The sequence below is a fragment of the Streptomyces fractus genome (genome assembly GCF_049844455.1).
Lineage (GTDB): Bacteria > Actinomycetota > Actinomycetes > Streptomycetales > Streptomycetaceae > Streptomyces > Streptomyces fractus.
In genome coordinates this window covers 3,253,146-3,310,816 of record NZ_JBMYHI010000002.1, presented here as the reverse complement: position 1 = coordinate 3,310,816, position 57,671 = coordinate 3,253,146, and the positions used below count along the sequence as shown (strand labels likewise).

Annotated in this window: 45 protein-coding genes and 3 rRNA genes (2 of these 48 cut by a window edge); 27 read left to right on the top strand and 21 right to left on the bottom strand. The window is 69.2% G+C overall.

Annotated elements, in window-relative coordinates; genetic code table 11:
- On the bottom strand, positions 1–440 hold the 5' portion of the coding sequence (gene pta / locus ACP4E5_RS16685) for a phosphate acetyltransferase (RefSeq protein WP_425829435.1). The gene continues 1,636 nt to the left of window position 1, outside the view; the window shows 440 of its 2,076 coding nt (coding positions 1–440); it begins with the start codon at positions 438–440; its stop codon lies off the left edge, out of view.
- 295 nt (positions 441–735) lie between these two features.
- On the opposite strand from pta, the gene ACP4E5_RS16680 reads away from it, so the two are divergent.
- The gene (locus ACP4E5_RS16680) at positions 736–1,761 is read left to right on the top strand and encodes an ATP-dependent 6-phosphofructokinase (protein WP_425829433.1); all 1,026 of its coding nucleotides are present in this window, start codon (positions 736–738) and stop codon (positions 1,759–1,761) included.
- Between the two features lie 19 nt (positions 1,762–1,780).
- Here the strand turns inward: ACP4E5_RS16680 and ACP4E5_RS16675 are convergent, their stop codons facing one another.
- The 6 genes from ACP4E5_RS16675 to ACP4E5_RS16650 all read right to left on the bottom strand — a co-directional run bounded on the left by ACP4E5_RS16675 (position 1,781) and on the right by ACP4E5_RS16650 (position 8,199).
- Complete coding sequence (locus ACP4E5_RS16675) at positions 1,781–2,488, bottom strand: helix-turn-helix domain-containing protein (RefSeq protein ID WP_425829431.1); 708 nt, start codon at positions 2,486–2,488, stop codon at positions 1,781–1,783.
- A 112-nt stretch (positions 2,489–2,600) separates the two neighbouring features.
- Complete coding sequence (locus ACP4E5_RS16670; protein WP_425829429.1) at positions 2,601–3,425, bottom strand: carbohydrate ABC transporter permease; 825 nt, start codon at positions 3,423–3,425, stop codon at positions 2,601–2,603.
- Complete coding sequence (locus ACP4E5_RS16665) at positions 3,426–4,232, bottom strand: carbohydrate ABC transporter permease (protein WP_425841396.1); 807 nt, start codon at positions 4,230–4,232, stop codon at positions 3,426–3,428.
- 91 nt (positions 4,233–4,323) lie between these two features.
- Positions 4,324–5,691: an ABC transporter substrate-binding protein gene (locus ACP4E5_RS16660; protein WP_425829427.1), complete on the bottom strand. Its 1,368-nt coding sequence runs from the start codon at positions 5,689–5,691 to the stop codon at positions 4,324–4,326.
- A gap of 109 nt (positions 5,692–5,800) precedes the next feature.
- The gene (locus ACP4E5_RS16655; RefSeq protein WP_425829425.1) at positions 5,801–6,481 is read right to left on the bottom strand and encodes a response regulator; all 681 of its coding nucleotides are present in this window, start codon (positions 6,479–6,481) and stop codon (positions 5,801–5,803) included.
- Positions 6,478–8,199, bottom strand: coding sequence for a sensor histidine kinase (locus ACP4E5_RS16650; RefSeq protein ID WP_425829423.1), 1,722 nt, complete (start codon positions 8,197–8,199; stop codon positions 6,478–6,480). The genes ACP4E5_RS16655 and ACP4E5_RS16650 overlap by 4 nt, the downstream gene beginning before the upstream one ends.
- A gap of 150 nt (positions 8,200–8,349) precedes the next feature.
- Between ACP4E5_RS16650 and ACP4E5_RS16645 the strand changes: the two genes are divergently transcribed.
- The 4 genes from ACP4E5_RS16645 (at position 8,350) to rrf (ending at position 15,536) form a co-directional block, all read left to right on the top strand.
- Positions 8,350–9,747: a cation:dicarboxylate symporter family transporter gene (locus tag ACP4E5_RS16645; RefSeq protein ID WP_425829421.1), complete on the top strand. Its 1,398-nt coding sequence runs from the start codon at positions 8,350–8,352 to the stop codon at positions 9,745–9,747.
- 638 nt (positions 9,748–10,385) lie between these two features.
- Positions 10,386–11,911, top strand: a 16S ribosomal RNA gene (locus ACP4E5_RS16640).
- A 297-nt stretch (positions 11,912–12,208) separates the two neighbouring features.
- Positions 12,209–15,331, top strand: a 23S ribosomal RNA gene (locus ACP4E5_RS16635).
- A gap of 88 nt (positions 15,332–15,419) precedes the next feature.
- A 5S ribosomal RNA gene (gene rrf, locus ACP4E5_RS16630) occupies positions 15,420–15,536 on the top strand.
- Together the 16S, 23S and 5S rRNA genes form the textbook arrangement of a ribosomal RNA operon.
- A 65-nt stretch (positions 15,537–15,601) precedes the next feature.
- On the opposite strand, the gene ACP4E5_RS16625 is transcribed toward rrf, so the two are convergent.
- A complete protein-coding gene (locus tag ACP4E5_RS16625) occupies positions 15,602–16,408 on the bottom strand; it encodes a maleylpyruvate isomerase family mycothiol-dependent enzyme (RefSeq protein WP_425829419.1) in 807 nt (268 codons plus the stop codon).
- Between the two features lie 34 nt (positions 16,409–16,442).
- Complete coding sequence (locus ACP4E5_RS16620) at positions 16,443–17,324, bottom strand: AraC family transcriptional regulator (protein ID WP_425829417.1); 882 nt, start codon at positions 17,322–17,324, stop codon at positions 16,443–16,445.
- Between the two features lie 179 nt (positions 17,325–17,503).
- On the opposite strand from ACP4E5_RS16620, the gene ACP4E5_RS16615 reads away from it, so the two are divergent.
- Genes ACP4E5_RS16615 through trxA form a run of 3 tightly spaced genes read left to right on the top strand, consistent with a single transcriptional unit; the run spans position 17,504 to position 18,605 of the window.
- Complete coding sequence (locus ACP4E5_RS16615) at positions 17,504–17,842, top strand: hypothetical protein (RefSeq protein WP_425829415.1); 339 nt, start codon at positions 17,504–17,506, stop codon at positions 17,840–17,842.
- A gap of 29 nt (positions 17,843–17,871) precedes the next feature.
- On the top strand, positions 17,872–18,279 hold the full coding sequence (locus ACP4E5_RS16610; protein ID WP_425829413.1) for a MerR family transcriptional regulator: 408 nt from the start codon (positions 17,872–17,874) through the stop codon (positions 18,277–18,279).
- Positions 18,280–18,284: 5 nt separating this feature from the next.
- A complete protein-coding gene (trxA, locus tag ACP4E5_RS16605) occupies positions 18,285–18,605 on the top strand; it encodes a thioredoxin (protein WP_425829411.1) in 321 nt (106 codons plus the stop codon).
- A 123-nt stretch (positions 18,606–18,728) separates the two neighbouring features.
- On the opposite strand, the gene ACP4E5_RS16600 is transcribed toward trxA, so the two are convergent.
- Positions 18,729–19,007 carry a hypothetical protein gene (locus ACP4E5_RS16600; RefSeq protein ID WP_425829409.1) on the bottom strand — a complete coding sequence of 93 codons (279 nt, stop codon included), beginning with the start codon at positions 19,005–19,007 and terminating at the stop codon, positions 18,729–18,731.
- Here ACP4E5_RS16600 and ACP4E5_RS16595 point away from each other — a divergent pair.
- The gene (locus ACP4E5_RS16595) at positions 18,999–20,993 is read left to right on the top strand and encodes a HelD family protein (RefSeq protein WP_425829407.1); all 1,995 of its coding nucleotides are present in this window, start codon (positions 18,999–19,001) and stop codon (positions 20,991–20,993) included. The genes ACP4E5_RS16600 and ACP4E5_RS16595 overlap by 9 nt on opposite strands.
- 46 nt (positions 20,994–21,039) lie before the next feature.
- On the opposite strand, the gene glgB is transcribed toward ACP4E5_RS16595, so the two are convergent.
- The 5 genes from glgB to ACP4E5_RS16570 form a co-directional block, all read right to left on the bottom strand.
- Positions 21,040–23,250, bottom strand: coding sequence for a 1,4-alpha-glucan branching enzyme (gene glgB, locus ACP4E5_RS16590; RefSeq protein ID WP_425829405.1), 2,211 nt, complete (start codon positions 23,248–23,250; stop codon positions 21,040–21,042).
- 159 nt (positions 23,251–23,409) lie between these two features.
- Positions 23,410–24,771: a maltokinase N-terminal cap-like domain-containing protein gene (locus ACP4E5_RS16585; RefSeq protein ID WP_425829403.1), complete on the bottom strand. Its 1,362-nt coding sequence runs from the start codon at positions 24,769–24,771 to the stop codon at positions 23,410–23,412.
- Positions 24,772–24,823: 52 nt separating this feature from the next.
- Positions 24,824–26,536, bottom strand: a complete 1,713-nt coding sequence (gene treS, locus ACP4E5_RS16580; protein ID WP_425829401.1) for a maltose alpha-D-glucosyltransferase — start codon at positions 26,534–26,536, stop codon at positions 24,824–24,826.
- A 47-nt stretch (positions 26,537–26,583) separates the two neighbouring features.
- The gene (locus tag ACP4E5_RS16575; protein ID WP_425829399.1) at positions 26,584–28,632 is read right to left on the bottom strand and encodes an alpha-1,4-glucan--maltose-1-phosphate maltosyltransferase; all 2,049 of its coding nucleotides are present in this window, start codon (positions 28,630–28,632) and stop codon (positions 26,584–26,586) included.
- A gap of 215 nt (positions 28,633–28,847) precedes the next feature.
- Entirely contained in the window at positions 28,848–30,065 is a 1,218-nt protein-coding gene (locus tag ACP4E5_RS16570; protein WP_425829397.1) for a S8 family peptidase, read from the bottom strand.
- A 225-nt stretch (positions 30,066–30,290) separates the two neighbouring features.
- On the opposite strand from ACP4E5_RS16570, the gene ACP4E5_RS16565 reads away from it, so the two are divergent.
- The 3 genes from ACP4E5_RS16565 to glgP all read left to right on the top strand — a co-directional run bounded on the left by ACP4E5_RS16565 (position 30,291) and on the right by glgP (position 34,252).
- A complete protein-coding gene (locus ACP4E5_RS16565; RefSeq protein WP_425829395.1) occupies positions 30,291–30,863 on the top strand; it encodes a maltokinase N-terminal cap-like domain-containing protein in 573 nt (190 codons plus the stop codon).
- 140 nt (positions 30,864–31,003) lie between these two features.
- Positions 31,004–31,474 carry a hypothetical protein gene (locus tag ACP4E5_RS16560; protein ID WP_425829393.1) on the top strand — a complete coding sequence of 157 codons (471 nt, stop codon included), beginning with the start codon at positions 31,004–31,006 and terminating at the stop codon, positions 31,472–31,474.
- A 159-nt stretch (positions 31,475–31,633) separates the two neighbouring features.
- A complete protein-coding gene (glgP, locus tag ACP4E5_RS16555) occupies positions 31,634–34,252 on the top strand; it encodes an alpha-glucan family phosphorylase (RefSeq protein WP_425829391.1) in 2,619 nt (872 codons plus the stop codon).
- Positions 34,253–34,324: 72 nt separating this feature from the next.
- On the opposite strand, the gene ACP4E5_RS16550 is transcribed toward glgP, so the two are convergent.
- The 3 genes from ACP4E5_RS16550 to ACP4E5_RS16540 all read right to left on the bottom strand — a co-directional run bounded on the left by ACP4E5_RS16550 (position 34,325) and on the right by ACP4E5_RS16540 (position 40,613).
- Positions 34,325–36,364, bottom strand: coding sequence for a M4 family metallopeptidase (locus ACP4E5_RS16550; RefSeq protein WP_425829389.1), 2,040 nt, complete (start codon positions 36,362–36,364; stop codon positions 34,325–34,327).
- Between the two features lie 413 nt (positions 36,365–36,777).
- The gene (locus tag ACP4E5_RS16545) at positions 36,778–38,682 is read right to left on the bottom strand and encodes an ABC transporter ATP-binding protein (protein ID WP_425829387.1); all 1,905 of its coding nucleotides are present in this window, start codon (positions 38,680–38,682) and stop codon (positions 36,778–36,780) included.
- A complete protein-coding gene (locus ACP4E5_RS16540) occupies positions 38,679–40,613 on the bottom strand; it encodes an ABC transporter ATP-binding protein (protein ID WP_425829385.1) in 1,935 nt (644 codons plus the stop codon). The genes ACP4E5_RS16545 and ACP4E5_RS16540 overlap by 4 nt, the downstream gene beginning before the upstream one ends.
- Before the next feature lie 173 nt (positions 40,614–40,786).
- Here ACP4E5_RS16540 and ACP4E5_RS16535 point away from each other — a divergent pair, with 173 nt between their 5' ends.
- From ACP4E5_RS16535 to ACP4E5_RS16510, 6 genes are all read left to right on the top strand, one after another.
- Positions 40,787–41,707: an ABC transporter ATP-binding protein gene (locus tag ACP4E5_RS16535; protein ID WP_425829383.1), complete on the top strand. Its 921-nt coding sequence runs from the start codon at positions 40,787–40,789 to the stop codon at positions 41,705–41,707.
- Complete coding sequence (locus ACP4E5_RS16530; RefSeq protein WP_425829381.1) at positions 41,704–42,483, top strand: ABC transporter permease; 780 nt, start codon at positions 41,704–41,706, stop codon at positions 42,481–42,483. The genes ACP4E5_RS16535 and ACP4E5_RS16530 overlap by 4 nt, the downstream gene beginning before the upstream one ends.
- Before the next feature lie 99 nt (positions 42,484–42,582).
- Positions 42,583–43,881, top strand: coding sequence for a sensor histidine kinase (locus ACP4E5_RS16525; protein ID WP_425829379.1), 1,299 nt, complete (start codon positions 42,583–42,585; stop codon positions 43,879–43,881).
- On the top strand, positions 43,874–44,515 hold the full coding sequence (locus tag ACP4E5_RS16520) for a response regulator (protein ID WP_425829377.1): 642 nt from the start codon (positions 43,874–43,876) through the stop codon (positions 44,513–44,515). The genes ACP4E5_RS16525 and ACP4E5_RS16520 overlap by 8 nt, the downstream gene beginning before the upstream one ends.
- Before the next feature lie 33 nt (positions 44,516–44,548).
- A complete protein-coding gene (locus tag ACP4E5_RS16515; RefSeq protein ID WP_425829375.1) occupies positions 44,549–45,421 on the top strand; it encodes an AraC family transcriptional regulator in 873 nt (290 codons plus the stop codon).
- Positions 45,418–45,864, top strand: coding sequence for a VOC family protein (locus tag ACP4E5_RS16510; RefSeq protein ID WP_425829373.1), 447 nt, complete (start codon positions 45,418–45,420; stop codon positions 45,862–45,864). The genes ACP4E5_RS16515 and ACP4E5_RS16510 overlap by 4 nt, the downstream gene beginning before the upstream one ends.
- 17 nt (positions 45,865–45,881) lie before the next feature.
- Here ACP4E5_RS16510 and glgX read toward each other — a convergent pair whose 3' ends face one another.
- Positions 45,882–48,152 carry a glycogen debranching protein GlgX gene (gene glgX / locus ACP4E5_RS16505; protein WP_425829371.1) on the bottom strand — a complete coding sequence of 757 codons (2,271 nt, stop codon included), beginning with the start codon at positions 48,150–48,152 and terminating at the stop codon, positions 45,882–45,884.
- A gap of 146 nt (positions 48,153–48,298) precedes the next feature.
- Between glgX and ACP4E5_RS16500 the strand changes: the two genes are divergently transcribed.
- The 7 genes from ACP4E5_RS16500 (at position 48,299) to ACP4E5_RS16470 (ending at position 54,674) form a co-directional block, all read left to right on the top strand.
- A complete protein-coding gene (locus ACP4E5_RS16500) occupies positions 48,299–49,522 on the top strand; it encodes a L,D-transpeptidase (RefSeq protein WP_425829369.1) in 1,224 nt (407 codons plus the stop codon).
- Between the two features lie 153 nt (positions 49,523–49,675).
- Positions 49,676–50,869 carry a L,D-transpeptidase gene (locus ACP4E5_RS16495; RefSeq protein WP_425829367.1) on the top strand — a complete coding sequence of 398 codons (1,194 nt, stop codon included), beginning with the start codon at positions 49,676–49,678 and terminating at the stop codon, positions 50,867–50,869.
- 127 nt (positions 50,870–50,996) lie between these two features.
- Complete coding sequence (locus ACP4E5_RS16490) at positions 50,997–51,764, top strand: enoyl-CoA hydratase/isomerase family protein (protein WP_425829365.1); 768 nt, start codon at positions 50,997–50,999, stop codon at positions 51,762–51,764.
- 292 nt (positions 51,765–52,056) lie between these two features.
- The gene (locus ACP4E5_RS16485) at positions 52,057–52,560 is read left to right on the top strand and encodes an ATP-binding protein (protein WP_425829363.1); all 504 of its coding nucleotides are present in this window, start codon (positions 52,057–52,059) and stop codon (positions 52,558–52,560) included.
- Positions 52,561–52,632: 72 nt separating this feature from the next.
- Entirely contained in the window at positions 52,633–53,547 is a 915-nt protein-coding gene (locus ACP4E5_RS16480; protein ID WP_425829361.1) for a helix-turn-helix domain-containing protein, read from the top strand.
- Between the two features lie 47 nt (positions 53,548–53,594).
- A complete protein-coding gene (locus ACP4E5_RS16475) occupies positions 53,595–53,807 on the top strand; it encodes an EF-hand domain-containing protein (RefSeq protein ID WP_425829359.1) in 213 nt (70 codons plus the stop codon).
- A 174-nt stretch (positions 53,808–53,981) separates the two neighbouring features.
- Positions 53,982–54,674, top strand: coding sequence for an NADPH-dependent F420 reductase (locus ACP4E5_RS16470; protein WP_425841393.1), 693 nt, complete (start codon positions 53,982–53,984; stop codon positions 54,672–54,674).
- A gap of 13 nt (positions 54,675–54,687) precedes the next feature.
- Here the strand turns inward: ACP4E5_RS16470 and ACP4E5_RS16465 are convergent, their stop codons facing one another.
- Positions 54,688–55,242, bottom strand: a complete 555-nt coding sequence (locus ACP4E5_RS16465) for a glycoside hydrolase family 25 protein (protein ID WP_425841390.1) — start codon at positions 55,240–55,242, stop codon at positions 54,688–54,690.
- 165 nt (positions 55,243–55,407) lie between these two features.
- Between ACP4E5_RS16465 and ACP4E5_RS16460 the strand changes: the two genes are divergently transcribed.
- Both ACP4E5_RS16460 and ACP4E5_RS16455 read left to right on the top strand, forming a co-directional pair.
- On the top strand, positions 55,408–55,752 hold the full coding sequence (locus tag ACP4E5_RS16460) for a DoxX family protein (RefSeq protein WP_425829357.1): 345 nt from the start codon (positions 55,408–55,410) through the stop codon (positions 55,750–55,752).
- A 140-nt stretch (positions 55,753–55,892) separates the two neighbouring features.
- On the top strand, positions 55,893–56,876 hold the full coding sequence (locus ACP4E5_RS16455) for a L,D-transpeptidase (protein ID WP_425829355.1): 984 nt from the start codon (positions 55,893–55,895) through the stop codon (positions 56,874–56,876).
- 29 nt (positions 56,877–56,905) lie between these two features.
- On the opposite strand, the gene ACP4E5_RS16450 is transcribed toward ACP4E5_RS16455, so the two are convergent.
- A protein-coding gene (locus tag ACP4E5_RS16450; protein ID WP_425829353.1) for an FHA domain-containing protein crosses the window boundary here: on the bottom strand, positions 56,906–57,671 show its 3' end. Its footprint extends 1,112 nt past the window's final position; 766 of the gene's 1,878 nt are visible here — the last part of the coding sequence; its start codon lies beyond the right edge, outside the window; the stop codon is at positions 56,906–56,908.

The following is a 57,671-nucleotide window of genomic DNA, read 5'->3' as shown; positions in this document are numbered from 1 at the left end:
ACCGATTCTTCCGTCTGCTTCTTGCCGCCGACGACCGGGATCACCGAGGCGCCGAACTCGTTGGCGAGGCGGGCGTTGAGCGCCAGCTCGTCCGGGAGCTGGGTGTCGGCGAAGTCGGTGCCGAGCACGAGGACGACGTCGAAGTCGCGGGCCACCTGGTGGAACCGGTCGACCAGGCGCGAGACCAGCTCGTCCGTGCCCTGCTCGGCCTGGATCGCGGAGGCCTCGTGGTAGTCGAGCCCGTACACCGTCGCCGGGTCCTGCGACAGGCGGTAGCGGGCCCGCAGCAGGTCGAAGAGCCGGTCGGGGCCGTCGTGGACGAGCGGCCGGAAGACCCCCACGCGGTCGACCTGGCGGGTCAGGAGCTCCATGACCCCCAGCTCCACGACCTGGCGGCCGTCGCCGCGATCGATCCCGGTCACGTACACGCTGCGCGTCACGCGTGCTCTCCGTTTCCCTCGTGGTTCTTCTCGTTCGAACCCGGCTTTTACGGGTCGATTCGGTCTCTATCGGGTCAAAAAAAGGCGCGCAATGGAAGCCGTGCCCCCTTGACAATACCTCTGGCGGTGGCTAGGTCGCCCGCCGGACGGAAGGCCTTTTCCCCCGGGTCCACGTGCCCATGGAACCCCTGCCGAAGCTCCCTGCACAGCCGAGCGCGAGCGCGTCGCCTCCCAGAGCGTGGAACAATCGACATCGCTCACCGACGTACCAGTAGCGAGCAGGAGACACAGCACGATGCGTATCGGAGTTCTCACCGCAGGCGGCGACTGCCCTGGCCTGAACGCCGTGATCCGGTCGGTCGTGCACCGAGCCGTCACGCACTACGGCGACGAGGTGCTCGGTTTCGAGGACGGCTACGCGGGGCTGCTCGACGGGCGGTACCGCCCGCTCGATCTGAACGCGGTCAGCGGCATCCTCGCCCGCGGCGGCACCATTCTCGGCTCCTCCCGCCTGGAGCGCGACCGATTCCGGGCGGCCTGCGAGAACGCGAAGCAGCTCGCCGAGGAGATCGGCTTCGACGCCCTCATCCCGATCGGCGGCGAGGGCACGCTGACGGCGGCCCGCATGCTGTCCGACGCGGGCCTGCCGGTCGTCGGCGTGCCGAAGACGATCGACAACGACATCTCGTCCACCGACCGCACCTTCGGCTTCGACACCGCCGTCGGCGTCGCCACCGAGGCGATCGACCGGCTCAAGACGACCGCCGAGTCCCACCAGCGCGTCATGGTCGTCGAGGTCATGGGCCGGCACGCGGGCTGGATCGCCCTGGAGTCCGGCATGGCGGGCGGCGCCCACGGCATCTGCCTGCCCGAGCGGCCCTTCGACCCGTCCGACCTGGTCAAGATGGTCGAGGAGCGGTTCGCGAACGGCAAGAAGTTCGCCGTCATCTGCGTAGCAGAGGGCGCGCACCCCGCCGAGGGCACCATGGACTACGGCACGGGCGCCATCGACCAGTTCGGGCACGAGCGTTTCCAGGGCATCGGCACCGCGCTCTCCTACGAGCTGGAGAGCCGCCTCGGCAAGGAGGCCCGCCCGGTCATCCTCGGCCACGTGCAGCGCGGCGGCACCCCCACCGCGTACGACCGCGTGCTCGCCACCCGGTTCGGCTGGCACGCCGTGGAGGCCGTGCACCGCGGCGAGTTCGGCAAGATGACGGCGCTGTCCGGCACCGACATCACGATGGTGCCGCTCGCCGAGGCGGTCACCGAGCTGAAGACGGTCCCGAAGGACCGGATGGACGAGGCGGAGTCGGTCTTCTAGGCCCCCTGCCCCGCGCGGGCTACGGATGACGGATCCTGGACCAGAACTCGTCCAGGATCCGGTCCAGGAACTGCCGCCCCGCGTCCCCCGACCCCGGGGACGTACCACCGCCCCAGCTGAGCGTGGCGGCCATCAGCGCCTGGTACTCCAGGTGCATCTCGTGCAGTACGTCCTCCAGCTCGCGGCGTTGCACCGGCACCAGCCGGGCGATCGGCCGCACGGACCCCTGCCAGCGCGTCCGCGCCGCGTCCCGCAGCAGCTCCGCGAGGTGCGCGTCACGCCCGGTCACCGTCGCGAGCGCGCGCGGGGTGAGCCGCAGCGTGTCGGCGAGCGCCGTCGACTGCCGGTCGTTGCCCTGCCAGTCGCCCGTCTCCTCCATCCGCAGATACGAGTGGATCTCCAGGCCCACGGCGCGGGCGACGTCCTCCGGGGCGAGCCCCAGCGCGAGCCGGTACTCGCGCAGGGTCCGCGGCGTGCCGATGAGTTCGCCCACCGAGCACCACAGCGCCCCGGCGAGCGCGGTCAGTTCACCGGACGTCGGCGCCGACTCACCGCGCTCCCAGGCGACGATGACGTCCGGCGTGATGTGGGCGATCCCGTACGAGGCACGCATGCCGTACGCGACGTGCCCCGGCGCCATCCCGAGCGCTTCGCGCAGGCGCCGGGCGGCGGGGGCGTTGAACGGTGGTGTCGGCTGGTTGGGCGTGGCCTCGTGCTGCACGGGCACAAAGTAGGGGGTCGCCGGGCGTTTGGCTACGGTCCGTGCGTCCCGCGTGACAATTTGGTACCTGTTGACGGAAGTTGTGGCCCGCCCCCGTCGTGCACAAGGACGAGAGTGCTCAGCCCTTCACCGCGCCGCCCAGCGCGAAACCGCCGCCGAAGCGCCGCGCCACCAGGACGTACAGCAGCACCACGGGCGTCGAGTAGATGATGGAGAACGCGGCGAGCTGCCCGTACACGACGGTGCCCCGGTTGCCGAAGAAGTCGTTGATGCTGACCGAGGCCGGCATCTGGTCGGGGGAGAGCAGCAGCATGAACGGGACGAAGAAGTTCCCCCACATCATCGCGAACGAGTACACGGTGACGACGGCGACGCCCGGCCCCATCAGCGGCAGCACGATCCGGACGAGCCCCTGGAAGGTGTTCGCGCCGTCCGTCCACGCCGCCTCCTCCAGCTCCTTCGGCACGCCGTCCATGAAGTTCTTCATCAGCCATACGGCGAACGGGAGTTGGGACGCGGCGAAGAAGTAGATCGTGCCCGCCATGGTGTCGATCAGGTTCACCTGCACGAACAGCGCGTACACCGGGACCATCACCGCGGTGATCGGCAGACAGGTCGCGAACAGTGTCGTCGTGAGGAACGGGTTGTTCAGGCGCGAGCGGTAGCGGGAGAGCGGATACGCGGCGAGCGCTGCGCAGCCGACCGTCAGCGCCGTCGCGGTGCCGCACAGGATCAGCGAGTTGAGCAGCGGCGTGAACGTGACATCGGGTTTGAGGACGTCGTCGAAGTTGCCGAACGTCAGCCGCGACGGCCACTTCACCCGCAGATTCGCGTCCGCGTCGACCGACGACAGGACGACCCAGGCGAGCGGCAGCGAGAACGCGAGCGCGACGAGGAGCAGCGCCGCGTCCGCCGAGAGCCGTCTACGGATACGGGTCTTCACTCAGTCCTCCGTACGCAGCAGACGCATGTAGACCAGCGAGAACAGGGAGCCGACGACGAGCAGCAGCAGCGCCACCGCGGTGCCGTAGCCGATCATGCTTTTCTGGAAGGCCTGCTCGTACATGAACAGGGGCAGGGTCTGGCTGTGGTTGCCGGGCCCGCCGCGGGTCATCACCCAGATCAGGCCGAAGACCGACAGGGTCTGCAACGTGTTCAGCATCAGGTTCGTGCCGATGGAGCGGCGGATCATCGGCAGCGTGATGTGCCACAGACGCTGCCAGGCGTTCGCGCCGTCCATCTCGGCGGACTCCGTGACCTCCGTCGGGATCTCCTGGAGCGCCGCCGAGTACACGAGCATCGAGAAGGCGGTGCCGCGCCACACGTTCGCGAACGACACCGCCAGGATCGGCAGCGTGAACAACCAGTTCTGGCCCGGCAGTTGGAGCCAGTCGAGGATCGCGTTGAGGGTGCCCTCGCGGCGGAAGAACGCGTACAGCAGAAACCCGGCGACGACCTCCGGCAGCACCCACGCCGTCACCACGACCGCCCCGGTGACCGTCCTGACCGGCTTCGACGCGCGCTGCATCAGCGCCGCGAGCGCGAGCCCCAGCGTGTTCTGGCCGACGATCGACGACAGGAACGTGAAGACGAGCGTCAGCCAGACGGCGTTCAGGAACGCGTCGTCCCTGAACGCCGCCGTGAAGTTGTCGAAGCCGACGAACGACGACTCCGCCTGCCCGGTCAACTGAAGATCGGTGAAGGCGATGTAGACGCAGTACGCGATCGGGCCCGCGAGGAACAGGGCCATGAGCACGGCCGCCGGGGCGACCGGAACGAGCCGGAGGACTGTTCTGCGACGGTTCACTGTGACACTGCCCTACCCCTCAACTCCCGCGCGGCTAAGGCTTCTTGACAACCTTCCCGTCCGTCGCCGCCTTCACCTGCTCGTCGTACGTCGACGCCGCCTTGTCGACCGAGGCGTCACCCGTCGTCACCGACTCCATCGCCTCCTGGATCGCCGTGGAGACCTTCGGGTACGCGGGGTAGGCCGGGCGGTAGTGGGTGCTCGCCACCAAGTCCGTGAAGAACTTGATGCCGGGCTGCGCCTTCACGTACGCGGGGTCGGCGGCGACGTCCTTGCGGACCGCGATGCCGGAGTTGGCGATGTACCAGCGCTTCGCGTTCTCCTTCGTCTGCATCGTCTTGACGAAGTCGAAGGCCAGATCGGGATTGGCCGCCTTGGCCGGGACCGCCCAGGTCCAGCCGCCGGACATGGAGACCTTGCCGGGAGCCTGGCCGGTTTGCGTCGGCATGTGGGCGAGGCCGAGCTTCTGCGACCACTCGGGCCACTCGTGCCCGCTGCCCTTGATCCAGTCCTGCGGCAGCCAGGAGCCGTCGAGGTTGATGCCGAGCTTGCCCTCGGGCAGCAGCTCGCCGCGCACCTGCGTGGGGAAGTTCGGGTCGAGGGCGTCGGAGACGTCGGGGCCGAGCTTCTCCTTGAAGACCGTCCGCACGAAATTCAGGCTGTCCCTGAACGCCTTCGAGCCCGTGACCCACTTGCCCGTGCCCTTGTCGTAGAGCGGGTCCGCGGCCTGGGCGCCGGTCCCGTACAGGAGCATCTGGAAGCCCTGCATCGTCGAGGCCTCGCCGGCCGGCTTTCCGGTGTAGACGTTCAGCGGGGTGACGCCGGGGACCTTCCGCTTGATGGCGCGGGCGGCGTCCAGGACCTCGGCCCAGTTCTTCGGCTGCCAGGGCAGTTCGATGCCGGCCTTCTTCAGGATCGCCTTGTCGTACCAGAGGCCGCGGGTGTCGGTGCCGTCCGGGACGCCGTACGTCTTCCCGTCCCGCGCCTTCGCCGCGGTCTTCGCCGTGTCGATGAACTGGCCCCAGTCCGACCACTTGTCCAGATAGGAGTCGAGCGGCTTCAGATACCCGCTGGCGATGTCCGAGTTGATGAGGAAGGTGTCCTCGTAGACGAGATCCGGGGCCGTCCTCGGCGAGCGGAGCATCTGCTGGAGCTTCGTGTAGTACTCCGCGTCCGGCGCCTTGATCGGGACGAACTTCACCTTCTTGCCGGGGTGCGCCTTCTCGAACTGCTTCTTCATCGCGGCCAGGTAGTCGTCCATGACCTTGACCTTGTTGTCCGTGGACTGCTTGAAGGACACCTTGACGGTGTCCGAGTCGCTTCCGGAGCCGCCGCCGCAGGCGGTGAGCGTCGCGGCGGCCAGCAGGGCGGTGGCGGTGAGGATCGGGACGGTGGGGCGCACGGGCACGACCTCCTACGGAGCATCGCGGGCGCCGTCGCCCGCGGGGCTGCCCAGGAACGTAAGGGCGCCGCCGATCAGGGTCAATGGGTGCGCGAAGTCGGGCCAGGCCCTACTTCCAGGTGTAGATCAGCTCGGGCCGACCCACCTGCCCGTACTGCGGAAGGCGCACGGCCCGCCCGGAGTCGACCAGATGCTCCAGATACCGGCGGGCCGTGATCCGCGAAATGCCCACCGCCTCCGCCGCCGACGCCGCCGTCATGCCCTCGGGCGCCTCCCGCAGCGTGTGCGTGACCCGCTCGAGGGTCGGCGCGCTCAGCCCCTTCGGCAGCGCGGCGGGCGCCGGCGAGCGCAGGGTCGCTATCGCCCGGTCGACCTCGTCCTGGCCGGACGCCTCGCCGGACGTCGCGCGGTACTCGGCGTAGCGCACGAGCCGGTCCCGCAGCGTGGGGAACGTGAACGGCTTCAGCACGTACTGCACGACCCCGAGCGACACCCCCTCCCGGACCACCGCGAGATCACGCGCGGACGTCACCGCCACGACGTCCGCCTGATGCCCGGCGGCCCGCAGCGAACGGGCGAGCGAAAGCCCGTGCCCGTCCGGCAGATGCAGGTCGAGCAGCAGCAGGTCCACGGGATTGCGGTCCAGGAACCGCCTGGCCTGCGCCGCCGAGTGCACCTTGCCCACGGCCGTGAAACCGGGCACCCGGCCGACGTACAGCGCGTGCGCGTCCGCGGCGACGGGGTCGTCCTCGACGACGAGCACCCGAATACTGCGGTCGAGGTCACTCATGGGGTTCCTCCATATCCAGCCCCGCCGGCGTTTGAGGCGCGGGGTCCGGGGCAGAGCCCCGCGGCCGTAACCCCGTCCGGGGCCGAGGACTCGGGGATCCGGATGAGTGGCGCCGCGCCAATCGGCACCCGCACCGTGAACTCCGCGCCGCCCTCCGCCGCCCGCCCGAGGTCCAGCACCCCACCACAGCGCGCCAACGCCTGCCGCACGAGGGCGAGCCCGAGCCCACGCCCACCCGCTCCGGACGGCTTCGGCTTCGTCGACCAACCCCGCTCGAAGACGGAGTCGGCATGCGCCGGATCGACCCCCGGACCCGTGTCCGAGACCCGCAAGAACAGAACGTCGTCATCGGTCCGCGCCGTGACCGTGACCCGCGCACGGGGCGACCCCTGCGCCGCGTCCACCGCGTTGTCGACGAGGTTGCCAAGCACGGTGACCAGATCACGCGCGGGCAGCACTTGCGGCAGCAGCCCGTCGTCGATCCGGGTGTCGGCCGACACCACCAGCTCCACACCGTGCTCATTGGCCTGCGCCGCCTTGCCGAGGAGCAGGGCGGCCAGCACCGGCTCGTTCACCGCGCCCACGACCTGATCGGTCAGCGCCTGCGCCAGCTCCAGCTCGGCGGTCGCGAACTCCACGGCCTCGTCCGCCCGCTCCAGCTCGATCAGCGACACGACCGTGTGCAAGCGGTTCGCCGCCTCGTGCGCCTGCGACCTCAGGGCCCGCGTGAACCCCCGCTCGGAGTCCAACTCGCCCATCACGGCCTGCAGTTCGGTGTGGTCCCTGAGCGTCACGACGGTTCCGCGCCGATCACCGCTCGTCACCGGCGACGTATTCACGACCACCACACGGTCGACCGTCAAATGCACCTCGTCGACCCGAGGCTCGGTGGCGAGCAGCGCACCCGTGAGCGGCGCGGGCAGCCCAAGGTCGGCGACGGACCGCCCCACGACGTCGTCCCCCTCCGCGACACCGAGCAGCACCCGCGCCCCGTCGTTGATCAGCGCGACCCGCCGCTGCCCGTCCAGCATCACGAGCCCCTCGCGCACGGCATGCAGCGCCGCCTGGTGATAGGCGTGCATCCGGCTCAGCTCGGTCGCGTTCATCCCGTGCGTGTGACGACGTAGACGGGCGTTTATGACGTACGTACCAATACCGCCGAGCACCAGCGCGGCGAGCGCGACGCCCGCCACGGCGAGGACCTGCCCCCGCGCCTGAGCGGTGATGACATCGATCGTGATCCCGGCGCTGACGAGCCCGACGACACGGTGCCGCCCCTCGTCGTACACGGGCGTCACCACCCGCACCGAGGGCCCCAGCGTCCCCGTGTACGTCTCCGAGAACGTGTGCCCCTTCAAGGCGGGCCCGATGTGACCGAGGTAGCGCTCCCCGATCTGCCGCTCGTCGGGGTGCGTCCAGCGGATCCCTTCCGGATCCATGATCGTCACGAAGTCGACGCCGGTGTGCTTCTGCACCTCACGTGCGTACGGCTGAAGGCGCGCGGTCGGATCCTCGGCGCCGGCGGCCGCCTCCCGCACGGACCGCGAGTCGGCGACGGCCCGAGCCGTGGCCGTGGCCTGCCGCCGCGCACTGCTCTCCGCCTGCCCCCGGTCACTGACGTACGTGAAGAGCGCACACCCCGCCACCACGACGGCCACCAGCACGACCTGCATCGCGAAGAGCTGGCCCGCCAGGCTGCGGGGGCGGGGGAGACGCATGCGGAACAGTCTGCCTCTTCGTATAAGCGCGAACTAAATGAACGGAAGGGTGACGGTCCTCACCGGGGGGAGAGATAGTCGCCAGGATTCGCAGGACGTGAGCCGCACGGACTGGGACTGACACGCCGACGCCGTCGTTCAGGAGGAACCGTGGCCGGGACAGAGACCGCGAAACCAGCCGCACCCGCGAAGCGGGACCGCACCCACTATCTGTACATCGCCGTGATCGTGGCCGTGCTGCTCGGTATCGCAGTCGGCTTCGCCGCGCCCGACTTCGCCAAGGAGCTCAAGCCCATCGGCACGGGCTTCGTGAACCTGATCAAGATGATGATCTCGCCCATCATCTTCTGCACGATCGTCCTGGGCGTCGGCTCCGTCCGGAAGGCCGCGAAGATCGGCAAGGTCGGCGGCCTCGCCCTCGGCTACTTCATCGTGATGTCGGTCGTGGCCCTCGCCATCGGCCTGCTCGTCGGCAACTTCCTGCACCCCGGCGACGGCATGCACCTCACCGAGGCGGTGAAGGGCGCGGGCCACACGGCGGCCCAGGAGGCCAACGAGGGCCCCGTCGACTTCATCCTCGGCATCATCCCGACGACCATGGTCTCCGCGTTCACCGGCGACTCGGTCCTCCAGACGCTGCTCGTCGCGCTGCTCGTCGGCTTCGCCCTCCAGGCCATGGGCCGCTCCGGCGAGCCCGTCCTGCGCGGCGTCGAGCACATCCAGAAGCTCGTCTTCCGGGTCCTCGGCATGATCATGTGGGCCGCCCCGGTCGGCGCGTTCGGCGCGATGGCGGCGGTCATCGGAGAAACAGGCGTCGACGCCCTCAAGGCCCTGGCCACGATCATGGTCGGCTTCTACGTCACCTGCGCCCTGTTCGTCGGCATCGTGCTCGCGGCGATCCTGCGCCTGGCGACGGGCTTCAACATCTTCTCGCTCCTGAAGTACCTGGGCCGAGAGTTCCTCCTCATTCTCTCGACCTCGTCCTCCGAGTCGGCGCTGCCGCGCCTGATCGCGAAGATGGAGCACCTCGGGGTCTCGCGCCCGGTCGTCGGCATCACCGTCCCGACCGGGTACTCCTTCAACCTCGACGGCACCATGATCTACCTGACCATGGCGTCCCTCTTCATCTCCGACGCCATGGACCAGCCGATGTCCGTCGGCCAGCAGATCGGCCTGCTCCTCTTCATGATGATCGCGTCGAAGGGCGCGGCGGGCGTCTCCGGCTCCGGCATCGCGGTCCTCGCCTCGGGCCTCCAGTCCCACAAGCCGGGCCTGGTCGACGGAGTCGGCCTGATCATCGGCATCGACCGCTTCATGAGCGAGGCCCGCGCCCTCACCAACTTCGCGGGCAACGCGGTGGCTACGTTGCTCATCGGCACGTGGACCGGGGAAGTCGACCGGGACCGTGTGAAGCGGGTCCTCGCCGGCGAGCTCCCCTTCGACGAGCGCACACTGCTCGACTCCGGTGACGCCTCCGACGCCTCCGCCTCCGACTCGGACGTTCCGACGCCGCGTGACGGCGGGGCGAAGGAGCCGGTCGGAGCCTGATCCGACAGCCTTCCGCAGGAGCGGGGCCCGGTGCGACGCGTCGCACCGGGCCCCGCTTTGTGCCGCGCGGGCAGGTGGCGTAGAGTTCTTCGAGTTGCCCACAGGGCGGCACCTCCAACCACTTGCACGATCTCCCACCGGGATTCCTTTCGGCGTGCCCGAATTCAATTCCGAACCCCGATTAGCTCGGGGGCGGGGAATCCGCTAAAGTTTGGAACGTCGGAACGGCCCAACAGCCGCGAGGACAAGCCCCACTGACTGGGAATCAGGACCGAAAGGATCTGATAGAGTCGGACTCGCCGGAAAGCCGAAAGGCCGGAAAGCGGAGCGGGATCGAGGGAAATCGGCCGGTGAAACGGTCTGATAGAGTCGGAAACGCGAAACAGCAAGAAACAATAGCAAGACCGAAGGGAAGCGCCCGGAGGAAAACCCGAGAGGGTGAGTACAAAGGAAGCGTCCGTTCCTTGAGAACTCAACAGCGTGCCAAAAATCAACGCCAGATATGTTGATACCCCGTCTCCAGCATCTGCTGGGGATGAGGTTCCTTTGTAAAAAACACAGCGAGGACGCTGTGAACGGTCGGATTATTCCTCCGACTGTTCCGCTCTCGTGTGTGTCGCCCCGATCACGGGGAAACATTCACGGAGAGTTTGATCCTGGCTCAGGACGAACGCTGGCGGCGTGCTTAACACATGCAAGTCGAACGATGAAGCCCTTCGGGGTGGATTAGTGGCGAACGGGTGAGTAACACGTGGGCAATCTGCCCTTCACTCTGGGACAAGCCTTGGAAACGAGGTCTAATACCGGATAACACTCCTGTCCTCCTGGATGGGGGTTAAAAGCTCCGGCGGTGAAGGATGAGCCCGCGGCCTATCAGCTTGTTGGTGAGGTAATGGCTCACCAAGGCGACGACGGGTAGCCGGCCTGAGAGGGCGACCGGCCACACTGGGACTGAGACACGGCCCAGACTCCTACGGGAGGCAGCAGTGGGGAATATTGCACAATGGGCGAAAGCCTGATGCAGCGACGCCGCGTGAGGGATGACGGCCTTCGGGTTGTAAACCTCTTTCAGCAGGGAAGAAGCGAAAGTGACGGTACCTGCAGAAGAAGCGCCGGCTAACTACGTGCCAGCAGCCGCGGTAATACGTAGGGCGCAAGCGTTGTCCGGAATTATTGGGCGTAAAGAGCTCGTAGGCGGCTTGTCACGTCGATTGTGAAAGCTCGGGGCTTAACCCCGAGTCTGCAGTCGATACGGGCTAGCTAGAGTGTGGTAGGGGAGATCGGAATTCCTGGTGTAGCGGTGAAATGCGCAGATATCAGGAGGAACACCGGTGGCGAAGGCGGATCTCTGGGCCATTACTGACGCTGAGGAGCGAAAGCGTGGGGAGCGAACAGGATTAGATACCCTGGTAGTCCACGCCGTAAACGGTGGGCACTAGGTGTGGGCAACATTCCACGTTGTCCGCGCCGCAGCTAACGCATTAAGTGCCCCGCCTGGGGAGTACGGCCGCAAGGCTAAAACTCAAAGGAATTGACGGGGGCCCGCACAAGCAGCGGAGCATGTGGCTTAATTCGACGCAACGCGAAGAACCTTACCAAGGCTTGACATACACCGGAAACGTCCAGAGATGGGCGCCCCCTTGTGGTCGGTGTACAGGTGGTGCATGGCTGTCGTCAGCTCGTGTCGTGAGATGTTGGGTTAAGTCCCGCAACGAGCGCAACCCTTGTTCTGTGTTGCCAGCATGCCCTTCGGGGTGATGGGGACTCACAGGAGACCGCCGGGGTCAACTCGGAGGAAGGTGGGGACGACGTCAAGTCATCATGCCCCTTATGTCTTGGGCTGCACACGTGCTACAATGGCCGATACAATGAGCTGCGATACCGCAAGGTGGAGCGAATCTCAAAAAGTCGGTCTCAGTTCGGATTGGGGTCTGCAACTCGACCCCATGAAGTTGGAGTTGCTAGTAATCGCAGATCAGCATTGCTGCGGTGAATACGTTCCCGGGCCTTGTACACACCGCCCGTCACGTCACGAAAGTCGGTAACACCCGAAGCCGGTGGCCCAACCCCTTGCGGGAGGGAGCTGTCGAAGGTGGGACTGGCGATTGGGACGAAGTCGTAACAAGGTAGCCGTACCGGAAGGTGCGGCTGGATCACCTCCTTTCTAAGGAGCACTTCTCACCAACTCCGGTTGGTCAGAGGCCAGTTCATCAGCGAACGTCTGATGCTGGTTGCTCATGGGTGGAACGTTGATTATTCGGCACGATTGGTTGGCTTCACTAGTACTGCTTCGGCGTGGAACGTGTGAGTGAACTGGTCGGGCCGGGCACGCTGTTGGGTATCTGAGGGTACGGATTTGATCCCGACCTCGATGCCGGCCCCGGTGAAGCGCCAAGGTTCTTGGTGTGTGACGGGTGGTTGGTCGTTGTTTGAGAACTGCACAGTGGACGCGAGCATCTGTGGCCAAGTTTTTAAGGGCGCACGGTGGATGCCTTGGTACCAGGAACCGATGAAGGACGTGGGAGGCCACGATAGTCCCCGGGGAGTCGTCAACCAGGCTTTGATCCGGGGGTTTCCGAATGGGGAAACCCGGCAGTCGTCATGGGCTGTCACCCGCTGCTGAATATATAGGCAGTGTGGAGGGAACGCGGGGAAGTGAAACATCTCAGTACCCGCAGGAAGAGAAAACAACCGTGATTCCGGGAGTAGTGGCGAGCGAAACTGGATGAGGCCAAACCGTATACGTGTGAGACCCGGCAGGGGTTGCGTGTACGGGGTTGTGGGATCTCTCTTCTGTCGTCTGCCGGCGACAGGACGAGTAAGAAACCGTTGATGTAGGCGAAGGACATGCGAAAGGTCCGGCGTAGAGGGTAAGACCCCCGTAGTCGAAACATTAGCGGCTCGTTTGAGAGACACCCAAGTAGCACGGGGCCCGAGAAATCCTGTGTGAATCTGGCGGGACCACCCGTTAAGCCTAAATATTCCCTGGTGACCGATAGCGGATAGTACCGTGAGGGAATGGTGAAAAGTACCGCGGGAGCGGAGTGAAATAGTACCTGAAACCGTGTGCCTACAAGCCGTGGGAGCGTCGCGCATTGAGTTTACTCAATGCGTCGTGACTGCGTGCCTTTTGAAGAATGAGCCTGCGAGTTTGCGGTGTGTTGCGAGGTTAACCCGTGTGGGGAAGCCGTAGCGAAAGCGAGTCCGAATAGGGCGATTCAGTAGCGCGCTCAAGACCCGAAGCGGAGTGATCTAGCCATGGGCAGGTTGAAGCGGAGGTAAGACTTCGTGGAGGACCGAACCCACCAGGGTTGAAAACCTGGGGGATGACCTGTGGTTAGGGGTGAAAGGCCAATCAAACTCCGTGATAGCTGGTTCTCCCCGAAATGCATTTAGGTGCAGCGTCGTGTGTTTCTTGCCGGAGGTAGAGCACTGGATAGGCGATGGGCCCTACCGGGTTACTGACCTTAGCCAAACTCCGAATGCCGGTAAGTGAGAGCACGGCAGTGAGACTGTGGGGGATAAGCTCCATGGTCGAGAGGGAAACAGCCCAGAGCATCGACTAAGGCCCCTAAGCGTACGCTAAGTGGGAAAGGATGTGGAGTCGCAGAGACAACCAGGAGGTTGGCTTAGAAGCAGCCACCCTTGAAAGAGTGCGTAATAGCTCACTGGTCAAGTGATTCCGCGCCGACAATGTAGCGGGGCTCAAGCGTACCGCCGAAGTCGTGTCATTCATACAACAGCCCCAACGGGTGTGTGGATGGGTAGGGGAGCGTCGTGTGCCGGGTGAAGCAGCACCGGAAGGTAGTTGTGGACGGTTCACGAGTGAGAATGCAGGCATGAGTAGCGATACACACGTGAGAAACGTGTGCGCCGATTGACTAAGGGTTCCTGGGTCAAGCTGATCTGCCCAGGGTAAGTCGGGACCTAAGGCGAGGCCGACAGGCGTAGTCGATGGATAACCGGTTGATATTCCGGTACCCGCTGTGACGCGAAAGACATCGAATCCAGTGATGCTAAGGCCGTGAAGCCGTTCCGGACCCTTCGGGGAATGGAAAGTGGTGGAGCCGCCGGTCCAAGCTGGTAGTAGGTGAGCGATGGGGTGACGCAGGAAGGTAGTCCAGCCCGGGCGATGGTAGTCCCGGGGTAAGGGTGTAGGCCGTGCGGTAGGTAAATCCGTCGCACACAAGGCTGAGACCTGATGCCGAGCCGATTGTGGTGAAGTGGATGATCCTATGCTGTCGAGAAAAGCCTCTAGCGAGTTTCATGGCGGCCCGTACCCTAAACCGACTCAGGTGGTCAGGTAGAGAATACCGAGGCGTTCGGGTGAACTATGGTTAAGGAACTCGGCAAAATGCCCCCGTAACTTCGGGAGAAGGGGGGCCATTCCTGGTGATGAGTCTTGCACTCTGAGCTGGGGGTGGCCGCAGAGACCAGCGAGAAGCGACTGTTTACTAAAAACACAGGTCCGTGCGAAGCCGTAAGGCGATGTATACGGACTGACGCCTGCCCGGTGCTGGAACGTTAAGGGGACCGGTTAGTCACATTTCGGTGTGGCGAAGCTGAGAACTTAAGCGCCAGTAAACGGCGGTGGTAACTATAACCATCCTAAGGTAGCGAAATTCCTTGTCGGGTAAGTTCCGACCTGCACGAATGGCGTAACGACTTCTCGACTGTCTCAACCATAGGCCCGGTGAAATTGCACTACGAGTAAAGATGCTCGTTTCGCGCAGAAGGACGGAAAGACCCCGGGACCTTTACTATAGTTTGATATTGGTGTTCGGTTCGGCTTGTGTAGGATAGGTGGGAGACTGTGAACCCTGGACGCCAGTTCAGGGGGAGTCGTCGTTGAAATACCACTCTGGTCGTGCTGGATGTCTAACCTGGGTCCGTGATCCGGATCAGGGACAGTGTCTGATGGGTAGTTTAACTGGGGCGGTTGCCTCCCAAAGAGTAACGGAGGCGCCCAAAGGTTCCCTCAGCCTGGTTGGTAATCAGGTGTTGAGTGTAAGTGCACAAGGGAGCTTGACTGTGAGACCGACGGGTCGAGCAGGGACGAAAGTCGGGACTAGTGATCCGGCGGTGGCTTGTGGAAGCGCCGTCGCTCAACGGATAAAAGGTACCCCGGGGATAACAGGCTGATCTTCCCCAAGAGTCCATATCGACGGGATGGTTTGGCACCTCGATGTCGGCTCGTCGCATCCTGGGGCTGGAGTCGGTCCCAAGGGTTGGGCTGTTCGCCCATTAAAGCGGTACGCGAGCTGGGTTTAGAACGTCGTGAGACAGTTCGGTCCCTATCCTCTGTGCGCGTAGGAATATTGAGAAGGGCTGTCCCTAGTACGAGAGGACCGGGACGGACGAACCTCTGGTGTGCCAGTTGTCCTGCCAAGGGCATGGCTGGTTGGCTACGTTCGGAAAGGATAACCGCTGAAAGCATCTAAGCGGGAAGCCTGCTTCGAGATGAGTATTCCCACCCCCTTTGAGGGGTTAAGGCTCCCAGTAGACGACTGGGTTGATAGGCCGGATCTGGAAGCACCGTAAGGTGTGGAGGTGACCGGTACTAATAGGCCGAGGGCTTGTCCTCAGTTGCTCGCGTCCACTGTGTTGGTTCTGAAACCACGAACAACCGTCGTAGCCATGTGCCACGGCTCCGGTTGACAGTTTCATAGTGTTTCGGTGGTCATAGCGTGAGGGAAACGCCCGGTTACATTCCGAACCCGGAAGCTAAGCCTCACAGCGCCGATGGTACTGCAGGGGGGACCCTGTGGGAGAGTAGGACGCCGCCGAACTAATTTTATAGAAAAGCCCGGACCGGGATACGGTCCGGGCTTTTCTGCGTTTTCTGCCGGTTCTTCTACTCGGTGGAAATCTTGAGGCAGGTCCGCAATTCCTCGACCGCCTCCGGAGCTCCCGTGACCCGCACCGGTGAGGTCTCGTCAGTACCCGCGCGGTTCCATAGATCGCGCAGCAGTGCCGCGGGCGGGCCGCTCAGGACGACGTCCGTAGCGCCCGTGGCCTTGTCGTCCTCGACCGTGAAGGCGGGATCGGCCGTTGTGCGAATACGCCATGTCGCCGGCTGACCGCCCTCCGCGCGTACCTCGTACGAACGGCCGGGCGACGTGGCCAGCGGCTCACGGAAATAGTCGGACCACTCGGTGACCGCGTACGCGGTGAACACCTTCAGGAGTTCGTCGATCCCGTCGATGGCGAGGTCGTCCGGGACGGGGGACACCGGGCCGCCCGCCGCGAGTTCGGCGTCGATGCGGTGGATGACCGTCTCCTGTGCCATGCGGCGGATCCAGAAGCCGACGGTCTGGTCCGGGGCGTACCAAGTGCCTGACGGGTCCTGCGGAGCGTGTGCCTCGATGGCCGCCCGGAGTTCGGCGTAGGCGCGGTCCAGGAGGGCGAACGGTTCCTCGTCGGCCGTGCCCTTCGGCGGCCACTCCGGTTCGGCGCCCGGAGCGGCCGCCAGGATGGCCTGCGTCTTGTGTGCGTAGACCTGCCCGACGTGGCGCACCAGGTCGGTGACGGTCCAGTCGGGGCAGCTCGGCACCTGTGCCGTCGGGGCCGACGTGGCGGCGGCCTTGAGGTGCTCGAAGTCGGCGGCCAGGCAGGCGAGATACGGGGTGACGGACAGGCGAGTGCGTGCGTCGTGGCTCATGGACGCAACGTAGCGGCAGGTACTGACAATCGGGTCACGAGGGATCGCGTTCCACCGGCAGCCATAGTTCCGCGTCCGCTGTCGTGCCGTCCGGGGACATTCGCGTACGCAGGATCTCCGGTCCTGGGCGGGTGCGGTACGGGTTGGCGGGGAACCACTCCGCGTAGACCGTCGCCCAGAGTTGCTGAATGGTCTCCGGGGCCGGGCCCGACGTGGTGAAGACCGCCCATGTTCCGGCGGGCACGGGGAGCACGGTGGAGCCCGCGGGGGCCGGAGCGTCCGGGCCGGCCACCACCCCCTGGTAGTAGTCGAGTTGGCTGCCCTCCGCGCGGCCGGGGTCCAGGTCGTCGCAGACCGCGACGATGCCCTCGGGGGCCTCGCCGGAGTCCTTCGAGAGCTGATCGAGGGCCGAGAGCGTTTCGGGCGGGACGGACCGGACGAAGTCGATGATCGCCTGGTTCGGGCCCCGGTACACCAGGGGGACCCGGGCCTTCGGGCCGACGACGCTGAAGTCGGCGCGGTCCACTACGCGGTAGCGCATGCTGCTGTTCCCTTCGACGGTGAGCCGGAAGGAGAGGCGGGGCTGGGAGACCAGTGCCGGTTTTGTCCGACGGGCCTCGCCGGGGCCGACGCCGTGCAGTGCGCGGAACGCCCGGGCGAAGGCCTCGCCCGAGCCGTACCCGTAGCGCACGGCGACGGTCAGGAGGGGCTCCTGGTCGGCGAGGACCTCGGCGCCCGCCACCGTGAGCCGGCGCCGTCGGACGTACTCCGACAGCGGCATGCCCGCGAGCGCCGAGAACATCCGGCGCAGGTGGTACTCGGACGTGGTGGCGATGCGCGCCAGTTCCGCGATGTCCAGGGGCTCGTCGAGGCGCTGCTCGATGTGGTCCATGACCTGGTTGAGTCGGTCCAGCACCTGGCCCCTCCTTCCGGTTCCTGCTGTTGACGTCTTGAACGCTAGGCGCGCCGCACATCGGCCGACCCGACATCCTGTGCCCGATCAAGTCGGGGAGGCGACTTGAGTGTGCGAGCTGAGTACGCGAGCTGAGTACGCGCACTCAGGTATGGGAACGGGCGTCCGCCTTTGATGGAGACATGATCTCCGAACTCGTGGACGACTCCGTGGACGGCTCCGTGGACGACCGCGTCGCGCCGTCCGCGCCGCGTCCCCGTACGTGGGTCGCCCCCTTGATATCGAGCGTGATCACGCTGCCCGCCGCGCTCCTCGCGTACGGGGTCGCCGCGGCGTCCCAGAAGTGGCCCTTCACCGTCTTCGGCTGGGGGCTGACCGTCGCGCTCCTGACGCTCGCCACGGCCTGGCTGCTGCCGTGGGAGGAGCGGTTCGTGGCGCGCCGGCGGGGGTTCGCGGTGGCGGCTCCGTTCGCCGTCGTGGCCGCGTTCGTGCTGTACCTCGCACTCGTCGACTGGCCTTGACGTCAGCGGCAAGGTCTAACGTCTTCGTCATGCGCATCGGAGAACTCGCCGCCCGCGCCGGTACGACGACGCGGGCGCTCAGGTACTACGAGTCGCGCGGGCTGCTGCCCGCGCGGCGCGGTGGCAACGGGTACCGGACCTACGACGAGGACGACCTGCGGGCCCTGCGGCAGATCCGCACGCTGCAGGACTTCGGCTTCGACCTGGAGGAGACCCGGCCGTTCGTGGAGTGCCTGCGGGCCGGACATCCTGAGGGCGACTCGTGCCCGGCGTCGTTGGCCGTGTACCGGAGCAAGGTCGCCGAACTCGATGCGCTCATCGGTGAGTTGACCGCCGTACGGGAGACGGTCGGCGCGCAGTTGACGCGCGCCGAGCGGGCCATGGAGGCGCTGGCCGCGGAGCAGGACTCCGCGCCGCGCTGTGAACTAGGGGAGTGATCACGATGGCGTTTCGGGACGTGACCGATGCGGACTTCGAGGAGCAGGTCATCAAGGCCGACCGGCCGGTCCTCGTGGAGTTCACGGCCGAGTGGTGCGGGCCGTGCAAGCAGCTGGCGCCGGTGCTGAAGGCGGTGGCGGAGGAGGAGTGGGAGCGCCTCGACGTCGTGGCGATCGACGTCGACGTCAATCCGGACACGGCCGTGAAGTACGGGGTGATGTCCATGCCGACGCTGATGGTCTTCAAGGGCGGCGAGCCGGTGTGGTCGCGAGTCGGCGCCCGGCCGAAGCGGCGGCTGCTCGAGGAGTTGACCGAAGCGCTCTGAGGAATTCCCGGCGCTTGGAATTCGGCCCCGCCCGGGGTATATTCGGTGTTTCTGTGTGCCCACAGAAAAGGCCCCACAGTGGGGGCCAACAAAAACCACGGTACCGGGCAGGGAGTTGTTTTGTCAAGCCGGGACAGCCTGGAATTGCAGAAAGAGCAGGAATACATCGACGCGCTCTACAGGCGCGTCGATGAGCTGCGTGGCGTCGCCGCGGACTCCGTCCGGGATGCGATCACCCCGGTGGGGACCGGTCAGCAGGCCCTCCTCGAGCGGGACCTTCTGGTCGTCGAGCGGTCGGGGCTGCTCGCCGCGTTGAATGCCGTAGAGGGTTCGCTCTGCTTCGGTCGAATTGACCTCAAGGCCGACGTTGATGGCGATGATCAAGAAGGCGGTGTGGCGCACCACATCGGCCGTATCGGAATTCGCGCGGACGACTCCGAGCGCACGCCGATGCTGATCGACTGGCGGGCGCCCGTCGCCCGGCCTTTCTATCTCGCCACCGGTCATACGCCGATGGGTCTTCGCCGGCGCCGCCATCTCACGTTCGACGGGCGCACGGTCACCGAGCTGCACGACGAGATCCTCGACCTCGACGACTCGGAGCGCACCGGCCACGAGGACCCGACCGGTGACGCCGTGCTGCTCGCCGCCCTGAACTCGGCGCGTACCGGCCGCATGGGTGACATCGTGCAGACGATCCAGGCCGAGCAGGACCGCATCATCCGCCACCCGCACCCCGGCGTGCTCGTCGTCGAGGGCGGGCCCGGCACCGGCAAGACGGCCGTCGCGCTGCACCGCGCCGCGTTCCTGCTGTACGAGCAGCGGGAGCTGCTGGCGAAGCGGGCCGTGCTGATCGTCGGCCCGAACCCGGCCTTCCTGAAGTACATCGGCGAGGTGCTGCCCGGGCTCGGCGAGACCGGGGTGCTGCTCTCCACGGTCGGCGAGCTGTTCCCTGGCGTGCACGCCACCGTCAAGGACACGCCGCGCGCGGCCGTCGTGAAGGGCTCGGAGGCGATGGCCGACAGCCTCGCGCTGGGCATCGAGGACCGCCAGCGGCTGCCCGAGCCCGGCGCCCCGTTGATCATTCCGCACGACGACGGGGACCTGATCCTCGACTGGGAGATCGCCTACGAGGCACGGCAGGCGGCCCGCGACACCAAGCTGCCGCACAACCTGGCCCGCCCGCACTTCGCCTTCCGGGTGATCGACGCGCTCACCGAGCAGCTCACCGAGCGGATCGGCGCCGACCCGTACGGCGGCCCGAACTTCCTCGGGCCCGACGACATCGCCCAGCTGGGCAAGGCTGTCGCTTCGAGCGCTGAAGTGCACGGTGCAATCGAGGAGTTGTGGCCCCAGCTCACCCCGCAGGGCTTCGTCGCCGACTATCTGGCCGAGCCCACTCACCTGTCCGAAGAGGACGCGGACGCCATCCGGCGTGAGCGCGGGGAGTGGACCGTCGGGGACGTGCCGCTGCTCGACGAGGCCGCGGAGCTGCTCGGGTACGACGACAGTGCCGAGCGGGCCGCCGCGGAGGCGGCGCGGCAGGAGCGGATCGCGTACGCGCAGGGCGTCCTCGACCTGTCCAAGGGCTCGGAGACGTACGAGTTCGAGGACGAGGACGAGTCGGAGGTGCTCGCCGCGCACGACATCGTGGACGCGGACCGGGTCGCCGGCTGGTACGAGGAGGAGGACCACCGCAGCGCCGCGGAGCGGGCCGCCGCCGACCGGACCTGGGCGTTCGGGCACATCATCGTCGACGAGGCGCAGGAGCTGAGCCCCATGGCGTGGCGGCTGCTCATGCGCAGGTCGCCGACGCGGTCGATGACGCTGGTCGGCGACCCCGCGCAGACCTCGGAGGAGGGCAGCGTCGGCGCGTGGGCGGACATCCTCGCGCCCTACGTCGAGGACCGCTTCGAGCACACGCGGCTCGGCGTCAACTACCGCACGCCGTCCGAGATCATGGACGTCGCGGCAGCGGTGCTGCGGGACGTGCACCCCGGGTACGAGCCGCCGTCGTCCGTGCGGTCGACCGGGGAGCGGCCGTGGGCGCTGCGGGCCGACGACGTCGTGGAGGCCACGGCCAAGGCCGCGGTCGAGCGGATTCCGGAGGAGGGGCGGCTCGCGGTGATCGCGCCCCGCCGCCTGTGCGCGGCGCTGGCTGCGAGGTTGCCGGGGGTGGAGGCCGGGGGTGAGCCCGACCTCACGCGGCATCTGGTGCTGCTCGATCCCCGGCAGGCCAAGGGCCTGGAGTTCGACCGGGTGATCGTGGTCGAGCCGGGGGAGTTCGGGGTCAGCGATCTGTATGTGGCGCTTACGCGTGCCACGCAGGATCTTGGGGTCGTGCATGAGGGGGAGTTGCCGGAGGCGTTGGGGGCGGCGCTGCGGTAGGCGGCGCCGGGGTGGGGCGTGTTGATTCCCCCCACCCCCCGCGCCCCTAGGGGCGCAGCCACACCGTTGCCAGCGGCGGCAGCGTGAGATTGATGCTCGCCGGGCGGCCGTGGGCCGGTTCGTCGGTCGGTTTGATCGGGTCGCGGTTCGTGATGTCGCCGCCGCCGTAGCGCGCGCCGTCCGTGTTGAGGATCTCGTGCCATGCCGGGATGTCGTCCGGTACGCCCAGGCGGTACTCGTGCCGGACGACCGGGGAGAAGTTGGACACCGACAGGAGCGGGCTGCCGTCGGCCGCGTGGCGGAGGAAGGCGAAGACGTTGTCCTCCGTCGCGTCGCCGACGATCCAGGAGAAGCCGGCCGGGTCTGTGTCCCGTTCCCACAGGGCGGGGGCCTCGCGGTAGCGCGCGTTCAGGTCGCGGGTCAGGTCGCGTACGCCCCTGTGGTCGGGCTCGGCGCCGTACGCCGGGTCCAGGAGCCACCAGTCCGGGCCGTGCGCTTCGGACCATTCGGCGCCTTGGGCGAACTCCTGGCCCATGAAGAGGAGTTGTTTGCCGGGGTGGGCCCACATGAAGCCCAGGTAGGCGCGGTGGCTGGCGCGTTGTTGCCACCAGTCGCCGGGCATCTTGGAGACGAGTGAGCGTTTGCCGTGGACGACCTCGTCGTGGGAGATGGGCAGGACGTAGTTCTCGCTGTAGGCGTAGACCATCGAGAACGTCATCTCGTGGTGGTGGAACTTGCGGTGCACCGGCTCGTGGCTCATGTAGTCGAGGGAGTCGTGCATCCAGCCCATGTTCCACTTCAGGCCGAAGCCGAGGCCGCCGAAGCCGCCCGGTCCGGTGTGGTGGGTGGCGCGGGTGACGCCGTCCCAGGCGGTGGATTCCTCGGCGATGGTGACGACGCCGGGGACCTGCCGGTACAGGGTGGCGTTCATCTCCTGGAGGAAGGCGACGGCGTCGAGGTTCTCGCGGCCGCCGTAGCGGTTGGGCGTCCACTGGCCCTCTTCGCGGGAGTAGTCGAGGTAGAGCATGGAGGCGACGGCGTCGACGCGCAGGCCGTCGATGTGGAACTCCCGGCACCAGTACAGGGCGTTGGCGACCAGGAAGTTGCGGACCTCCTTGCGTCCGTAGTCGAATTCGAGGGTGCCCCAGTCGGGGTGTGCGGCGCGCAGCGGGTCCTCGTGCTCGTACAGGGGGCGGCCGTCGAATTCGGCCAGTGCCCAGTCGTCGCGGGGGAAGTGGGCGGGGACCCAGTCCATGAGGACGCCGATGCCGGCCCGGTGCAGGGTGTCGATGAGGTATTTGAAGTCGTCGGGGGTGCCCAGGCGGGCGGTCGGGGCGTAGAAGCCGGTGACCTGGTAGCCCCACGAGCCGCCGAAGGGGTGCTCGGCCACCGGCAGCAGCTCGACGTGCGTGAATCCCAAGTCCGTTACGTAGGCGGGGAGTTGCTCGGCGAGTTGGCGGTAGGTGAGGCCGGGGCGCCAGGACGGCAGGTGCACCTCGTACACCGAGAACGGAGACTCATGGACGGGGCGGGCGGCACGCCGCTCCAGCCACGCCTCGTCGCCCCACGTGTAGTGGGAGGCGTGTACCACCGAGGAGTTGGCCGGGGGCTCCTCCGTGCGGGTGGCCAGCGGGTCGGCGCGCAGGGTCTTGCTGCCGTCGGGGCGGGTGATCTCGTACTTGTAGAGCTCGCCCTCGCCGATGTCGGGGACGAACAGTTCCCAGACGCCGGACGAGCCGAGCGAGCGCATGCTGTGGGCCGCGCCGTCCCAGTAGTTGAAGGTGCCGACGACGCGGATGCCCCGTGCGTTGGGCGCCCACACGGTGAAGCGGGTGCCCTGGATGCCCTGGTGCTCCATGGGGTGTGCGCCGAGCGCCGTCCAGAGCTGTTCGTGGCGGCCCTCGGCCATCAGGTGCAGATCGAGCTCGCCGAGGGAGGGGAGCAGGGCGTAGGAGTCCGCGATCCGCTGGGTCGTCTCGGCGTACGTGATCTCCAGCTCGTACGCGGGTGGGATCTCGCGGAGTTGGAGCAGGGCGGTGAAGAATCCGTCGCCGTCGTCGTGGAGTTCGGCGTGCAGGCCCTCTGGGGTGGTGACGGCCACGCGCTGGGCGTAGGGGCGCCAGGTGCGGAAGGCGATTCCGCCGTGGGTGGCGTGTGCGCCGAGCACTCCGTGGGGGTCGTGGTGGGTGCCGTTCTTCAGGCGTGTGCGGTCGTCCTCGTGGACGGGGGCGGGGGTCGTGGTCGGGCGGGGGGTCACGGTGGGGGCCTCCTTGGGTGGCCGTCTCGTTGCGTGCGGTGCCGTGCTTGGAAGGTCGCCCCCTCCTCCCCTTCCCGTCCCGTCCTCTGGGGGCTGCGCCCCCAGACCCCAAAAGATTGCGTCACGCGGCGGAGCCGCATATCGACACAGCCCCGCGCCCTATGAGGCGAGCCGTGCTATTGCGGCCATCGGTACGTGGAGCCAGTCCGGCCTGTGTCGTGCCTCGTACAGGGCCTCGTAGATCGCCTTGTCCGTTTCGTAGGCGCGCAGGAGGACCGGGGCGGTGCGGGGGTCGGTGCCTGTCACCTCCGCGTAGCCGGCGCAGTACGCGGCGCGGCAGGAGCGTGACCAGTCGTTGTGGGGGGAGGCGTAGTCGAAGGAGCGGAGCATGCCGGCGATGTCGCGGTGGACGGGGTGCGGCAGGCGGCGTTCCGCGAGGGGGCGGGACGGTTCGCCCTCGAAGTCGATGAGTTTCCAGGTGCCGGACGGCTCACGCAGGCACTGGCCGAGGTGCAGGTCGCCGTGGACCCGCTGGGCCTGCCAGGTGCGGCCTTCGGCGCCGAGCTGGGCCAGTGCGTCGAAGGTGGAGCGGAGGCCGTCCACGTAGGGGAGCAGGGGTGGGACCTGCCCGGCCGTCGTCTCCAGGCGGCGCGTCATCGACTCGGCGAGCTGGGCGATGTGGGCGCGTGTGTACGTGACCGTGGGCAGCGCGCGGGCCAGGGCGGTGTGCACCTCGGCGGTGGCGCGGCCGAGGTCGCGGGCCTGCGCCGTGAAGTCCTGCTGGTTGGTGACGTGCTTGAGGGCGAGGTCCCAGCCGTCCGCCGCGCCCTTGAGGAAGGGCTGGAGGAGGCCGAGGGTGGCGGGTTCCGCGGGGTGCGTCCCCGCCGTCTCGAACCAGGCGACGGGCGCGGGGACCCGGTCGCAGCCCTCGCGGGCGAGCGCCAGCGGGAGTTCGAGGTCGGGGTTGAGGCCGGGGGTGACCCGGCGGAACAGCTTGGCTATGAGCGTGTCGCCGTACACGACCGAGGAGTTGGACTGCTCGGCCGTCAGCGGGCGGGGCGCGAGGTCGCGCGGCACCTCGCCGTGCGGCCCGCGGTGGAAGCGGAGGGCGCCGAGCGCGCCGGGTATTCGGAGCCGTTCGAGGAGGACCGCGGAGTGCCGCGGGTCCTGGAGCGCCTCGTACGCGGTGCGTCCCGCGAGCGGGCCGTGCGTGACGTGGCCGATCACCGCCGGCGCGAGGTGCGGGGCCGCGGCCTCCGCGGTCCCGATGAGCAGCTGGTAGCGGTCGCCGGGCCCCTCCTCGTCGGCCGGTGGCTGGTGGGCGCGGACGAGGAGGTGCAACAGGGCGGCGTCCGGCAGCAGTTCGGTGACGGCGTCCAGGGTGAAGCCGGTGACCGGTCGGCCCTTGCCGGCGAACCAGCGCTGGCGCGGCAGCCATTCGCGCAGCAACGGATCGAGCGACATGAGCAATTCGGATTCTCCGGCCGTCGGGGCGGCGGGCCGGGTTGCGGCTTCCGACATGGCGTCGTGTCCTTTCCCGGATATGCGTGGAGAGTGCCCAGGTATGTCGTCGTCAGTCCTTGCGGAGCCGGAACCAGTAGAAGCCGTGTCCGGCGAGCGTGAGCAGGTAGGGCAGTTCGCCGATGGCGGGGAAGCGGACGCCGCCGATCAGCTCCACCGGGTGCCGGCCGTTGAACGACTGGAGGTCCAGTTCGGTGGGCTGGGCGAAGCGGGAGAAGTTGTGCACGCACAGGACCAGGTCGTCGGCTCCGTCCCCGTTCGCGGGGGCTTCGCGCAGGAAGGCGAGGACGGCGGGGTTGGAGGAGGGGAGTTCGGTGTAGGAGCCGAGGCCGAACGCGGGGTTCTGCTTGCGGATCTCGATCATCCGGCGGGTCCAGTGCAGCAGCGACGACGGGGAGGACATCGACGCCTCCACGTTGGTGACCTGGTAGCCGTAGACCGGATCCATGATCGTGGGCAGGAACAGGCGGCCCGGATCGCAGGAGGAGAAGCCCGCGTTGCGGTCCGGGGTCCACTGCATCGGCGTGCGCACCGCGTCACGGTCCCCGAGCCAGATGTTGTCGCCCATCCCGATCTCGTCGCCGTAGTACAGGATCGGCGTGCCCGGCAGCGAGAGCAGGAGCGCGGTGAACAGTTCGATCTGGTTGCGGTCGTTGTCCAGGAGCGGGGCGAGGCGGCGGCGGATACCGATGTTGGCGCGCATCCGCGGGTCCTTGGCGTACTCCGCGTACATGTAGTCGCGTTCCTCGTCGGTGACCATCTCCAGGGTCAGCTCGTCGTGGTTGCGCAGGAAGATGCCCCACTGGCAGCCCGACGGGATCGGCGGCGTCTTGGCGAGGATCTCGGAGACCGGGTAGCGCGACTCGCGGCGCACCGCCATGAAGATCCGCGGCATCACCGGGAAGTGGAACGCCATGTGGCACTCGTCGCCGCCGACGCTGGGGGCGCCGAAGTAGTCGACGACGTCCTCCGGCCACTGGTTCGCCTCCGCGAGCAGCACCACGTCGGGGTACTGGGAGTCGATCTCCTTGCGGACGCGTTTGAGCAGCTCGTGGGTGGCGGGAAGGTTCTCGCAGTTGGTGCCCTCCTCCGCGTACAGGTAGGGCACCGCGTCGAGACGGAAGCCGTCGATGCCCAGGTCGAGCCAGAACCGCAGGGCGGCCAGGATCTCCTCCTGCACGGCCGGGTTCTCGTAGTTCAGGTCCGGCTGGTGGGAGAAGAAGCGGTGCCAGTAGTACTGCTTGCGGACCGGGTCGAAGGTCCAGTTCGAGGCCTCCGTGTCCACGAAGATGATCCGCGCGTCCGCGTACCGCTTGTCGTCATCGGCCCACACGTAATAGTCGCCGTACGGCCCGTCGGGGTCCGAGCGGGACTGCTGGAACCACTCGTGCTGATCACTCGTGTGGTTCATCACGAAGTCGATGATCACGCGCATACCGCGCTGGTGCGCCGCGTCCACGAACTCCACGAAGTCGGCCAGGTCACCGAATTCCGGGAGCACGGACGTGTAGTCCGATACGTCGTAACCGCCGTCCCTGAGCGGCGACTTGAAGAACGGTGGCAGCCAGAGGCAGTCCACGCCCAGCCACTGGAGGTAGTCCAGCTTCGCCGTGATCCCCTTGAGGTCTCCTACGCCGTCGCCGTTGCTGTCCTGGAAGGAACGGACCAGGACCTCGTAGAAGACGGCGCGCTTGAACCAATCAGGGTCCCGGTCCTTCGCAGGGGTGTCCTCGAAGGTGTCCGGGACGGGCTCATTCATCATCATGGTGTGGGTGACCCTCCGAATCCCATGTCCCGTCTGCTCCTGAGAACTCATCGCGGCGTGGCCGCCGGCGGGAGGACGAGGATGTGCGCGGGCGTGCGGCCCGGCTCCAGGCGCACGTAGTTCGTCCTGCCCCAGTGGTAGGTGGCGCCGGTGAGTTCGTCGTGCACCGGCACGGACGCGTGCCAGTCGAGCCCCAGGTGCGGCATGTCCAACGACACCGTGGCCTCCTGGGTGTGGTGCGGGTCGAGGTTCACGACGACCAGGACCGTGTTCGAGCCCTGTGCGGACGTGACGCTCTTCGAATACACGAGGACCTCGTCCTGATCCGCGTGGTGGAAGTGCACGCCGCGCAGGGTCCGCAGCGCCGGGTTGCGGCGCCGGATCGCGTTGAGCTCGGTGATCAGCGGGGCGATCGTGCGTCCCTCCCGCTCGGCCGACTCCCAGTCACGGGGCCTGAGTTGATACTTCTCCGAGTGCAGATACTCCTCGCTCCCGGCCCGCAGCGGAGTGTTCTCGCACAGTTCGTACCCGCTGTAGAGCCCCCACGCCGGCGACAGCGTCGCGGCCAGCACCGCACGCAGCTCGAACGCGGGCCGCCCGCCGTCCTGCAAGAACGCGTGCAGGATGTCGGGAGTGTTCACGAAGAAGTTCGGCCGCATGTAGCAGGCCGCCTCCCCGCTCAACTCCTCGACGTACTCGGTGAGTTCCTGCTTCGAATTGCGCCAGGTGAAGTACGTGTACGACTGCTGGAAACCGATCGCGGCCAGCGTGTGCATCATCGCGGGCCGGGTGAACGCCTCCGCCAGGAAGATCACATCCGGATCGGTGCCGTTGATCTCCCCGATGACCTTCTCCCAGAACACCACCGGCTTGGTGTGCGGGTTGTCGACGCGGAAGACCCGCACCCCGTGGTCCATCCACAGCCGCAGGATCCGCACCGTCTCCGCGACCAGACCCGGCAGGTCCTGGTCGAAGGCGAGCGGATAGATGTCCTGGTACTTCTTCGGCGGATTCTCCGCGTACGCGATGCTGCCGTCCGGACGGTGATGGAACCAGTCCGGATGCTTCTGCACCCACGGATGATCCGGCGAACACTGCAACGCGAAATCCAGGGCCACCTCCATGCCCAACTCCCGCGCCCGGCCCACGAAATGATCGAAATCCTCGAACGTGCCAAGGTCCGGATGGATCGCGTCGTGCCCGCCCTCGTGCGAACCGATCGCCCAGGGCACCCCCACATCGTCCGGCCCCGGCGACAGCGAATTGTTCGGCCCCTTACGGAACGTCGTACCGATCGGATGGATCGGCGGCAGATAGACGACGTCGAAACCCATCGCCGCGATGGCCGGAAGCCGACGGGCCGCCGTCCGCAACGTCCCGCTCACCGGCCGCTCCCCGGCCCGCACCACAGCCCCCTCCGAACGCGGAAAGAACTCGTACCACGACCCGAACAGGGCCCGCTCACGCTCCACCAGGAGGGGCAGCGCTCTGCTGCGCGTGACCAGTTCGCGCAGCGGGTGGCGGTCCAGGATCCGCTGGACGTCGGGGGCGAGTGCCGCGGCGAGCCGGGAGGGGGCCGGGCGTGTGGTGTCGCGGAGCGCGGCGGCGGCCCGCACAATCGTTTCGCGAACGGAAGCGGGGGCGCCCTTCGCGGCGCGTTCGTGCAGCAACGCGCCCTCTTCCAGGACGAGTTCGGTGTCGATGCCCGCCGGAATCTTGATCTTCGCCGTGTGCCGCCAGGTCTCCACGGGATCGCCCCACGCCTCGACCCGGTACGTCCAGTGGCCGGGCGCGTCGGGGGTGACCTCGGCGCCCCAGCGGTCGGTGCCGGGCGCGAGCTCGCGCATCGGTGTCCACGGGCCCGGCTCGCCGTCGGGGCCGCGCAGCACGACGTTCGCGGCGACGGCGTCGTGCCCCTCGCGGAACACGGTGGCCGTGATCTGGAAGGTCTCGCCGACGACGGCCTTGGCGGGGCGCCGGCCCTGCTCGACGACGGGTCGGACGTCACGTATGGGGATGCGGCCCATGGTGGCGCGTGGTGTCGCGCGCCTGCGAGGCGTGCGTGAGGCGGGTGAAGAAGATCGCTTTGCGGGCATGACCGCTCCTGTCCGCGGGGATTCGGGGATGCGGAAACGAGATTCGGGGAGAGGGCCGTGCGGTGAAGTCGTGCGGTGTACCGAAGGAGCCTTCCACGCTCCATCGGCGGACAATCCGTGTCGTCCCAACTACTCGTCACTACTGGCGCGTAAGGGAACACATAAGACCGGCCCCGCCGACAACGACGGGACCGGACCATGAACTCACCCTCCTTCTAAGGGTTGTTGACCTGAAGCAGCTTGTTCGGCGAGCCGAGGCCCGCGCCCGTCACCTTGCCCGCCACGGCCCGCTCGGTCAGCGCCTTGCTCACCTCCGCGGGCGACGCCGCCGCATGGTCGGCCAGGTACAGCGCGGCCGCGCCCGCGACGTGCGGAGACGCCATGGACGTACCGGAGAAGGTGGCCTTCCCCGAGTCGCTCGCGTACGAGGCGGACGTGATGTCCACGCCGGGTGCGAACAGGTCGAGTCGAGTACCCCAATTGGAGAAGCTCGCACGCGCGTCGTTCTTGTCGCTCGCGCCGACGGTGATCGCTTCCTTGACGCGGGCCGGTGAGTACAGCTCGGCGGGCATGCCGTCGTTGCCCGCCGCCACCGTGTAGGTCACACCGGAGGCGATGGAGTTCCGTACGGCGGCGTCGAGTTGGGCGTTCGCGTAGCCGCCGAGGCTCAGGTTCGCCACCGCCGGACGCTGGGCGTGCTTGGTCACCCAGTCGATGCCCGCGAGGACCTGCGCCGTCGTGCCGGACCCCGCGTTGTCGAGCACGCGCACGGCGACGACGTCGGCCTTCTTGGCCACGCCGTACTGCTCGCCCGCGACGGTCCCGGCGACATGGGTGCCGTGTCCGTTGCCGTCCTGCGCGGTCGCGTCGTTGTCGACGAAGTCCCAACCGCTCGTGGCCCGCCCGCCGAAGTCCTGGTGGGTGGCGCGGATGCCGGTGTCGATGACGTAGACGTGCACGCCGGCGCCCGCGGACTCGGGCCAGGTGTACGAGTTGTCGAGCGGCAGATCGTTCTGGTCGATGCGGTCCAGGCCCCACGACGGCGGGTTCTTCTGGTTGTGGTCCATGGTGACCCGGGAGTCCTGGACGACCGAGGCGACGTTCCCGTCGGCCGCGAGCCGCTCGGCCTGCGCGGAGCCGAGTGTCACCGCGTAGCCGTTGAGCGCCTTGCTGTAGGTGTGGCGGATGTGTGCCCCGTACTTCTCCGCGAGATCCTTGCCCGCGGTGGACGGGGCCTTCGTGTCTCCCTTCAGTGTCACGATGTAGCTGCCCGCGATGGCGCCGGGCTCCCCGGCGCCGAATATTCGCCCCTGTGCGGGGGCGGCGTCCGCGGGCAGTGTGATGGCCGAAAGCACCGCGACCGTGGCGACCGCGGTGAGCCCACCGGCCCAGCGCGTTCGTCGCTTCCGCGTCACTCGCACGGTCCCTGCCATGGATGAGTTCCCCTCCTCAACTCGGCGCGCTCTCACGCCAGTTGGCAGCCTCTCGTGTGGTGTGAAGCACCACAAGGAGGTACGAGGTGGCGGAATCGGCCATATCGGTCGTGGGGGTTGTGCGGTTGAGTTGCGGCGTTTTCCGGACGACCGTGGGCTTTCGGCCGTCCGCGCGGGGCGCGCAATTCCCTGGCGCGGCGCACGGCGGCATCCGATGATGGGGCCGTGTCGATCATTCACCGCACCACACTCACGCCCACCAAGCTCGAACTTCTCGCCGAGTGGCTGCCGAAGCAGCCCTGGTACCGGGGCTCCGGCACCCCGCAGCTGACCAAGGCCGGCGGGTTCCGGCTCGACGATCCGGACGGGGCGGTCGGCCTGGAGTTCATGGCCGCGACGGACACGTCAGGACCCGAGCCGGTGACGTACCACGTGCCGATGGCCTATCGCGGCGCGCCGCTGGAGGGCGCCGCGGACGACGCGCTCATCGGCACCACCCAGCACGGCGTGCTCGGTGAGCGCTGGGTGTACGACGGGGCCAAGGACCCGCTCCTCGTACGGGAGTTGACCGCCCTGCTCAAGGGCGAGGTGCCCGCGCACGCGCAGAGCATCGACGGCGCCCTCGACCCGGCCGTGCACGCCCGCGTGACCGGCGACGACGTACGGCCGGAGTTCGTGCGCGTCCTGGAGGCGGGGTCGAAGGCGCCGGAAGGCGCGGTCGGCGAGGTGTCCGCCGAGTGGTCCGCGGAGGGCGAGCGACGAGTGCGTGGGGTTTTCGTAGTGGTTCGGGCCGGCTGAGGACCCCTGGGCGTTGCGTGCCTCTGGGTGATCATCAAATCTGACATCGTGGGCAGGTCGCCGACGACCTACGGCGGCAACTTCCCGCACCGACGTCCGAATGGTTTGGATGTGGTTTTTTGATCTGGGGGACAACACGCATGACAGCGACCCGACGTCCGCAACGCCTCGCACGCATCTTCACCGGGGCGGCCCTCGCGGTGGGCGCGCTGCTCGCCGCGGGCGCCGTACCGGCGGCGGCCGCTGACCCGGGCCCCGAGGCCTCCGTCACCTACCAGCAGGCCGGCACCGGTGTCGGCGTCCGGGTGGCACTGACACGCGCCGGCTCGTTCCTCGGCCAGGTGGAGTTCGACCCGGCCGAGCAGCGGCTCCGGGTGCTCGACACCATGAACGACGGCGACACGTTCTACGTGCACGTCTCCTCCACGCAGGGCGGCGTCGAGCACAACCTCGGCACGTACTCCGCGCCCGGCAGTGAGGCCCCCGTGGACTCCGTCGTGAAGGACTTCGACCTGCCGAAGGGCACGCCCCTCGACATCGAGGTGTACGACGACGCGGCGCTCACCGACTACATCGGCGGGGCGCGCGGCACCGGGGCGGCCATCGCCTGACCACGCCCCCACGGGGGCGTCCGCGTACGGCGGTCCGGGCGCACGCAGCGCGCGCCCGGACCGCCGTACGCGTTCCGGCGCCCTGTCCCGCGCCGCGGCCGGGCGGCTACCGTCTGGTGACGACACAGGCATACGACGCGCAACCGCAGAGGTGAGCACGTGAAGGCCATCCGTCGATTCACCGTCCGCCCGGTCCTGCCCGAACCCCTCGCCCCGCTGCACGACCTGGCGCGCAATCTGCGCTGGTCCTGGCATGCCGGGACCCGTGAACTGTTCGCCGCCGTGGACCCGGGCCGCTGGGCCGGATCCGGCGGCGACCCGCTGCGGCTGCTCGGCAGCGTGCCGCCCGAGCGGCTCACCCGGCTCGCGGGCGACGAGGACTTCCTCGCCAGGCTGAGCGAGGTCGCCGACGATCTGCGCGGCTATCTGCACGACGACCGCTGGTACCAGGAGCGCGCGCGGCAGTCCCGGCTCCCGGCGGGCATCGCCTACTTCTCGCCCGAGTTCGGCATCACGGCCGCGCTGCCGCAGTACTCGGGCGGCCTCGGGATCCTCGCGGGCGACCACCTCAAGGCCGCGAGCGACCTCGGGGCGCCGCTCATCGGCGTAGGACTCCTGTACCGGCACGGCTACTTCCGGCAGTCGCTGTCGCGGGACGGCTGGCAGCAGGAGACGTACCCGGTCACCGACCCGAACGAGCTGCCGCTCGCCCAGCTGCGGGAGCCCGACGGCAGCCCCGTGCACCTCGCGCTCGCCCTGCCCGGCGGGCGTCGCCTGCTCGCGCGGGTGTGGCAGGCGCAGGTGGGGCGGGTGCCGCTGCTGCTCCTCGACTCGGACGTCGAGGAGAACGACGCGCACGAACGGGACGTGACCGACCGGCTCTACGGCGGCGGCAGCGAGCACCGGCTGTTGCAGGAGATGCTGCTGGGGATCGGCGGGGTGCGCGCCGTCCGCGCGTACTGCCGGCTCACCGGGCACCCCGAACCCGAGGTCTTCCACACCAACGAGGGGCACGCGGGCTTCCTCGGCCTGGAGCGGATCGCCGAACTCGCCGAGCGGGGCACGGACTTCGACGCCGCGCTCGAAGCGGTGCGGGCGGGCGCCGTCTTCACGACGCACACCCCCGTCCCCGCCGGCATCGACCGCTTCGACCGGGAGCTCGTCGCCCGCCACTTCGGCGCCGCGGCCGAGCTGCCGGGCCTCGACGTGCAGCGGGTGCTCGGGCTCGGCATGGAGACGTACGCGGGCGGCGACCCGAACGTGTTCAACATGGCGGTGATGGGGCTCCGGCTCGCGCAGCGCGCCAACGGCGTCTCCACGCTGCACGGATCGGTCAGCCGGGACATGTTCGCCGGACTGTGGCCGGGATTCGACGTCGAGGAGGTGCCGATCACCTCCGTGACCAACGGCGTGCACGCCCCCACGTGGGTCGCCCCCGAGGTGTACCGGCTCGGCGCGCGGCAGATCGGGGAGCGGCGCACCGAGGACGCCCTGTCGGTGGGCGGCGAGGAGCGCTGGGACGCCGTCGGAGAGATCGCCGACCGCGACATCTGGGAGCTGCGCGGCGAACTGCGCCGCCAGCTCGTCGACGAGGTGCGCGAGCGGCTCGCCGCGTCCTGGCGCCAGCGCGGCGCGGGGACGGCCGAACTCGGCTGGATCGACGGCGTGTTGGATCCGGACGTGCTCACCATCGGATTCGCCCGCCGCGTGCCCTCGTACAAGCGGCTCACGCTGATGCTGCGCGATCCGGACCGGCTGATGCGGCTGCTGCTCGACGAGGAGCGGCCGGTGCAGATCGTGGTCGCGGGCAAGGCGCACCCGGCCGACGACGGCGGCAAGCGGCTCGTGCAGGAGCTGGTGCGGTTCACCGACGACCCGCGGGTCAGGCACAGGATCGTCTTCCTGCCCGACTACGGGATGGCGATGGCGCAGAAGCTCTACCCCGGCTGCGACGTGTGGCTGAACAATCCGCTGCGACCCCTGGAGGCGTGCGGGACGAGTGGGATGAAGGCCGCGCTCAACGGGTGCCTGAATCTTTCGGTGTTGGACGGCTGGTGGGACGAATGGTTCGCGCCCGACTACGGCTGGGCCATCCCCACGGCCGACGGCACGGCCACCGACGAGCACCGGCGCGACGACCTGGAGGCGGCCGCGCTGTACGACCTCCTGGAGCGCCGGGTGACGCCGCGCTTCTACGAGCGCGGCCCGGACGGGCTGCCCGACCGCTGGGTCGAGATGGTCCGCCGGACCCTCACCCACCTCGGCCCGAAGCTCCTCGCGGGGCGCATGGTCCGCGCGTACGTGGACCAGCTGTACGCCCCGGCCGCCGCGTCGGCGCGCTCGCTGGACGCGGACGCGGCCCGGGACCTCGCCGCGTGGAAGGCGCGGGTCCGTGCGGCCTGGCCGCGTGTCACCGTCGACCATGTGGAGGCCTCGGCGGGCGGCGCCGAACTGGGCGCCACCCTCGGCCTCCATGTCCGGGTCGGGCTCGGCGAGTTGGGCCCCGACGACGTGGAGGTGCAGGCCGTGGCGGGGCGCGTCGACACCGAGGACCGGATCACCGAGCCGGCGACGGTGCCGCTGAAGCCGGTCGGCGGGCCGGACGGGGAGGGGCGCTGGGCGTACGAGGGTCCGCTCGCCCTCGATCGCAGCGGCCCCTACGGCTACACCGTCCGCGTGCTGCCCGCGCATCCGCTGCTCGCGTCGGTGGCGGAGACGGGGCTCGTGGCGTTGCCGACGGAGGCGACGCAGGAGGGGGCCGGGGTGTTGTTGCGGTGACGTCGTACGGGGGCGGGGCCCGGGGCTCTGCCCCGGACCCCGCGCCTCGAGCGCCGGCGGGGCTTGGACTGCTTACGGGAACGTCAGCTTGAAGCTGTTGATGTAGCCCGTGTCCTGCGGTCCGAGGTCCTGGACCTTCAGCTTCCAGGTCCCGTTCGCGGTCTCGGCGGAGGCGTTGACCGTGTACGTGGTCTGGATGTTGGGCGTCGGGTCGTACGCCGAGCTGTGCAGCCGGTACGTCCGGCCGCTCGGGCCGACCAGGTCCACCTGGAGGTCACCGCTCCACGTGTGCACGATGTCGACGCCGACCTTCAGGGTGGAAGGCGCCGCGCCGCTCACGCCGGAGACCGTGACGGAGGAGGTGACGGCGGCCCCCGGGGAGTCGGGGATCGTCACGTCCGTGTCGTTGGTGAACGTCTTGCCGGTGCCCGGGTCGCCGCCGCCGGACCGGGCGCCGACGTTGACGCCGGCCCACGCGTCCTGCACCGCCTTGTACTCGGCGGACGACGTGCCGTACAGCTCACCGGCGGCCGCGAGGGTGCCGGTGCGGGCGCCCGCGTAGTTCGTCGTCGACGTGAACTTCGTGGACAGCGCCTTGTACCAGATGAGCGCCGCCTTGTCGCGGCCGATGCCGGTGACCGGAAGGCCGTCGGAGGTCGGCGAGTTGTAGGTCACACCGTTGATCGTCTTCGTTCCGCTGCCCTCGCTGAGCAGATAGAAGAAGTGGTTCGCCGGGCCCGAGGAGTAGTGCACGTCGACCCCGCCGATGCCCGAGTACCAGGCGTCCTTGGACGCGCCGTCCTTGCTCGGCTTGTCCATGTAGCGCAGCGGCGTCCCGTCGCCATTGATGTTGATCTTCTCGCCGATGAGGTAGTCGCCCACGTCGGTCGAGTTGTTGGCGTAGAACTCGACGGTGGAGCCGAAGATGTCGGACGTCGCCTCGTTCAACCCGCCGGACTCGCCGGAGTAGTTGAGGCCCGCGGTGTTCGACGTGACGCCGTGCGTCATCTCGTGCGCGGCCACGTCGATCGAGGTCAGCGGGTGGGTGTTGCTGGTGCCGTCGCCGTACGTCATGCAGAAGCAGCTGTCGTCCCAGAACGCGTTGACGTACGCGTTGCCGTAGTGGACCCGGCTGTACGCGCCGACGCCGTCGCCGCGGATGCCGGTCCTGCCCTGCACGTTCTTGTAGTAGTCCCAGGTCAGCGCGGCGCCGTAGTGGGCGTCGGCGGCGGCCGTCTCGGTGTTGGAGGCGGAGCCGTTGCCCCACACGTCGTCGGCGCCGGAGTAGAGGGTGCCGGTGCCCGACGTGCCGCGGTTCAGGTTGTACGTCTTGTGGCCGCCGCGGGTGGTGTCGTTCAGCGTGTACGAGGAACCGGACTGAGCGGTGCCGAGGGTGACGGTGCCGCTGTACTGGGTGTTGCCCGTGCCGGTCTCGATGGCCTGCCACTCGTGGAGCTTCTTGCCGGTGGTGGCGTCGGTGATGACGTGCAGCTGGTTCGGCGTGCCGTCCTCCTGGAGGCCGCCGACGACGGTCTCGTACGCGAGGGTCGGCTGCCCCTTCGTGGCGCCCTGCCCGAGCCAGACGACCTTGCGGGGCGCCTTGTCGGCCTCGGTCCTCTTCGAACCGTCGGCCTTCGCGAGCTTCAGGGCCTGGGTCTCGGCGGTGGCCGGTTTCACGTCGGGGGTCGTCTCGACGTTCTTGAGTTCGGCCTTCGCCGCCTTGGTGATGTTCTTCGTCTTGCCGGACTTCGTGGCTTCGACGATCAGGTCGCCGCCGAGGACCGGGAGTCCGTCGTAGGTGCGCTCGTAGCGGGTGTGGGTGGTGCCGTCCTTGTCCTGGAGGACGTCCCGAACGACGAGTTTCTCCTGCTTGCCGAGGCCGAGGTCCTTCGCGGTGTCGGCCTTGCCGGCGTTCGCCTCGCGCATCAGCTCGGTGCGCTTGGCGGGGGAGAGCTTCGCCGGGAGGGCGCCAGGGTCGGCGCCGGACGCGTCCGCGGTGGCGGGGAGGGTCTGGAAGGCGACCGTCAGGAGGGCGGCGACGGTGCCGGCGGCGAGGGCCGTGGCCCGGCGTCGGGGTGAGCCGGGTCTGTGGGAGGTTCGGTTCTTGCGCAACGCTGAACTCCTTCTGCATGGCCGCGAGTTGGGTGTGCGGCCAGTGGGGAACGGACGGCGGGTGGCCGTCCGGGCAGAGCGCAGTGCGGAGTGGTGCGGTTGGAGAGTGGCAGCAAGGGCTGCCGTGTGTCAGGAGCCCGTCAACAGGTTGGCCGGAAATCGTTCGTTGTCCGGTGCGCGTGGTTCGGTTGCCGGTGACGTGGTTGCGGACGCGGGGCGCTGCCCCGGACCCCGCGCCTCAATCGCCGGCGGGGCTTGGAGGAAGCGGCGCCGTGGTTGCGGTCGCGGGGCTCTGCCCCGGACCCCGCTGCTCAATCGCCGCAGGGGCTCCAATTGCCCCGCTGCTCAATCGTCGGTGGGGCTCCAATTGGCCCGCGCCTCAATCGTCGGCGGGGCTTCAGCTGCCCCGCGCCTCAATCGTCGGTGGGGCTTGAAAGGTGCTGGCTGTCGCGCCAGGCGCGGTGCAGGCCCGCGAACTCGCCTGTTCCCGCGATGAGTTCCGACGGTGTGCCGTCCTCGGTCACCCGGCCCCATGCCATCACCAGGACGCGGTCCGCGATCTCCACCGTCGACAGGCGGTGGGCGATGACGACCGCCGTACGGCCGTGCAGCACCGTTTGCATGGCGCGCTGGACCGCCCGCTCCCCGGGGATGTCGAGGGAGCTGGTCGCCTCGTCGAGGATCAGGACGGCCGGGTCGGCGAGGAGCGCGCGGGCGAAGGCCACCAACTGGCGCTGGCCCGCCGAGATCCGGCCGCCCCGCTTGCGGACGTCCGTGTCGTAGCCGTCGGGGAGCGCCGCGATGAAGTCGTGGGCGCCGATGGCCTTCGCGGCCTGTTCGATCTCCTCGCGGCTCGCTTCGGGGCGGCCGATCGCGATGTTCTCGGCGACCGTCCCGGAGAACAGGAACGCCTCCTGCGTCACCATCACCACGCCGCGCCGCAGCTCGGCGTTGGACAGTTCGCGCAGGTCGACGCCGTCGAGGAGGACCTGGCCGTGCGAGGGGTCGTAGAAGCGGGAGAGCAGCTTCGCGAGCGTCGACTTGCCCGCTCCCGTCGAGCCGACCACCGCGACCGTCTGCCCGGCCGGCAGCGTCAGGTCGAAGCGGGGGAGGACCTCGCCGCCCGTGCGGTAGCCGAAGGAGACCGACCGGAACTCGACCTCGCGGCCCGGCTGTTCGCCCTTCAGTTCCGGCAGCGCGCGCGGTGTGGCCGGTTCCGGTACCGAGGGCGGCTGCACCAGGAGGCCCGCGATCTTCTTGAGGGACGCGGCCGCGCTTTCGTACGCGTTGAGGAACATGGCGAGGCGGTCGATCGGGTCGTACAGGCGCCGGATGTAGAGCACCGCCGCCGCGAGGACACCGAGTTCGAGCGTGCCGCCCGCGACCCGGTACGCGCCCCACAGCACCATGCCCGCCACCGCCGTGTTCGCGATCAGCCGGGAGCCGACGACGTAGCGCGCCATCTCCAGCATCGCCGTGCCGTTGGACCGCTCGTGCCGCCGGTTGAGCTTCGCGAAGTGCTCGTCGTTGGCCCGCTCGCGGCGGAAGGCGCGGACCGGCCTGATCCCGTTCATCGTCTCGACGAACTTCACGATGACCGCGGCGATCGCCGAGGAACGCTCCGCGTATGCCCGCGCCGCGCGCTGCCGGTACAGCCGGATCAGGACGTACAGCGGGATGAAGGAGACGGCCGCCACCGCTCCTATGCCGACGTCGAGCCAGAGCAGCATCGCCGTGATGTAGATCGAACCCACGATGACGTTGACCAGTTCCTGGAGGCCCTCGCTGAGCAGTTCGCGCAGCGCCTCGACGTCCGTGGTGGCCCGCGAGATGACGCGGCCCGACGTGTACCGGTCGTGGAAGTCCACGCTCAGCGCCTGCGCGTGCCGGAAGATGCGGCCGCGCAGGTCGAGCAGCACGTTCTGGCTGGCGCGGGCCGAGAGCCGGATGTACGCGTACACGAAGGCGGCCGAGCCGACCGCGCACAGCAGGAAGCCCGCGCCGACCGTGACCAGCGGCCCGTAGTCGTGCGCGCGGAACGCGGGGACCGCGCTGTCGATGGCGTACGCGACGATCAGCGGGCCGGACTGGACGGCGGCCTGTTGCAGGAGCAGGGCGAGGACGGTGAGGGCCACCGTGCGGCGGTGGGGCGCGAGCAGCGAGCGCAGCAGGCCGCCCGTCGCGCCCTGGGGTGTCGGCAGGTCGTCCTGGTCGAAGGGGTCGCCGGGGGAGGGGACGCGGACGTCGTCGTCGCCCTGCGGCTCGCCTTGATCGTCCGCCGTCCCGTTCGCGGCGTTCGGCTTCGCGGTGGTCGTCATACCCGTTCCGTCTCCGTCTCCGAGTCCGTCTCCTCGGTGTGCTCGCCAGACATCAGATGTCTGTACTCGGCGTTCGTGCGCAGCAGTTCGTGGTGGGTGCCCACCGCCGTGATCCGTCCTTCGGACAGCAGCGCCACCCGGTCGGCGAGCAGCACCGTGGACGGCCGGTGCGCGACCACGAGCGCCGTGCTGTCGGCGAGGACCCGGCGCAGCGCCGCCTCCACCGCGGCCTCCGTGTGCACGTCGAGCGCGGACAGCGGGTCGTCCAGGATCAGGAAGCGGGGCGTGCCCACGACGGAGCGGGCCAGGGCGAGGCGCTGGCGCTGGCCACCGGACAGGCTCAGGCCCTGCTCGCCCACCTCCGTGTCGACGCCGTCGGGCAGCCGGTCGACGAACTCGGCCTGCGCGACGCCGAGCGCCTGCTCCAGCTGCTCGGGGCCGGTGGCCTCGGGGGCGCCCATCAGGACGTTGTCGGCGACCGAGGCGGAGAACAGGGTGGGCTCCTCGAACGCCACGGACACCAGCTCGCGCAGCTCGGCGCGCGGCATCGCGGTGATGTCACGGCCGTCGAGCGTGATGCGGCCCTCGGTCACGTCGTAGAGCCGGGGCACGAGCGCGGTGAGCGTGGTCTTCCCGCTGCCGGTCGCCCCGACGAGCGCCATGGTCTCGCCGGAGCGGACGTGCAGGTCGACGTGGGTGAGCGTGGGGACGGCGTCCTCTGCGGCATCGGGGTAGCGGAAGGCGACGCCTTCGAACCGTAGGCCGTCGTCGCCTGTGGCTTGGCCTTCGGTGATCTCGCGTTGTCGGGCGGGGGAGGGCGACGGGGGCGCGGGCGCGGGGCTCTGCCCCGGACCCCGCTGCTCAATCTCCCCCAGACTCCGTCCGGGGGTACCCCCTGCAGGGGCTTGATTTGGCTGTTCGTTCGTTTCCGGAGCCGCGTCCATCACCTCGAAGTAGCGGCGCGTCGCCGTGGCCGCCTCCTGGCTCATCGCGAGGAGGAAGCCGATGGACTCGATGGGCCAGCGCAGCGCGAGGGCCGTGGAGAGGAAGGCGACGAGGGTGCCGGCCGACAGGGAGCCGTCGGAGACCTGGATCGTGCCGATCACCAGGGCCGCGCCGAGCGCCACCTCGGGCAGCAGCGTGATCACCGTGAGGATCCCGGCGAGCAGCCGCGCCTTGACCAGTTCCGTGCCCCGCACCGTGCGCGCCAGGTCGCGGAAGGCGCGGGCCTGACTGCGGTGCCGGCCGAAGCCCTTGATGACGCGGATGCCGAGGACCGACTCCTCGACGACCGTCGTCAGATCGCCGACCTGGTCCTGGGCGCGGCGCGAGGCCTGCGCGTACCCGTCCTCGAACTTGTAGCAGAACGCGATCAGCGGGACGGCGGGCGCGAGCAGGACGAGGCCGAGGCCCCAGTCCTGGACGATGAGGACGGTGAGGCCGGCCAGGATCGTCACGCCGTTGACGATCAGGAACGTCAGCGGGAAGGCGAGGAACATCCGCAGCACCATCAGGTCCGTCGTGCCGCGCGACAGCAACTGGCCCGAGGCCCACCGGTCGTGGAAGGAGACCGGGAGCCGCTGCAGATGCCGGTACAGATCGGCCCGCAGCGCCGCCTCGACCCCGGCGAGCGGCCGCGCCACCAGCCATCTGCGCAGCCCGAACAGGAGCGCCTCCGCGACTCCGAGCGCGAGCAGCACCCCGGCGCCCAGCCACACCCCGCCCGGATCGCGCTCGGTCACCGGACCGTCCACGATCCACTTCAGGACCAGCGGGAAGACCAGCGCCAGGCACGACGCGAGCACCGCCACGAACGCCGCGCCCGCCCACCGCCCCCGCACCGGACGCACGTACGGCCACAGCCGCAACAGCGTCCGCACGGCGGAGAGTTGACCGGTCGTCTCTGTGGTGGCACGTGTAGTCGTCGACATCAGGAGCGAGCCTACGGTTCGCCACTGACAACGCACAGTGAGTTTCGGTCGGCCGACCGTGAACGGGGCCGCCGTGGCCCCGGAGTCGTACCGCCCATCAACCGATCGGTTGATACGTGCTCGAGCGCGATGGGCGATGCCCGGACAGGGCCCCCGCGGCGATTCTTGATGCCATGACCACCACCACAGCACCGCTCATCGAGGTCGCCGGGCTGCGCAAGACGTACGCCGGGCGGGCCGTCGTCGACGGGGTGTCCTTCACCGTCGGCGAGGGCGAGATCTTCGGGATCCTCGGGCCGAACGGCGCCGGCAAGACCACCACCGTCGAATGCGTCGAGGGACTGCGCGCGGCCGACGAGGGGCACGTCCGGGTCGCCGGGCTCGACCCCGTACGCGACCACGCGCAGGTCACCGGCATCCTCGGCGCGCAGCTCCAGGAGAGCGAGATCCAGCCGAAGCTGACCGTGAAGGAAGCGCTGGAGCTGTACTCCGCCTTCTACCCCGCGCCCCTCGACTGGCGGCCGCTCGCCGAACGCCTGCGCCTCACCGACAAGCTCGGCACCCGCTTCGCGAAGCTCAGCGGCGGCCAGAAGCAGCGCCTGTTCATCGCGCTCGCCCTCGTCGGCAACCCCCGCGTCGTCGTCCTCGACGAGCTCACCACCGGCCTCGACCCGCGCTCGCGCCGCGACACCTGGGAGCTCATCGAGGAGGTGCGCGCGAGCGGCGTCACCGTCCTCCTCGTCACGCACTTCATGGAGGAGGCGCAGCGGCTCTGCGACCGGATCGCCGTGATCGACAAGGGGCGCGTCGCCGCGCTCGACACCCCGGCGGGCCTGATCAGCCGGGCCGCCGGGTCGACCGTCATCTCCTTCACGCCGTCCGCGCCGCTCGACGAGCGTGAGCTGGCCGCGCTGCCAGGCGTCGCCTCCGTCGACCACAAGGACGGCAGGACGACCCTCACCGGCAGCGACGAGACGGTCGACGCCCTCGTCACGCTCCTGGCCCGGCACCACGTCACCGCCCACCAACTCCGCGTGTCCGACGCCACGTTGGACGACGCGTTCCTCGATCTCACGGGAGCCGGAGAGTCATGAGCACCCTCACCACCACCGCACCCGCCCGCCCCGGCTCCGCCGCGCGCCGGGCCGTCCTCGCCCACGAGTTCCGGCTCTTCCGGCGCGAGCCCGGCGCCCTGTTCGGCGTGGTGCTCTTCCCGCCGCTGCTGCTCGTCATCCTCGGCTCGATCCCCGGCTTCCGCGACGCCGGATCCGGGCCGAACGGGCTGCGCGTCATCGACGTGTACGTCCCCGTGACCGTGCTGCTCCCGATGATCGTCGCCGGTCTTCAGTCGATGCCGCCGGTCGTCGCCGGGTACCGGGAGCGCGGCATCCTGCGCCGGATGTCGGCCACGCCGGTGCCCCCCTCCGCGCTGCTCGGCGCGCAGATGGCGATCAACGGCGGGGCCGCGCTCGTCTCGGCGCTGCTCTCGCTCGCCATCGGCCGCGTCGCCTTCGACGTGGCCCTCCCGCAGCAGGCGTTCGGCTATCTCCTGGCGCTCATCCTCACGGTCGTCGTCGCGCTGTCGCTCGGCGCGCTGGTCGCCGCCAGGGCCCGTACGTCGAAGGTCGCCAACGCGATCGGCTCCGTCGTCTTCTTCCCGAGCATGTTCTGCGCCGGGGTGTGGCTGCCGGTGCAGTCGATGCCGCCCACGCTGGCCGACTTCGTCGAGGCCACCCCGTTCGGCGCCGCATCCCAGGCCCTCAACCAGGCCGCTGCCGGCGACTGGCCGGGCATCGTCCACCTGCTGGTGCTGGCCGCCTGGGCGGTCGTCCTGACCGGGGCCGCGGCACGCTGGTTCCGCTGGGAGTGACGAGCGCGGTGGCGAGCACGGTGACGTGGGGAACCGCGAGGGGAATGGCGAGGGGGTGAGCCGATGAGCTTCGCGCCGACGATGCAGGAGACTGAGGGCATGACCACGGACACCGAACCCGACCGGGCCGAACCCGACCGGGCGGCTCTGGAGGCCGAGATCGCCGCGGAGGACCCGTGGCACGTCGTCATCCGGTACGGGGCCCTCGTGCTGCTCGGCGTCGCCGTCGTGCTCTGCGCGGCCACCGGAGACGTGGTCGGCATGGACCGCACGCAGTGGTACGTCCTCGGCTCCCTCAGCGGCCTCGCGCTCGTCCTCCAGCTGTGGTGGACCTGGTACGAGCGGGACCGGACGGGGCCGTCGGCCGCGGGCACCTGCTACTTCTGGCTGCGCTGGGCGATCGCCTTCGTCTGCACCGTGATCAACCCGTTCTACGCGTTCTTCGCGGCCGCCGGATACTTCGACGCGGACCGGCTGATGCCGCCGAGGCTGCACAAGGTGGGTCTGTTCGCCTGCGTGGTCATCGTGGCGGGCTCGCAGGCCGGGGGTCTGCCGCCGCACGGGGTGACCACCTGGGCCGCGTTCGGCGCGCTGGTCGTCGCCAACATGGTCTTCGTCACCGTCACCGGGCACCTCCAGGAGAAGGAGCAGCAGCGGGTCCGCTTCCAGGCCCGTACGATCCGCGAGCTTGAGCAGACCAACCTCGCGCTCAAGGCGGCGATGGACGAGAACGCCCAGCTTCACACCCAACTCCTGCTCCAGGCGCGGGAAGCGGGCGTCGCCGACGAGCGGCGCAGGCTCGCCGCCGAGATCCACGACACCATCGCGCAGGGCCTGACCGGGATCATCGCCCAGCTCCAGGTCGTCGGGAGCGCGACCACCCTGGAGACCGCCCGCGAACACCTGGACCGCGCCTCGGACCTCGCCCGGCACAGCCTCGGCGAGGCCCGCCGCTCCGTGCACAACCTGTCGCCCACCGCGCTCGCCGACGCGACGCTTGCCGAAGCCCTGAAGGAGACGGTCGACGACTGGTCCGTCCGCTCAGGGGTGCGCGCCGACTTCACGCTCACCGGGCCCGCCGAACCCCTCCACGACGAGATCGAGGCGACACTCCTGCGGATCACGGAGGAGGCCCTGTCGAACGCGGCCCGGCACGCCGCCGCCACCCGCGTCGGCGTCACCCTCTCCTTCATGGCGGGCGAGGTCTCCCTCGACGTGCGCGACGACGGCCGCGGCTTCGACCTCCTCGCGCTGCCCGCCCGCGACGGCTCGGGCGGCTTCGGCCTCGACGGCATGCGGGCCCGCGCCGAGCGGCTCGCGGGCGAGGTCACCGTCGAGTCGGAGCCGGGCGGCGGCACGGCGATCTCGGCTCGCGTACCGTTGGTCCGCCATGACTGACCCCGTGATCACGCTCCTGATCGTCGACGACCACCCCGTCGTACGGGACGGTCTGCGCGGCATGTTCGAGTCCGCCGCCGGTTTCACCGTGCTCGGCGAGGCCTCGGGCGGCGTCGAGGCCGTCACCCGCGTCGCCGAGCTCGACCCGGACGTCGTCCTGATGGACCTGCGCATGCCGGGCGGCAGCGGCGTCGAGGCGATCAAGGAGCTGACCCGCCGCGGCGCCCGCTCCCGCGTCCTGGTCCTCACCACGTACGACACGGACTCCGACACGCTGCCCGCGATCGAGGCGGGCGCCACCGGCTATCTGCTCAAGGACGCCCCGCGCGAGGAACTCTTCACGGCGGTACGGGCCGCCGCCGAGGGCCGCACCGTCCTCTCGCCGGCCGTCGCGTCCCGCCTGGTCACGGCCGTCCGCACGCCCGCGGCGCCCGCCGACGAGACGCTCTCGGGCCGCGAGCGCGAGGTGCTCGTCCTGGTCGCGCGCGGCACGTCGAACCGGGAGATCGCGCGCGAGCTGTTCATCAGCGAGGCCACGGTGAAGACCCATCTCACCCACATCTACGGCAAGTTGGGCGTGAAGGACCGCGCGGCAGCGGTCGCGGTGGCCTACGACCGAGGGATCCTCGGCTAGCCGCGTCGCTGGAGGCGTCCGCATACTGGAGGTATGAGCACCGGCTCCCAGGAGTTCGTGCGCGCGACGCCACGGCCCGGCGGTCCGATCGTCTCCGCGGTCGGCTATCGCACGCGAGGCCTGCCTCCCGCGCTCCACCGCGGGCTGCCCTCCCCGTACCTCACGGTGATCTTCACCCTGGATGAGCCGGTCGTCGGCGGCCACACCCCCGAGGAGGCCCTGGGCCCCGACGCGGTCCGCACCGACATCGTCGTGGGCGGGCTGCACCAGAGCCCCGAGTACATCGCGCAGTCCGGATCCGAGTCCGGCATCCAGCTCTCCGTGCACCCCCTCGCGGCCCGCGCGCTGCTCGGGGCGCCCGCGGCGGACCTCGCGGGGCCCGTCGCGGTCGAGGGCACGGACGTGCTCGGCCGGACGGCGGCCCTCCTACGGGAGGAGCTGGTCGGGCTCGACGACTGGCGCGCCCGCTTCGACCTCCTCTCCGGCTACCTGACGCGACGGACGGCCGGGGACCCGCTGGCCGGTGTCCGCCCCGAGGTCGCCGAGGCCTGGACGTGGCTCGCCCGGCACCGCGGCGCGGGCACCCTGAAGGGCCTCGCCGCGCACGTCGCCCTCAGCGAGCGCCGCCTCACCACCCTGTTCCGCGCCGAGACGGGCCTCGCCCCCAAGCAGGCCGCCCGCCTGATGCGCTTCCAGCACGCGAAGGCCGCCGTCGTCCGCGCCGTGGACGCGGGCGCCCCGCCCGACCTGTCCCGCGTCGCCGCCGAGCACGGGTACTGCGACCACTCGCACCTGGTCCGCGACTTCCGCCAGTACACGGGCCTGAGCCCGACCCGCTGGCTCGCCGAGGAGTGCCGGAATATCCAAGCCGGGGGACATCACAACGGCGAAGACTCGGAGCCATGAACACCACACAGAGCAGCACACAAGACACCCAGCAGACCCCGCGCGAGCCCGCCGTCTGGCCCACTCTCCAGGCGACCGACGCGCCCGCGCTCATCGACTTCCTCGTCGACACCGTCGGCTTCCTGCGCACCGCCGTCTACGAGGACGGCGACCGCGTCGCCCACGCCCAGCTCGACTGGCCCGAAGGCGGCGGGATCATGCTCGGCTCCCACAAGCCGGACGCCGAGCCGGGCACCTGGTGCGTCGAACCGGGCAGCTTCGGCGGCTACGTCGTGACCGCCCGGGTCGACGAACTGTACGCACGGCTCGTCGACGCGGGCGTCAAGATCCTCCGCGAGATCGCGGACCAGCCGTACGGCAGCCGCGAGTTCGCGATCGTCGACCCGGAGGGCAACATATGGTCCTTCGGCACGTACGCGGGCGAGCCGCGGCCCACGCCCTGACTTTCAGGACCTGGCCTTCAGGACCTGACCTGCAGGAGCAGCACCGTCCGCGCGGCGACGGTGACCGTGGCGCCGGCCTCGTGCAGCACGGCGGGCGCCGCGCCCTGTTCCTCCTCGCCGGTGTCCACCACCACCTCGTACGACCGGGCCCAGGGCTCACCCGGCAGCACGAAGCTCTCGGCCCGGTCGCCCGCGTGCAGGATCGCGAGGAAGCTGTCGTCCCGCACCGGCTCGCCGCGCGCGTCCCGGCCCGGGATGTCGCGCCCCGACAGATACATGCCGATGGTGGCGGCGGGCGCGTACCAGTCGCCCTCCGTCATCTCGGTGCCGCGCGAGGTGAACCACGCCAGGTCCCGCAGCCCGTCCGCCGAGTGCGCGCGCCCGGAGAAGAACGCGCGGCGCCGCAGCACGGGGTGCGCGTGCCGCAGCGCGACGAGCCGCGAGGTGAGCGCGAGCAGCTCCCGGCAGCCGGGGTCGTCGAGGAGCCCCCAGTCGACCCAGCTGATCTCGTTGTCCTGGCAGTACGCGTTGTTGCTGCCGCGCTGCGTGCGCCCGAACTCGTCGCCCGCCACCAGCATCGGCACCCCCGTCGAGAGCAGCAGCGTCGTCAGCAGGTTCCGCAACTGCCGCCTGCGCAGGGCCCGTACGCCCTCGTCGTCGGTCTCGCCCTCGACGCCGCAGTTCCACGACCGGTTGTCGTGCGTGCCGTCCCGGTTGCCCTCCCCGTTCGCCTCGTTGTGCTTGCGTTCGTAACTGACGAGGTCGCGCAGCGTGAAGCCGTCGTGCGCGGTGATGAAGTTGACCGATGCCTGCGGCCGGCGCCCGCCCCACGCGTACAGGTCGCTCGACCCGGAGAGGCGGTACCCGAGGTCCCGTACGTCGGGCAGCGCGCCGCGCCAGAAGTCGCGCACGGCGTCGCGGTAGCGGTCGTTCCACTCGGTCCACAGGGGCGGGAAGGAGCCGACCTGGTAGCCGCCCGAGCCGACGTCCCACGGCTCCGCGATCAGCTTCACGCGGCGCAGCACCGGGTCCTGCGCGATGACGGCCAGGAACGGGGAGAGCATGTCGACGTCGTGCATCGAGCGGGCGAGCGCCGCCGCGAGGTCGAACCGGAACCCGTCGACACCCATCTCCGTGACCCAGTAGCGCAGCGAGTCCGTGATCAGCCGGAGCACCTGCGGCTGCACCACGTGCAGGGTGTTGCCGCAGCCCGTGTAGTCGGCGTAGCGCCGGGCGTCCTCCTGGAGGCGGTAGTAGCCGCGGTTGTCGATGCCCTTCAGGGACAGCATCGGGCCCAGCTCGCCCGCCTCCGCCGTGTGGTTGTAGACCACGTCGAGGATGACCTCGATCCCCGCGTCGTGCAGCGCCCGCACCATCCGCTTGAACTCGCCGACCTGCTGCCCGGCCGTCCCGGACGCCGCGTAGCCCGCGTGCGGGGCGAAGTAGCCGATGGAGTTGTAGCCCCAGTAGTTGCGCAGGCCCCGGCGCAGCAGATGGTCCTCGTGCGCGAACTGGTGCACCGGCAAAAGCTCCACCGCCGTCACGCCCAGCTTCACCAGGTGCTCGATGGCCGCCGGGTGCGCGAGCCCCGCGTACGTACCCCTCAACTCCTCCGGAATCCCCGGGTGTTGACGGGTGAAGCCGCGCACGTGCAGCTCGTAGATCACCGAGTCCGCCCACGGCGTCTTCGGCCGCCGGTCGTCCACCCACTCGTCACCGGACGCGTCGTCGTGCACGACCACGCCCTTCGGGACGTACGGCGCCGAGTCCCGGTCGTCGCGCACCGTGTCGGCCACATGCTGCTCGGGCCAGTCCCGTACGTGACCGTAGACCTCGGACGGCAGGCCGAACTCGCCGTCCACCGCCCGCGCGTACGGGTCGAGCAGCAGCTTCGCCGGGTTCCAGCGGGCGCCCGTCCACGGGTCCCAGCGGCCGTGCACCCGGAACCCGTAGCGCTGCCCCGGAAGCACTCCCGGTACGAAGCCGTGCCAGATCTCGTGCGTCAACTCGGTGAGCGGGGCCCGGCGTTCATGGCCCTCCTCGTCGAACAGGCACAGCTCGACGGACTCGGCGCCGCCCGCCCACAGCGCGAAGTTGGTGCCCGCGTCCCCGTCGGGCCCGACCCGGAAGCGGGCGCCGAGCGGCACGGGCGTGCCCGGCCACACCGGCTCCAGCGGGGACACCCGCTCCCGCTCACGGCCGCGCCCGTCGAACGGGGCCGGCAGCGCTCTGCCGTTGCCCGCGCGCGGCGCGCTCTGAACTGCCTCCTGCTCGGGTGCGCTCGACACCTGACGGCCTCCCGCGGCTCCACGACTCCTGGGCAGCGGGGTGTGCGGCGTCCCGGCCGCGCTCCCCCTGCTTCCTCCCCCTGTTCTGCCCAGAGCTTCGCTCGCACTCACGTTTCCCCAGCGGGGTGCACGTCGTTGGCTCTGGCGTGAGAACAGCTGTGAGGCGTGCGCGGCACGCAGGGGCGACACTGGGCGCCGTACTGACCTGGGCGGGATTGATGGGCGCGCTCGCCGGATGCACCGGCGGCGACACGATGTTCGGCAAGCCGCGGTCGGCGAAGGAACTGATCCGGGTCACGCCCGACGACGGCGCGAAGGGCGTCCGGGCGGGCGGACGGCTTCAAGTCACCGTCGCCGAAGGCCGGTTGGAGTCGGTCAAGGTCGTCAGGGTGCAGGACGCGGAGAAGCGGGCCGTGGCGGGCCGCCTGGAGCGGGACTCGATGCGCTGGCGCCCCACGGGCCCCGAAGCGGACCGCCTCGCGCTCGCCGCGCAGTACAAGGTCGACGCGGTCGCCATGGACGGCCACGGGCGCCGAGTGGCCCGGCACACCACGTTCAAGACGTACGTTCCCGAAAAGCGCTTCATCGGCTACGTCACGCCCGAGCACCGGGCCGAGGTCGGCACCGGCATGATCGTGAAGGTCGCGTTCAACCGGGAGATCGAGAACCGGGCCGCCGTGCAGCGCGCCATCAGGGTCACCGCCGAGCCCGGTGTGCGGATCGCCCCGCACTGGTTCGGCAGGAACCGCCTCGACTTCCGGCCGAGGCACTACTGGAAACCGGGCACCAAGGTCACCGTCGACCTCGGCCTGCGCGACGTACAGGCGGCGCCCGGCGTCTACGGCCTCCAGGACAAGGCGTTCACGTTCACGGTGGGCCGCAGCCAGGTCAGCGTGGTGGACGCGGCGGCGCACGTCATGCGGGTGCACAGGGGCGGCAAGCCGGTGGAGACCGTGCCGATCACGGCGGGGGCGCCGGGCTCGACGACGTACAACGGGAAGATGGTCGTCAGCGAGATGCTCGACGTCACCCGTATGGACAGCCGCACCGTCGGTTTCGGCGGCGAGTACGACATCCCGGACGTCCCGCACGCCATCCGGCTCACCGACTCCGGCACGTTCCTGCACGGCAACTACTGGTCGGGCGGCGTCTTCGGCCGCAGCAACGTCAGCCACGGCTGCGTGGGCCTGCGCGACGTGAAGGGCGGCGGCTCGCAGACCCCCGCCGGCCGGTTCTTCGAACGCAGCCTCATCGGCGACGTGGTGGAGGTCAGGAACAGCGCGGACAAGAAGGTCGCGGCCGACAACGGACTGGGTGGCTGGAACATGGACTGGGCGCGCTGGAAGGCCGGGGGAGCGGTTACCCGCTAGCCGAAAGTCGGGCATCCTCCCCGCTGTTGGGACTAAACGGTGACATCCCTGGGGATCCGTTTCCCCAGGTCGTGTGGTTATCTTTCGCAGTGCGCATGTGACATGCGCGGTAGTGCGGGCCTTGGGGCAAGGCCGTGCGAGGGGAGAAAGATCTTGAACGGGCGACGACCGATATCCGCGTTTCTGCTGGGGACGGCACTCTTCCTTGTCACCGCATGTGGCGGTGGTGGCGGTGGATCGGATGACGACAAGGGGGATTCCGGCCAGGCGGGCGCGGCGCACAAGGAGTCGCAGGCCGTGGTGGCGGTGGCGCCCAAGAACGGCGCCGACGGGGTCGCGACCAGCGGGGCCCTGAAGATCACCGCGGACAAGGGCAAGCTGACCGAGGTGAAGGTCGCCGACACCAAGGGCAACGAGGTGCAGGGCGCGATCACCGACGGCGGCAGCACCTGGACCCCGGCGCGGCACCTCGCCGCGTCGACCGAGTACAAGGTGCACGCGGTCGCCAAGGACAAGGCGGGCCGCGAGTCCGCCAAGGACTCCACGTTCACCACGCTCACCCCGAAGAACACCTTCATCGGCACGTTCACCCCGGAGGACGGCACGAAGGTCGGCGTCGGCATGCCGTTCTCGATCCGCTTCTCGCGCGGCATCACGCACCCCGAGGACGTCGAGAAGGCGATCTCGGTCAAGGCCGAGCCGTCCGTACCCGTGGAGGGCCACTGGTTCGGCAACGACCGTCTCGACTTCCGCCCGGAGAAGTACTGGGCGACCGGCACCAAGATCACGGTCAAGATGAACCTCGACGGCGTCGAGGGCCGGCCCGGCGTCTACGGCAAGCAGGTCAGGACCGTGAAGTTCACCGTCGGCCGCAGCCAGATCTCCACCGTCGACGCCAAGACCCACATGATGACGGTCAAGCGCGACGGCAAGACCTTCAAGAAGATCCCCGTCACCACGGGCAAGCCGGGCTACGAGACGTGGAACGGCACGATGGTCATCAGCGAGCGCCTGCGCGTGACCCGCATGAACGGCGAGACGGTCGGCTACGGCGGCGAGTACGACATCAAGGACGTCCCGCACGCCCAGCGCCTGACCGACTCCGGCACGTTCATCCACGGCAACTACTGGGGCGGCGGCACCTTCGGCAACGTCAACTCCAGCCACGGCTGCATCGGCCTGCGCGACGTCCGCGGCGGCTACGACAAGAAGGTGCCGGCGGCCTGGTTCTTCGACAACTCGATGACGGGCGACGTGGTGGTGGTCAAGAACTCCCACGACCGGACGGTCGACGGTGCCAACGGCCTGAACGGCTGGAACATGTCATGGGCGGACTGGAAGAAGTAGTCCGGTCGGGCTTCGGTGGTGGGTGAGTACCTCAAGCCCCTCCGGTGATTGAGGCGCGGGGTCCGGGGCAGCGCCCCGCGACCCCGCCCCGGTGGCCCGGAACAATCAACTGGGTACGCTGCGCCGCATGACCGTTCACCTCGAAGTAGCCGACGGCGTGGGGACCATCCGCCTCGACCGCCCCCCGATGAACGCCCTGGACATCGCGATCCAGGACCGCATCAAGGAACTCGCGGAGGAGGCCACGGCCCGCGACGACATCCGGGCCGTGGTCGTCCGCGGCAGCGAGAAGGTGTTCGCGGCCGGCGCGGACATCAAGGAGATGCGGGAGATGGACCACGCGGCGATGGTCGCGCGCTCCCGCGGGCTGCAGGACTCGTTCACCGCGGTCGCCCGCATCCCGAAGCCCGTCGTCGCCGCCGTCACCGGCTACGCGCTGGGTGGCGGCTGCGAGCTGGCGCTGTGCGCGGACTTCCGGATCGCCGCGGACAACGCCAAGCTCGGGCAGCCGGAGATCCTGCTCGGCCTGATCCCCGGCGCGGGCGGCACCCAGCGCCTGTCCCGGCTCGTCGGCCCGTCCAAGGCCAAGGACCTGATCTTCACGGGCCGCCAGGTGCGGGCGGAGGAGGCGCTCACCCTTGGGCTCGTCGACCGGGTGGTGCCCGCGGCCGAGGTCTTCGACGCCGCGAACGCCTGGGCCGGGCAGCTCGCCAAGGGCCCGGCGATCGCGCTGCGGGCGGCGAAGGAGTCCATCGACACGGGCCTGGAGACGGACCTCGACACGGGCCTCGCGATCGAACGCAACTGGTTCGCAGGCCTGTTCGCCACGGAGGACCGGGAGACCGGGATGCGCAGCTTCGTAGAGGAGGGCCCGGGGAAGGCGAAGTTCGCCTGAGGCGCCCGGGCTCTCTCCGGACGGCCCGTCAAATGCCGTGCGGGCAAGTCGAGTTGATCAGTTCGCTCGTTCGGGGAGCATTATCCCAACCTTAAGCGAACCTTAAGAGCGCCCGGCCGAAAACGATCAACTTCCGCGTCTACTCGGGGAGTTCCCCCAGGTCAGCCTGGGCGCGAACACCCCTGTACTGCCAGAGACATATGCCAAAACGGCCCTCCGGAACGAGGCGTTCCGGGGGGCTTATTCCGTCGGAACGGCCCCACGGGGGGCTCCATGGCCCCATCATGGAGGCATGGCGGGGCTTGAGGGTGTGGAACAACCGCGGCGGCACGCAAGTGCGACCGCGGCGCGCTGGTCTCCCGCGGTCGAGGACGAACACGCCCTGAGGGCACTGGAGTTGTTCGGAAACCCGGCCGAGGCGGAGGTGACGCTGCCGTCGCGCCCCGAGTCGGCCGCGACCGCCCGCCGGCTCGCCCAAGTGGTCGTCCTGCGCCACTGGGGCCTCTCCCCGAAAATGACCGAGGACGGCGTCCTCCTCGTCTCCGAACTCGTCGGCAACGCGGTACGCCACACCGGTGCCCGCCACTTCGGCCTCCGCATGCTGCGCCGCCGCGGCTGGATCCGCATCGAGGTACGCGACCCGTCCCGCGGCCTGCCCTGCCTGATGCCGGTACACGAACTCGACATCTCGGGCCGCGGCCTCTTCCTCGTCGACAAACTCTCAGACCGCTGGGGCGTCGACCTGCTACCGCGCGGCAAGACGACGTGGTTCGAGATGCGGGTGGCGGACCGCTGAGCCGCTCCCCGTTCAACGTCCTCGTACGCTGGGCTTGAGTCTCCACCCACTGGAAGGCCCAGACTCCTCGACATGATCGACGACGGCCCGCAACTGCTCACGATCGGACAGCTGGCCCGCCGCACCGGACTCACGGTGCGCACCATCCGGTTCTGGTCCGACGAGAGCGTCCTGCATCCCGTGACCCGCAGCGAGGGCGGATACCGGCTCTACGACGCCGAGTCCGTCGCCCGCCTGGAGCTGATCCGCACCCTGCGCGAGCTGGGCCTCGGCCTGGACGACGTACGGAAGATCCTCTCCGGGGAGCGGGACATCGCGTCCGTCGCCGCCGCGCACGTGGCGGCGCTCGACGCGCAGATCCAGGTGCTGCGGCTCAACCGGGCCGTCCTGTCGACCGTCGCGAAGAGGAACTCGACAGCCGAGGAGATGGCCCTGATGAACAAGCTGGCACGACAGTCCGCCGCCGAGCGCAAGCGGATCATGGACGACTTCGCCGAGGAAATGCTGCACGGCCTCGACACCGTGGACCCGTTCGTCCAGGAGCGGATGCGCGGCATGAGCGCCGGACTGCCGGACGAGCCGACGCCCGAGCAGGTCGACGCCTGGGTGGAACTGGCCGAACTGCTCCAGGACCCGGCGTTCAAGGCGCGCATGCGCCAGGCCACCGAGTACAACGCCGCCGACCGCGCCCCCGAGGACACGGCCGGCTCGTCCATGCTGTTCCTGCGCAAACTGGTCGAGCTCGCGGCCGACGCGGTGCGGGACGGCATCGACCCGCAGTCGCCCGCCGCCGAGCCGGTTCTCCAGGAACTCCTCGGCGACGCCGACCGCTCGGCCGTCCTCGACCGGCTGCTCGCCACCATGAACGACAAGGTGGCCCGCTACCGGGAACTGCTCGGCGTCCTCAAGGGCGGCACCCCCGAGCACCCGCACCGCGAGGAGTTCGCCTGGGTACTCGCCGCACTGCGCGCCCACGCAGCCAGCTAATCTGGCTGCCGTCAACACGGCAGTTCGAAAAAATTAGGGGTGACCCGGTGGCGGACATCGAGGAAGCACGCAAGACGTTCGAGCGGTTCGACGCGGACGGCGACGGCTTCATCACGGCGGCCGAGTACAAGAGCGCCATGGCGCAGATGGGCGACTTCAACGTCACGGACTCCGTGGCCGAGGTCCTCATCGCCCGCCAGGACGCCAACGGGGACAAGGTCCTGTCGTTCGACGAGTTCTGGGCGAACCTGAACAAGTGAGCGTGTAGTTCGAGGGCTGGTGGGGCGTGCGCATGACGCGCACGCCCCGTCGTCGTATTGGCGGCTGTCCAGGGGGAGTTGGGGCCGCGTGCGCATGATGGGGCCGATCCGCGGGGCGGAATAGCGTGCGTGTCCTGCCGGTTCACATGCTGTGCACGTGCATGATTCATCCGAATCGTCCGACTCCGAAGGGCAAGGCTCGACATGAAGATCGGCATCATTGGCGCGGGCAACATCGGCGGCAATCTCACCCGCCGGTTCACCGCCGTCGGTCACGACGTCCACGTGGCGAACTCGCGCGGCCCGCACACCCTCACCGCTCTCGCGCAGGAGACCGGCGCCACCCCCGCCACCCTCGAGGACGCGGTCCGCGACGCGCAGGTCGTCGTCGTCACGATCCCGCTCAAGGCGGTCCCGAACCTGCCGAAGGGCTTCCTCGACGCCGCGGCCCCCGACGTCGCGGTCATCGACACAGGCAACTACTACCCGCAGCAGCGCGACGGGAAGATCGACGGGATCGAGGACGAGGGCCTGACCGAGAGCCGCTGGACGGAGCGCCAGATCGGCCACCAGGTGGTCAAGGCCTTCAACGGCACCTACGCCCACGACATCCTCGACAAGCCCCGCCCCTCCGGCGATCCGGCCCGCGTCTCCCTCCCGATCGCGGGCGACGACGCCGCGGCCAAGCAGGTGGTCGCGGCGCTCCTCGACGAGATCGGCTTCGACACGGTGGACACCGGCGGCCAGGACGAGTCGTGGCGCCAGCAGCCCGGCACCCCCGTCTACGGCATGGCCGCCGACGCGGCCACCGTCCGCAAGGCGCTGGAGGCGGCGTCCCCGCAGCGCACGGCGGAGTGGCGCGCCTGACCACCGGCTCCCGTCAGACGCCGCCCGCCCACTCGTGCAGGGCGTCCTTGCTCTCGAAGTCGGCGACGTTCTTGTCGAGCGGGCTGTCGGTGTACTGGTGGATCTTCCAGTCCGCCTTGATGCGGGGCTTGCCGGCGCTGACGTAGTCGGCGATCCAGAGGCCGTCGCCGGCGTAGGACGTCGTATCAACGTTCAGCCAGTAGTTGCGGTTCGAGTACAACAGGACCCTGTGGTTGGGCCGCAGCCGCTTCACCTCGCGGATGAAGCTGTCCTTCTCCGCGTTGCTCGCGTGCGTGCCCTCGCCGGTCGTCTCCCAGTCCACCGCCAGCAAGTCCCCGACCTTTTCAGGTGACTTGCTGACGAAGTACTCGGCCTGCGCCTTGAGGTTCCCGGGCCACAGGAAGTGGTAGAAGCCGACGACGCAGTGCGCGTCACGGGCCCGCTTCGTCTGGGCGGCCAGGCGCGGATTGACGTACGAGCGCCCCTCCGTCGCCTTGATGAAGACGAACGACAGGCCGTCCGTGTCGAACGTGGACTGGTGCGAGCTGACGTCGATGCCACGGATCATGCGGGCCTCCAGGTCGGTGGGGCGACGAGGTCGAACTTTCATCGTCCCCGATCCGACCGGCCATGAGACCACCTTTGCGTGGATCAGTGGCCGAGCCCCGCGGATGTCACTTTTGGCAGGGGGCGATCCGTCGGTGTGGTGAACCCCTTTCTGGAGGAGCGCACCATGTTCAGCGTCTACGTCGTCATCACCGTCCTCGCCGCCTTCGTCTACGGATCGGCGGCCGTCGCCAACCTCGCCGGGCACGCTTATCCGAAGGCCCAGGCCGACAAGCTGGGGGTGCCGTACGCGTGGATTCCGTGGCTGGGGACGGCGCTCGCGGCGGGGGCGCTGGGGCTCGTCGCGGGGTTCGTGGTTCCGGCCCTCGGGATCGCCGCCGGGGTGGGCCTGGTGCTGTATTTCGTCGGGGCGCTCGGCGCGCATCTGCGGGCCGGTGACCGGAACTACGGCCCGTGGGCCTTCTGCTGCGCACTCGCCGTAGCCGCCCTGGTCCTGAGGGTCACTGTCTAGAGCTCGACGTTTCGAGTGCCCCAAGTCTTGGAACGCGCTTTACACGCGCGGACGCAACTGACGGGGCCCCCGCGGCTGTCTGACAGGGAGCCGGGCCCCGTCGGGGGCGTGCGGGGTGGACTCGGAGAGTGGGGCAGGTCGTGGGACGGCGCAGGGGCAGTGGCATAGGAATCGCGCTGGTGACGGCCGCGGTGCTGGTGGGCGCGAGCGCCTGTGGCGGTGGCGGTACGGACAAGGCGGGCGGGGGCGACGGGAAGGCGTCGCAGAAGGCGAGTGTGAAGCCCTCGCCGGCGAAGCCCAAGGGGCCGCCGATGCTGCTTGAGACGATCATGCCGCAGGGCGGTGCCACGGTCGGCGTCGCGATGCCGGTGTCGGTGGTGTTCACGAACCCGGTGGCGGCCAAGGCGCGCGCGGGCGTCGAGAAGCACATGAAGGTGAGCACGTCGAAGCCGGTGACCGGCGCCTGGCACTGGTTCGGTGACAAGCGCGCCGACTGGCGCCCCAAGACGTACTGGCCCTCCGGTACGAAGGTGAAGGTCGACGCCGACATGAAGGGCGTCAGCAACGGCAATGGCCGGTACGGCGTGCACAGTTACACGCACAAGTTCACGGTCGGGGACGACGTCCGCGCCGATGTCTCCGTCAGCGGCCACACACTGAAGGTGACGAAGAACGGCAAGGTCGTGCGCACCCTGTCGATCAACGCGGGCAGCGCCCAGTACCCGACCTGGAACGGCACGATGGCCGTCATCGACAAGCAGAAGAAGGTCCACATGACCTCCTGCAGCGTCGGCATCAGCTGTGACAAGGGCAGCGCCAACTATTACGACCTGACGCTGCCGTGGGACGTGCATCTCACCCAGTCCGGCACGTACGTCCACTACTCGACCGGCGACCCGAACCCGGGCAGCGGCAGCGCCCGCGGCTCGCACGGCTGCGTCCACCTGTCGATGTCCGACGCCAAGTGGTTCTACGGCCAGGTCAAGCAGGGCGACCCGATCACCATCACCGGCTCGCCGCGCGCCAAGGCCCCGGCCGACAACGGCTACGCGGACTTCAATCTGAGCTGGGACGACTGGCTCGCGGAGAGCGGGTCGGGGGAGAGCACGAGCGCCGCCCTGTGACGGGGTGACAGGGTGACGGGCCGGCGCGGTCACGTCACCGGGGCGGGATCCAGCCGTTCCGCCGGGTAGAAGATGTCGATGTCGACCTCCTCGCCGCCGACGATCTGGGTGTCCCAGGCGCCGCTGTGCACCAGGGCGTACAGGGTCTGGGCGTCCAGCCTGTCGAGGTGCTTCAGGAGGGTCGCGTCGTCGGGCAGCCCGGGGATGCGTGGTGCCAGCCGGTCGCGGATCGCGCGGAGTTGGTCCATGAGCGCTTCGAGGTCGGCCTGCCGGTCCGGCTGCCGTTCGGCGGCCTCGGAGATGCTCTGCCGGATCTTGTCCTTGATGGCCCGGGTCACTCCGTGCTCGTCCGTGGTGATCATGGAGTTCCAGGCGCGGCTCTTGTGCCGGTACTGGAGCATCGACATGGCCGCCTCGTGGCGTACGAAGTCGGCGTCGCGGAACGGCCGTCCCCGCCAGGTGCCGCTCAGTGAGCGGGCGAGCGAGATCGCCGATCCCAGGCCGCTGTTGAGGCCGCGTCCCGGCCAGAAGTGGATGGCGTTGGCGGCGTCCCCGAGCAGGAATCCGTACGTGCCCGGTCCCGTGGCCGTCCTCGGGTGCAGCCGCGCGGTGAACCGGGGGCGCTGCACCATGTCGAGGCGGAACGCGGTGACGGCGCTCAGGTCGGACTCGGGCACGTCGAACAGCACGAGGCCCTCCATGACCCGCTTCCACAGCGCCGACCCCTTGATGAGGGCGGGCAGGAAGAGGGTGCTGTGGGTGTCGCAGAGGAAGTCGCCGTCCTCGCTGCGGTTC

Bases quoted from the DNA above. Each gene is read 5' to 3' on its own strand.
- ACP4E5_RS16680 (WP_425829433.1), top strand. From the start codon at position 736: ATGCGTATCGGAGTTCTCACCGCAGGCGGCGACTGCCCTGGCCTGAAC.
- ACP4E5_RS16665 (WP_425841396.1), bottom strand. From the start codon at position 4,232: ATGGCCCTGTTCCTCGCGGGCCCGATCGCGTACTGCGTCTACATCGCC.
- ACP4E5_RS16655 (WP_425829425.1), bottom strand. From the start codon at position 6,481: ATGAGTGACCTCGACCGCAGTATTCGGGTGCTCGTCGTCGAGGACGAC.
- ACP4E5_RS16650 (WP_425829423.1), bottom strand. From the start codon at position 8,199: ATGCGTCTCCCCCGCCCCCGCAGCCTGGCGGGCCAGCTCTTCGCGATG.
- ACP4E5_RS16625 (WP_425829419.1), bottom strand. From the start codon at position 16,408: ATGAGCCACGACGCACGCACTCGCCTGTCCGTCACCCCGTATCTCGCC.
- ACP4E5_RS16615 (WP_425829415.1), top strand. From the start codon at position 17,504: ATGATCTCCGAACTCGTGGACGACTCCGTGGACGGCTCCGTGGACGAC.
- ACP4E5_RS16610 (WP_425829413.1), top strand. From the start codon at position 17,872: ATGCGCATCGGAGAACTCGCCGCCCGCGCCGGTACGACGACGCGGGCG.
- trxA (WP_425829411.1), top strand. From the start codon at position 18,285: ATGGCGTTTCGGGACGTGACCGATGCGGACTTCGAGGAGCAGGTCATC.
- ACP4E5_RS16585 (WP_425829403.1), bottom strand. From the start codon at position 24,771: ATGTCGGAAGCCGCAACCCGGCCCGCCGCCCCGACGGCCGGAGAATCC.
- treS (WP_425829401.1), bottom strand. From the start codon at position 26,536: ATGATGATGAATGAGCCCGTCCCGGACACCTTCGAGGACACCCCTGCG.
- ACP4E5_RS16575 (WP_425829399.1), bottom strand. From the start codon at position 28,632: ATGCCCGCAAAGCGATCTTCTTCACCCGCCTCACGCACGCCTCGCAGG.
- ACP4E5_RS16570 (WP_425829397.1), bottom strand. From the start codon at position 30,065: ATGGCAGGGACCGTGCGAGTGACGCGGAAGCGACGAACGCGCTGGGCC.
- ACP4E5_RS16560 (WP_425829393.1), top strand. From the start codon at position 31,004: ATGACAGCGACCCGACGTCCGCAACGCCTCGCACGCATCTTCACCGGG.
- ACP4E5_RS16545 (WP_425829387.1), bottom strand. From the start codon at position 38,682: ATGACGACCACCGCGAAGCCGAACGCCGCGAACGGGACGGCGGACGAT.
- ACP4E5_RS16540 (WP_425829385.1), bottom strand. From the start codon at position 40,613: ATGTCGACGACTACACGTGCCACCACAGAGACGACCGGTCAACTCTCC.
- ACP4E5_RS16535 (WP_425829383.1), top strand. From the start codon at position 40,787: ATGACCACCACCACAGCACCGCTCATCGAGGTCGCCGGGCTGCGCAAG.
- ACP4E5_RS16530 (WP_425829381.1), top strand. From the start codon at position 41,704: ATGAGCACCCTCACCACCACCGCACCCGCCCGCCCCGGCTCCGCCGCG.
- ACP4E5_RS16525 (WP_425829379.1), top strand. From the start codon at position 42,583: ATGACCACGGACACCGAACCCGACCGGGCCGAACCCGACCGGGCGGCT.
- ACP4E5_RS16520 (WP_425829377.1), top strand. From the start codon at position 43,874: ATGACTGACCCCGTGATCACGCTCCTGATCGTCGACGACCACCCCGTC.
- ACP4E5_RS16515 (WP_425829375.1), top strand. From the start codon at position 44,549: ATGAGCACCGGCTCCCAGGAGTTCGTGCGCGCGACGCCACGGCCCGGC.
- ACP4E5_RS16510 (WP_425829373.1), top strand. From the start codon at position 45,418: ATGAACACCACACAGAGCAGCACACAAGACACCCAGCAGACCCCGCGC.
- ACP4E5_RS16490 (WP_425829365.1), top strand. From the start codon at position 50,997: ATGACCGTTCACCTCGAAGTAGCCGACGGCGTGGGGACCATCCGCCTC.
- ACP4E5_RS16485 (WP_425829363.1), top strand. From the start codon at position 52,057: ATGGCGGGGCTTGAGGGTGTGGAACAACCGCGGCGGCACGCAAGTGCG.
- ACP4E5_RS16480 (WP_425829361.1), top strand. From the start codon at position 52,633: ATGATCGACGACGGCCCGCAACTGCTCACGATCGGACAGCTGGCCCGC.
- ACP4E5_RS16465 (WP_425841390.1), bottom strand. From the start codon at position 55,242: ATGATCCGTGGCATCGACGTCAGCTCGCACCAGTCCACGTTCGACACG.
- ACP4E5_RS16460 (WP_425829357.1), top strand. From the start codon at position 55,408: ATGTTCAGCGTCTACGTCGTCATCACCGTCCTCGCCGCCTTCGTCTAC.